This is a genomic window from Arthrobacter sp. YAF16 (assembly GCF_052113385.1).
Lineage (GTDB): Bacteria > Actinomycetota > Actinomycetes > Actinomycetales > Micrococcaceae > Arthrobacter.
In genome coordinates this window covers 113,850-159,784 of the sequence record NZ_JBFRDC010000007.1, presented here as the reverse complement: position 1 = coordinate 159,784, position 45,935 = coordinate 113,850, and the positions used below count along the sequence as shown (strand labels likewise).

Here is a 45,935-nt window from a genome sequence, read left to right as displayed (position 1 = left end):
TGGCAGGCCCGGCACAATCAACCAATTCAATACAAAATTGGTATCAACAAACTTGGCACACTATTGAGTTCTCAAACAACAGACACACCCGGCACCACCCAAACCCAACGGTCCAGGATCGCTCCGGAGCAACTTTTCAAACTTACCCGCGTGCTTCACCCTAGTCAAATCAGCGGTCCGACTCAGTCTTGCCATAGGCTTCTTGGTCTTCTTAGCGGATCAACTCCGGGGAGCAGCGCGGAAATAAACTCTACCACCACTTGAGCCGGGTGACAAAGCGGCCCCCGGCGGTCTCTCCTGCGGCCCCGGATTGGCGGCCGGCGCAGGACACGGAAAAGCCCGGAATCCCAAGGATTCCGGGCCCTCCGATCAAGATGGCCGTCACAGCCATGCCGTCACGTGGCTAGCTGATCGCCTTGAAGTAGGCGGCGCCCAGCGGAGGCAACGTCACGGTGAGCGTGGCGGGCTGGCCGTCGGTGCCGCCGTCGGCCGCTGTCAGGGTGCCCTCGTTCAGGACACCCGAGCCGCCGTAGGCAGCGGCGTCGGTGTTCAGGACTTCCTGCCACTGCCCCACGGCCGGGACGCCCAAGCGGAAGTCCTGGTGCGGGGAGCCGGAGAAGTTGAAGGCGCACACCAGCTCGTTGCCGGCGGCGTCCCGGCGGATAAAGGTCAGCACGTTCCGGTCCGCGTCCCCGCCGTTGATCCACTGGAAGCCGTCGGGGTCGTTGTCGCGTTCGTACAAGGCCGGAGTGGAGCTGTACAACTCGTTCAGGTCCTTGGTCAGGAGCTGCACGCCGCGGTGCGCGGGGATGTCGGCCAGCCACCAGTCCAGGCCGTACTGTTCTGACCATTCCGCTTCCTGGCCGAACTCGGTGCCCATGAAAATTAGCTGCTTGCCCGGGTGGGCCCACTGGTAGCCCAGGAAGGCCCGCAGGTTCGCGAGCTGCTGCCAACGGTCGCCGGGCATCTTGCGCAGCATCGAGCCCTTGCCGTGCACAACCTCGTCGTGGCTGATCGGCAGCAGGAAATTTTCCGTGTAGGCGTAAACCAGGGAGAACGTGATGGTGCCGTGGTGCCACTTCCGGTTGAACGGGTCCTCGGCCATGTACTTGAGCGAGTCGTGCATCCAGCCCATGTTCCACTTGATGCCGAAGCCCAGGCCACCCTGGCTGGTGGGGGCTGTGACGCCCGGGAATGCCGTGGATTCCTCGGCGATCATGACCGCACCGGGGTGCGTCTTGTAGACCGTTGCGTTGACCTCCTGCAGGAAGGAGATCGCCTCGAGGTTCTCGCGGCCGCCAAAGCGGTTCGGCTGCCACTGGCCCTCCTCACGGGAGTAATCCAGGTAGAGCATCGAGGCCACGGCGTCGACGCGGAGGCCGTCAATGTGGAACTCGTCCAGCCAGTAGAGGGCGTTGGCGACCAGAAAGTTGCGGACTTCGCTGCGGCCGAAGTCGAAGATCAGCGTGCCCCAGTCCGGGTGTTCGCCCAGGTTCGGATCGGAGTGCTCGTACAGCGGCCCACCATCGAATTGGGCCAGCGCCCAGGCATCCTTGGGGAAGTGCGCCGGCACCCAGTCCAACAGCACGCCGATCCCGGCCTGGTGCAGTTCGTCCACGAGGTGCCGGAACTCGTCCGGGTGCCCGAAGCGCGAGGTGGGTGCGAAGTAGGACGTGACCTGGTAGCCCCACGATCCGCCGAAGGGGTGTTCCGCGACGGGCATGAACTCCACGTGGGTGAAGCCGAGCCACTTCACGTACTCCACGAGTTCCTTGGCCAGCTGGCGGTAGTCGAGCCCGACCCGCCAGGACCCAAGGTGGACCTCATAGACGCTCATCGCGGCATTGTGTGGATCCCGGGCCGCGCGGGCCTTCATCCATTCCTCGTCCTTGAAGGCGTAAGAGGGCTCGACGACGCGGGACGCCGTCAGCGGAGGAACCTCCGTGCCGAAGGCAAGCGGATCGGCCTTCTCCACCCAGTGCCCGTGCTTGGTCTTGATCTCGAATTTGTAGCACGCCCCTGCTATAACGCCGGGGATGAACAGTTCCCACACCCCGGAGGAGCCGAGGGAGCGCATGGAGAATTCCCGGCCGTCCCAGCCGTTGAAGTCGCCCTTGACCCGCACGGCCTGGGCGTTCGGGGCCCACACCGCGAAGGACACGCCGTCGACGTCGCCCAGGACGGACTTGTAGTGCTGGACGTGTGCGCCCAGCACATCCCAGAGGCGCTCGTGCCGGCCTTCGCCGATCAGGTGCAGGTCGATCTCCCCCACCGTCGGCAGGTAGCGGTAAGGCTCGTCGGCCTGCTGCGGTGCCTGGCCTTCATAAGTGACCTCAAGCCGGTAGTCCGGAACGTGCCCTTCGTCCAGCGGGTCCAGCACGGCCACCCACACGCCGCCGGATTCGTGCGACATCGGGAAACTGCCGGCCGCAGTGACCACGGAGACGGCTTCCGCGAGGTGCTTCACGGTGCGGATGGTGACGTGGCCGTAGTCGTCGAGGTGCGCGCCAAGGACCGAATGCGGCGCGTGGTGCTCGCCGGCGGCGACGCGCGCAAGGGTCTCCGCGTCCACGGGAAGCGGGACTCCGGGTCGATCGGTACGTGCTGAACCTGTCATTTTGTTACCTTCCGCTGCGGCTTCGGCGGGAACGCCGGGGCCTGTACTGCCGAGGAGACGACGGGATGCATTCACCGGGATGGCGAGCCAGTCCGGCCTGTTCCGTAGTTCGTAAACAACTTCGTAGAGAGCCTTGTCCAGCCACAACGCCACGAACAGGGGCGAGTCGCGGTCGATCGTGCCGGGGGTGACTTCCGCATAACCGGCCAGGAAGGCCTCGGCGCAGCCGTCCACCCAGGCCGCGGGGACGACGGCGTCGTCGTACTCGCGGACGGCGGCGCCGGCGGCGTAGTCGAAGGACCGCAGCATGCCGACCACGTCGCGGAGCGGCACGTCCGGGAAGTTGCGTTCGGAGATCGGGCGCAGCGGCTCCCCTTCGAAGTCCAGGATCGCCCAGCGGGCCGGTTTCCCGGGTCCGCCGGGGACCTGCAGGATCTGGCCGAGATGCAGGTCGCCGTGGATCCGCTGCAGCCGGCCGGCACTGCTGCCTTCGAGCCGCGTAAGGAGCGCCTCAAGTTCATCGTCGAAGGGCCCGACGGCGGCGCCGGCTTCCGCCCACGACTGCCGGACCCGCTGGGCGACGCCGGGCGCGATGTCCCCGCCCGGCACGGACTCCGCTGCGGTGCCGAGCGCCTCGGCGAGCCGACGGTGCACGGTGGCCGTGGCGACGCCCAGGGCGCGGGCTTCGGCGGTGAAGTCGGTGCCGGTGCTGGCCGCGTCCACGGCCAGGCGCCAGGCGTCCAGGCCGCCGGCCAGGAATTCGTGCGCGACGGCGAGCTCGCCGCGGGCGGTCGAGGCACCCCCGGGGACGGTCCATTCGCCGGTGACCCAGCCGAGGGTGGCCGGGACCTCAACGGTGCGGCCGGCGGTCAGGGCCGCGCCGATCTCGACTTCGGGATTCTGCCCCTCGGACAGCACCCGGAAGAATTTGAGGATCGCCGCGGAGGCGCCGTCGTCCACTATGACCGAACTGTTGGACTGCTCGCCGGAGAGCACCCGGACCTTGCCAGTGGCGAACGGCAGCCGGTAATCGGATTCCACCAGGTGCCCGGCGGCCGTGCCGTCGCTTGTGGCGGCGCGTTCGCGCATGAGTTCAAGCCAGGCCGCGATAAACGCCGGGTCGTGCACGCCGTCGTAGATCCAGCCGTGTGCCGCGTCCGTGCCGTCCGCGGGAATCTCCCCGAGCAGGGCGGCTCCCGCACCCGCCAGCGGCAGGGCGCGGGAGCTGAGCGGCACCTGCACGACGTCGGTGCGGTTGCCGTCCGCCGTCGGGTACGTCACCGCGAGCAGCAGAACTTCAAGCTCCGCGCCGATCTCCGGCGTCGCGGCCGCCGGGCCGGCGCCGAGGCGCACACGGCCCGCCGGCTCGAAGCTGAAGTGCGCGCTCTTGACTGGGAACCAGCGCTGGCGCGGCAGCCAGCTGCGGAGCAGGGCGTCCAGCGCGGGGGAAAGGGTGGGTCGGGTCATTTCAGCCTTCGATGGACAGGATAGGCATCGCCTGGGTGTGGGGCGAGGCCGGGTTGGATGCGGCCGATCGGATCCGCAGCCAGAAGAAGTCGTGGCTGCCCAGGGTGAGGGTCAGCGTGCCGTCGTCGGAAATGGCGGGGAACGCCTGACCGCCGAAAACGTCGCGGAGCCCGCGGCCGGCATACTGCGGCACCCTCAGCGTGGTGGCCACCGGGTGCTGGGACAGGTTGAACGCGCACAGGATGGTCTCTGCCTCCTCGCCGGCGGCGTTGCCCGCCGGTAGGTCGCGCAGGTAGGAAAGGACGACGTCGTGGTCCGCCTCGACGTGCTGGAACGAGCCGAGCCCGAAGGCCGGGTGGTTCCTGCGGACGCTGAGGATCTGACGGGTCCAGCGCAGCAGCGAGCCGGAGTGGGCGGCCTCGGCTTCAACGTTGGCCATGCTGTAGTTGTAGACCAGCGACTGGATCACCGGGAGGTAGAGCTTGCCCGGGTCGGCGTTGGAGAACCCGGCGTTGCGGTCCGGGTTCCATTGCATCGGGGTGCGGACCGCGTCGCGGTCCTCGAGCCAGATGTTGTCGCCCATGCCGATTTCGTCGCCGTAGTACAGGAACGGGCTTCCCGGCAGCGAGAGCAGCAACGCGTTGATCAGCTCGATCTCGGAGCGGGAGTTGTCCAGCAGCGGGGCCAGCCGGCGGCGGATGCCGATGTTGGCGCGCATGCGGGGGTCCGGCGCGTACCAGCCGAGCATCGCGGCGCGCTCGTCGGCCGTGACCATTTCCAGAGTGAGCTCGTCATGGTTGCGAAGGAAGGTGCCCCATTGGGCGCCCTCGGGAATGTCCGGGGTGTCCTTCATCGTCTCGATGATGGGCGCGGCCTTCTGGTCCCGCAACGCGTAGTACAGCCGCGGCATGATCGGGAAGTGGAAGGCCATGTGGCATTCCGGTTCCTCTTCGGTGCCGAAGTATTCCACCACTTCGGCCGGCGGCTGGTTGGCTTCGGCGATGATCACACGGCCGGGGTAGCTTTCGTCGACCATCCGGCGCAGCTGGCGCAGGAACTCGTGGGTGGCCGGCAGGTTCTCGCAGTTGGTGCCCTCCTCCTCGAAGAGGTAGGGAATGGCGTCGGCGCGGAAGCCGTCAATGCCTTGGTCCAGCCAGAACCGCACGACGTCGAACAGGGCATCGATCACCTTGGGGTTCTCGAAGTTCAGGTCCGGCTGGTGGGAGAAGAATCGGTGCCAGAAGAACTGGCGGCGGATCGGATCGAAGGTCCAGTTGGATTCCTCGGTATCCACGAAGATGATGCGGGCGTCCTGGTACTTCTCGTCCGTGTCGCTCCACACGTAGAAATCTCCGAACGGGCCGTCCGGGTCCTTGCGCGACTCCTGGAACCAGGGGTGCTGGTCCGAGGTGTGGTTCAGCGGCAGGTCGATGATGACCCGGACGCCGCGGGCGTGGGCCTCCGCGACGAGCCGCTTGAAGTCGCTGATGGTGCCGAATTCGTCCAGCACCGAGTTGTAGTCCGAGATGTCGTAGCCGCCGTCGCGCAGCGGAGACTGGAAGAAGGGCGGCAGCCAGAGGCAGTCGACGCCGAGCCACTGCAGGTAGTCCAGCTTCTCGATCAGGCCGTGGAAGTCGCCGGAGCCGTCGCCGTTGCCGTCGGCGAAACCACGCACCAGGACCTCGTAAAAGACCGCCTTCCGGTACCAGTGGGGGTCGTGCTGGAGTCCGGGAGCGTTCAGTTCGAAAGTCCCCTTCGGGGTGAAGTGCTGGTTGGGGTTGCTCGGGCTGAAACTCACGGGCGCTGCCTCCGGATGCTCAGGATGTGGGCTGGTTCGACATGTGCGTCAAGGCGCACGTAGTTGTACTCCCCCCATTCCCAGCTTTCGCCGGTCAGCAGGTCATCGACGACGAAGCGGCCGTTGTGCGTCAGGTCCTCAGGGTCCAGCTCCAGCGCCGCCAGGTCCAGCGTCACCGTGCTCTCCCGGATGCCATGCGGATCCACGTTGACCACGACGATCAAGGTGTCCTTGCTGCCGTCCGGGAGGGTCTTGTGCTTTGAGTAGACCACCGTGGCGTTGTCCGTGCTCTGGTGCACCGTGAGGTTCTGCAGGTCGCCGAGGGCCGGGTGGGTGTGCCGGATCTCGTTGAGCCGGGTGAGGTACGGGGCCAGGGTGCGGCCGGACTCCGCCGCGGCGTCCCAGTCGCGGGCCTTGTACTCGAACTTCTCGTTGTCGATGTACTCCTCCGCGCCCGGCCGGGCGACGTGCTCGTACAGTTCGTAGCCGGCATAGACGCCCCAGATGGGGCTGGCGGTGGCGGCAAGCGTGGCACGGATCTTGAACGCCGCCGGTCCGCCGAACTGCAGGTACTCGGTGAGGATGTCCGGGGTGTTGACGAAGAAGTTCGGACGGAAGTAGGCCGGGGATTCGTGGCTGACCTCCTGGAAGTACTCCTCCAGCTCCTCCTTGGTGTTGCGCCAGGTGAAGTAGGTGTACGACTGCTGGAACCCGGCCCGTCCCAGCGCGTGCATCATCGCCGGCCGGGTGAAGGCCTCGGCCAGGAAGACGACCTCGGGGTTCTTCTTGTTGACCTTGGCGATCAGCCATTCCCAGAACCACACCGGCTTGGTGTGCGGGTTGTCCACGCGGAAGATCTTGACGCCGTGGCTGATCCAGAGCTGGACGATCCGCAGGATCTCGTTGGACAGGCCTGCCGGGTCGTTGTCAAAGTTCAGCGGGAAGATGTCCTGGTACTTCTTCGGCGGGTTTTCGGCGTAGGCGATGCTGCCGTCCACGCGGGTGGTGAACCATTCGGGATGGCTCTGCACCCAGGGGTGGTCCGGGGCGGCCTGCAGCGCGAGGTCCAACGCCACCTCCAGCCCCAGTTCGCCGGCGCGCGCCACGAAGGCGTCGAAGTCCTCAAAGGTGCCCAGGTCCGGGTGGATGGCGTCATGGCCGCCTTCCTTGGCACCGATCGCCCACGGGGAGCCGGGGTCGTGCGGGCCAGCCAGCAGGGTGTTGTTCGGGCCCTTACGGTGCTGGGTACCGATCGGGTGGATCGGCGGCATGTAGATGATGTCGAAACCCATCGCGGCGACGGCGTCGAGCCGCTTCGCGGCGGTGCGGAACGTCCCGGAGGTCCACTCGCCGGTTTCGTGGTTGCGGACGGCGCCCTCCGAGCGGGGGAAGAACTCGTACCAGGCGCCTCGGCCGGCGAGCTCGCGCTCCACCAGCAGCGGATACGGCTCGGAGACGGTCACCAGTTCCCGGATCGGCTGGCGCGCAACCACATCGGCGACGTCGGCGCTGAAGCCGGCGGCGAGGCGCTCCTCCGGGGTCTTCGAACCATCGGACAGGCCGACGACGGCGATCCGCAGGGTCCGCCGATCGGCGGAGGGACGGGTGGCGTCCTCGGAGGCCTCGGTCAGCAGGGCGGCGCCCTCGGCCAGCATCAGCTCGACGTCGATGCCCGCTTCGATCTTGACTTCGGCGTTGTGGTGCCAGGTGCCGTAGCGGTCGTGCCAGGCCTCGATAACGAACGCCCACTTGCCGGTGCCGGACGGGGTGAGCAGGCCTTCCCAACGGTCGGTGCCCTTGCCCCGGTCCCCGCGCGGCGGGGCCAGACGGACGCGCTGCCGCTCCTTACCCCGCGGGTCCAGGAGCACGGCGCTGACGCCGAGCATGTCGTGGCCCTCGCGGAAGGCAGTGGCGCCGACCACGATGCTCTCTCCGACGACTGCCTTGGCTGGGAACTTTCCGTCTTCGACCGCGGGCTGCACGGCGGTGATTGGAAACCTGCCGAATTTAAGGCCCTCCGTGATCAGGGCCTTCGGCTTTTGCTTGGACACGGCACTGGTTCGCGAGTTAGTCGTCACAGCCTCGACGTTATCTACAAATCGCACAGAATGCTAAGGCTGCTCAGTTTTTTGGGTGAATCCCGAGGTCAATCCGACATTTACCGGAAAGAAACCCAAAGCTGTTCCGGGGCTCTGCGTTGTCCGTTAGTGTTTCGCTGGTGAAGGCTATCCGCAGATTTACCGTCCGAACTGTTCTTCCCGAATCGATCCGGCCCCTGGCGCGGCTCGCCACCAACCTGCGCTGGTCGTGGCACCTGCCGACCCGGGAGCTCTTCGAGCAGCTAAACCCGGCCATCTGGGCCGAGAGCGCCCACGATCCGGTGACCTTCCTGGGCCTCGTCAGCAGGGAAGAGCTGCAGCGCCTCGCCGCGGACCAGGACGTGGTGCGCCGTGTCCACGCGGCCGCCGAGGATCTGGACCGCTACCTGGAGCAGCCCCGCTGGTACCAAAGCCTGGGCGAGGACGCGCCCCGCTGCATCGCGTACTTCTCGCCCGAGTTCGGCATCACCGAGGTGCTGCCGCAGTATTCCGGCGGACTCGGCATTCTGGCCGGCGACCACCTGAAGGCGGCCTCGGACCTTGGCGTTCCCCTGATCGGTGTCGGCCTGCTCTACCAGGCCGGCTACTTCAAGCAGTCCCTGTCCCGCGACGCCTGGCAGCAGGAGACCTACCCCGTCCTCGACCCGGACGGACTGCCGCTGACCCTGCTCCGTGAGCCGGCCCCGGACGGTAACGGCCGGCCCATCCAGATCTCCCTGCCGCTCCCCCACGGCCGGCGCCTGCTGGCGCACGTGTGGCGTGCCGACGTCGGACGCGTCCCGCTGTTGCTGCTGGATTCCAACGTGGCGGGCAACGACGACGCGGCGCGCGGCGTCACCGACCGCCTTTACGGCGGCGGCGGCGACCACCGGCTGCAACAGGAACTCCTGCTGGGGATGGGCGGGGTCAAGGCGCTGCGGGCCTACCAGCGGCTGACCGGCGCCCCCGCGCCGGAGGTGTTCCACACGAACGAAGGCCACGCCGGCTTCCTGGGAGTCGAACGCATCCAGGAACTGATGTCCGGGGAGCACCCGCTCAGCTGGGAAGAAGCCCTGGCCGCGGGCCGCGCCTCCACCGTGTTCACCACGCACACCCCGGTCCCGGCCGGCATCGACCGCTTCGAGACCTCGCAGATCGAGCACTTTTTCACCGCGGGCCTGGCCCCCGATGTGCCGATCGCAAAGATCCTGGACCTGGGCCGCGAGGACTTTGCCGACGGCAACCCGTTCGTCTTCAACATGGCCGTGATGGGGCTGCGGCTGGCCCAGCGCGCCAACGGCGTCGCGAAGCTGCACGGCGTCGTCTCCCGCGGCATGTTCTCCGCGCTCTGGCCCGGGTTCGACCATGCCGAGGTGCCCATCACGTCGGTCACCAACGGCGTGCACGTGCCCACCTGGGTGGATCCCCGCGTATCCCAGCTGGCCCGTGAACAGTTCGGCGCCGACGCCGAGACGGAGGGCCGCTGGGACCTGGCCTACAACGTTAGCGACGAAGCCCTCTGGGCGCTGCGGCGCGAAATGCGGGTCTCGCTGGTCGAAGACGTCCGCCGCCGGCTCCGGGCCGCCTGGAAGAAGCGCGGCGCCGCCGACGCCGAGCTGTCCTGGACGGATTCGGTGCTGGACCCGGACATCCTCACTATCGGCTTCGCCCGCCGCGTGCCGACCTACAAACGCCTCACCCTGATGCTGCGCGATCCGGACCGACTCAAGGCCCTGCTGCTGCATAAGACCCACCCGATCCAGCTGGTTATTGCGGGCAAGTCGCACCCGGCGGACGATGCCGGCAAGAAGATGATCCAGGATCTGGTTCGTTTCACCGACGACCCCGCGGTCCGGCACCGGATCGCGTTCCTGCCCAACTACGACATCGCCATGGCCAGGACCCTCTTCCCCGGCTGCGATGTGTGGCTGAACAACCCGCTCCGCCCACTCGAGGCATGCGGCACCTCGGGGATGAAGGCCGCCCTGAACGGCTCGCTCAACCTCTCCGTGCTGGATGGCTGGTGGGATGAAATGTACGACGGCGAGAACGGCTGGGCGATCCCGACGGCGAACAACGACGCGTCCCCGGAGGAACGCGACGACATTGAAGCCTCGGCCCTGTACGAGCTCCTCGAAAGCCAGGTGGCGCCGAAGTTCTACGGGCTCACCGTCTCCGACGAGGCGGGCGCCGCCGGCCCCTCCCAGTCCGTGGCGCAGAAGGTGCCCACGCACTGGGTCTCGATGATCAAGCACACCATGTCCCACCTCGGTCCGGCCGTGTCCGCGGACCGGATGCTGCAGGATTACGTCAACGTCCTCTACCGGCCGGCCGCGGTGGCCGGGCGGAAGGCGTCGGCGGACAACTTTGCCGCAGCGAAGGAGCTCGCCGCCTGGTCCTCGCAGCTCCGCGCCGCCTGGTCCCAGATCCAGGTTGAACATGTGGACTCGGTGGGCGTCTCCGAAGACCCGCAGATCGGCGACGACCTGCAGGTGAACGCCTACGTGGCACTCCACACCCTGCGGCCGGAGGATGTCGCGGTGGAGGTGGCCTTCGGCCGGGCCGAGGACAGCGATGAGCTGACCGATGTCACCGTGGCGGAGCTGCAGTCCGTGGAAGACCTGGGCAAGGGCCGGTACCTGTTCAGCGGGACCCTGGTGATCGACCGTTCCGGATCCTTCGGTTACACCGTCCGGGTGCTGCCCAAGCACGAGGGACTGGCGTCCAAGGCCGAGCTGGGCCTGATCGTGAACGCATAGCCGGCTAGCGGATTTGCTCGGTTGTTCTCGCGCTTTCGGATCAGCTCGCCTTCTAGGGCGCTGAGGGGTCTTGCGGGGGTTAGAGGCAGACGGCGATGACGGTCAGGTCCTTGCCCGCGTAGCGTTCGGCGTCTTGCAGGATTTCGCAGATGACGCCGAAGGTGCGGTCGCCGCGGAAGGCGGCCGGGACCTGCCAGATCAGGGTGACCGGCCGCTGCCCGTCGTCGCTGACAGCGTCGGCGAAGTCGTGCAGCGAGTCGTTGAGGGCGTCAAGGTTCACGCCGTAGTGCTCGGGGAAGTCCAGCGCCTCACCGAAGGTCCGCAGCACCGCCTTCTTGGAGTCCGCGGCGGGGATCACGAGCGCCCGGCGGCCGGCGTCGTGGACTTGCGCCTGCAATTCCTCAAGGGTCCAAGTGTCGGCGGAGAAAATCTTCATGGTTTCCCTACTTGCCTTCGGCAATAAATTTGAACGTTTCGTAATGGTCGGCGGTGTAGTACTTTTCGCCAGCCGCACCCGCCACGATCCGGCGCGCGCCCCGGTCCGACTCCCCGGGAGTCCGCACGGTGAATTCCCGGTAATACCCGGAGGCTTTCCGCGGGAGAATCCTTTCGAAGTTCCCGAACGGGACATTGTCGCGCGAATACGGGTAGGGACCGCCCCTGGCGATCAGGGCAAGGGTCTGCCGCGCCTCCGCCGGAAGTTCCGACGCCTTGATCTCCGGCAGCCGGGAGGGATTGGCGACGCCGGCCGCCGGGGCCCTGCCCGGCGTCGGGGTTTGGGAGACGGTCGCCTTGGGGGCGGGGCCGCTCCGGCCGGCGTCCGGCGGGACCGTGCCGGTCTGCGGAAGGCCGGCCAGCACGAAGGCCAGCACCACAAGTCCCAGCAGAACGGCGAGCAGGGCGGTGAGCCGCCGGACGTTCATTCGTGTTTCCCCCATGCCTGGCGTGTGGACACCCTAGACGCGGTAGATATTGATGGTGTTGGCCTGGACCACGTCCCGCTCGCCGGAGGAGATCCGAACGCCCTGGCGGCGGTCGTGGAGTTCCGAGGTGGTCAGCCGGAGTTCATAGAGCCGGTGGCCGCCGCCGTCGTCCGCGGGGATGACGGGAAGGGTGACCTTGACGTCCTGGGCGCTGCCGTTGACCACCACGAGGCCGTCCACGCGGCCGTCGTCGGACCCCAGCAGGAGCTGGACGACCCGGTGGCCGGGATCCTGCCAGCGGTCGCCGGACATCGGTTCGCCGTGGACATCGAACCAGTGGAAATAGGACTGCTGGTCCCGTGCCGGGTAGTCGTGCGGCTGGCCGGCGAGGAACTCCTTGCGCAGCCGGATCACGCGTTTGGTGCTGCGCAGCATCGCGTGCGATTCCGGGGTGCTGGTCCAGTCGATCCAGGTGATGGGGTTGTCCTGGCAGTAGGCGTTGTTGTTTCCCTGCTGGCTGCGGCCGATCTCGTCGCCGGCGGTGATCATGGGCACGCCCTGGGAAATCATCAGCGAGGCCATCAGGTTACGGCTGGTCTGGGCACGCCGCGCGAGGACTTCCTCGTCCTCGGTGCGCCCCTCGAAGCCGTGGTTGTAGCTGCGGTTGTCGCCGTGGCCGTCGCGGTTCTGCTCGCCGTTCGCCTCGTTGTGCTTGCGGTCGTAGGAGACCAGATCGGCCAGGGTGAAGCCGTCATGCGCGGTGATGAGGTTGACCGAGGCCAGCCGGCTGCGGCCCGAGGCCGCGAACAGGCCCGCGGAACCGGACAGCGCATCGGCGAGCCGCGCCACCGAGCCGCCCTGCCCGCCGGCGTCGATCGCGGCGCGGTCCGCCAGCCAGAAGGTGCGGACGGCGTCGCGGAAATGGTCGTTCCAGTCCACCCAGCCCGCGGGGAACCGGCCTGTCTGCCAGCCGCCGTAACCGACGTCCCAGGGCTCGGCGATGAGCTTCGTTTCAGACAGCACCGGATCCGCGGCGATCGCGACCAGGAACGGGTGGCGCGGATCGAACTCGTTGTTGGCGTTGCGGCACAGCGTGACGGCGAGGTCGAACCGGAAGCCGTCGATGTGGAACTCGTTCACCCAGTACCGCAGGGAATCCAGAACCAGCTGCACCACCCGGGGCTCGCCAAAGTTCAGGGTGTTGCCGCAGCCGGTGGTGTCCACGTATTTGCCGTGGCCGTCATGACGGTAGTACTCCAGCTCGCCCAGACCGCGGAAACTCAACGTCGGCCCATCCGGACCGCCTTCCGCAGTGTGGTTGTAGACGACGTCGAGGATCACCTCGAGGCCGGCGGCGTGCAGCAGTTTGACCATGCCCTTGAACTCGTCCTGCACCGCGTGGGGCCCGGCGTCCTGGGCCGCCTGGGTGGCGTAGCCGGGATGCGGCGCGAAGAACGCGGCCGTGTTGTAGCCCCAGTAGTTGGGCAGTCCAAGGTTCTGCAGGTGCGGCTCGTCGATGTGGAAGTGGACGGGCAGGAGCTGCACGGCCGTGACGCCCAGCGAGATCAGGTGCTCGACCATGGCCGGGTGCGCCATTCCCGCGTACGTGCCCTGGAGGTTCTCCGGGATGTCCGGGTGCAGCATGGTCTGGCCGCGGACGTGGGCCTCGTAGATGATCGTGTTGCGCCAGGGTGTGCGCGGCCCGTGGTCCATGCCCCAGTCGAAGTCGCCGGCCATCCGGACGCTGGTGATGAAGTCTTCGCGTTCGTCTACGCCGCGGCCGTACGGGTCCAGCAGCAGCGGCTGCGCGCCGTCGGCGTCGAAGTCCAACGTCGGCACGGAGAGCGGCAGGGCCTCCGGCTCCGGCGAGGCGCGCAGGCCGTAGCGCGAGCCGGCCGGCAGTCCCTCGACGATGCCGTGGTGGACGCCGTCCGTGATGTTGGGCAGGGTCTTCAGCTGCCAGCTGCCCCCCGGGGCCTGGTAGGCGATGTCCAGGTTAGCCACCCCCGGCGCGTAGACGGCCACATTGGCGAAGGCACCCCGAGGGTCGTCCGTCGCCGCGGAACCCGTGCGCGGGACGCTGACACCGAGCGGAAACGGCCGCGAGGCGTCTACGGTGGTAGCTGGATCTACATAGGACTTGACCATCGCTTAAAGCTTAGCTGGGGATAACAAATGACCCTGGTTTTCGCGGCGGGACGTCAAAGACCGTTCACAAAGCGACCCGCATACTGGGAGTAGGCGCCGAACTGGAGGTAATTGTGCGAATAGCACTGGCTCAAATCATCACCGGCCGCGAAACGGAACGGAACCTGGACCTCGTGCGGGACTACGCCCGCCGGGCCAAGGCTGGCGGGGCGGAACTGGTGGTCTTTCCCGAAGCGACGATGCGCGCCTTCGGCAACTCCCTGCTGGACGTCGCCGAACCCCTGGAGGGGCCGTGGGCCGCAGAGGTCCGCGGCATCGCGGCCGAGCTCGGCATCGTAATCGTGGCCGGCATGTTCACCCCCGGATCGTCTGCCGCCGGCACCCGCAAGGTCCGCAACACACTCCTGGTCACCGGCCCGGGCGTAGACGCCAGCTACGACAAGATCCACCTTTACGACGCCTTCGGCTTCGCCGAGTCGGACACTGTGGACGGCGGCACCCGACCCGTCACCTTCGACGCCGGCGGCATCACCTTTGGCCTGGCCACCTGCTACGACGTGCGGTTCCCGGACCTGTTCACGGAGAACGCGGAGCGCGGGGCGCAGGTCAACATTGTTTGCGCCTCCTGGGGTGCCGGGCCGGGCAAGGTCGAGCAGTGGAAGCTGTTGTCCCGGGCCCGCGCCGCGGACTCAACGACGTTCGTCCTGGCGTGCGGCCAGGGCGACCCGGCCAGCGTTGGCACCGAGCCCGCCGGGTCCGCCCCCACCGGCGTCGGGCACTCGGCCGTCGTCTCGCCCTTCGGGGAGGTCCTCCAGGAGCTCGACGGCGCCCCCGGCCTGCTCTTCGCCGACCTGGACCCCGCCGTCGTCGAGGACGCCCGCGCCAAGCTCCCGGTCCTCGCCAACCGCCACAAGTTCTAGCAACGCGGGGTCACTTCTGGCCCATCCGGGGCACCCCGATGGGCCAGAAGTGACCCCGCGTTTTACTTACTTGGCGGCGCGCTGGCGGGAGATCTCGTAGAGCGAGATGCCGACGGCCATCGAGGCGTTGAGCGATTCCATGGCGGAGTCGATCGGGATGGAGACGATCTGGTCGCAGTTTTCGCGGACCAGGCGGCTCAAGCCCTTGCCTTCGGACCCGACGACGATGCAGACCGGCTCGGTGGCCAGGGCAAGGTCCGGCAGCGAGACGTCGCCGTCGCCGTCCAGGCCCAGCACGTAGATGCCCATGTTCTTGAAGGCCTTGAGCGTGCTGTTCAGGTTGGCGGCGCGGGCCACCGGGACGCGGACGGCGGCGCCGGCGCTGGTCTTCCAGGCCGAGGCGGTGACGCCGACGGAGCGGCGTTCCGGCACAATGACGCCGTGGCCGCTGAAGGCCGAGACCGAGCGGATGATCGCGCCCAGGTTGCGGGGGTCGGTGATGCCGTCGAGGGCGACGAAGAGCGGCGCGTTGGCGACGTGGCCCTTCTTCCAGCTCTCAAGGGTCTCTTCGGCCAGCTCGTAGGCGTCCTGGTATTCGTACGGCGGGATCTGCAGCACGAGGCCCTGGTGGATGGCGTCGTCCGTCATCCGGTCCAGTTCGGGCTTGCCGGTCTCCAGCAGCGGAATGCCGCGTTCGGCCGCGAGCTTGAGCGATTCCTTGACGCGGTCATCCATTTCGATCCGGATGGCGACGTGCAGGGCCTTGGCGGGGATGCCGGCGCGGAGGGCTTCGACGACGGAGTTGCGTCCGGTGACGACTTCCTCGGTGGCGCGTCCCTTCGGGCCCGAGCGGGCGCCGGGGTTGCGGGTGCCCGTGCCGCGCTTGGCTGCGGAGCGTTCCGCGAGCTGCTTGCTCTTGTGGGCCTTGTGGTAGGGACGGTCCTCCGCCTTGGGAGTGGGGCCCTTACCCTCGAGGGCTTTACGGCCGTGACCGCCGGTCCCGACGGTGGGGCCCTTCTTCATTTTGACCGAGCGGCGACCGTTGTTGGCCATGAGTTTCACCCTTTTAACTACGCGATTCGTTGATAAGTCTGAACTCCAGTCTACTGACTCGCGTTAAATCCTCGACCGGGGGCTCCTCCGGCGGCCCGCTTCGACCCGCCGGGCGGGGACGGGTTCAGCCGCGCTTGAGGCTCCAGCTGGCGCCGTCCGCGCCGTCCTCGACAACGACGCCGGCCGCCGCGAGGGTGTCCCGGATGGCGTCCGAGGCGGCCCAGTCCTTGCCGGCGCGGGCCTGGGCGCGGGCCGCGAGCTGGGCCTCGACCAGGACCCCGAGGGCAGTGTTGGCCTGCTCGTCGACTGCCGGGGCTGCCGTGTCGTTGAGACCAAGGACACGCGTCATGTCCGTGACACTGGCCAGTGCCTGCCGGGCGTCGTCCAGCTCGCCGGCGGTGAGCGCCGTGTTGCCAGCCCGGACGGTGTCGTGCAGGACGGCGAGGGCCTGGGGGACGTTGAGGTCATCATCCATCGCCGCGGCAAAGGCGTCCGGGACGACGCCGTAGCTGAAGGAGCCGAAACTGGCCGGGGCCCCGCCGTCGGCGCCGCCAAGGGTCCGGACGGCGCGGCTGATGAAGCCGTCGATCCGCTCCATCGCGGCGGCGGCCTCGCTCAATGAGGTGGGCTGGTAGTCCAGCACCGAGCGGTACTGCGCCTGGCCGAGGTAGTACCGGACCACCCGCGGCGAGGCGAGTTCCAGCATGTCGGCCGGGCTGACCGTGTTGCCGATGGACTTGGACATCTTTTCGCCGGCGTAGGTGACCATGCCGTTGTGCATCCAGAAGTTCGCGAAGCCGTGGCCCGCGGCCTGGGACTGGGCCATCTCGTTTTCGTGGTGCGGGAAGCGCAGGTCCAGCCCGCCGCCGTGGATGTCGAACTCGGTGCCGAGGTACTTGGTGACCATTGCGGAGCACTCCAGATGCCAGCCCGGCCGTCCGGCGCCCCACGGCGAAGCCCAGGCCGCCGTCGCCGGCTCGCCTTCCTTGTGGCCCTTCCAGAGCGCGAAGTCGCGCGGATCCCGCTTCCCCCGGGGGTCGGCGTCGGGAGCTCCCTGCATGTCATCGAGCTTCTGCCGGGTCAATGACCCGTACTTTGCCCAGGAGCGCACATCGAAATACACGTCGCCGGAATCGTCGAGCGCCGGGTAGGCGTGTCCGCGGTCGATCAGCTGCTGGATCAGGGCGTGCATCTCGGGGATGTGGCCGGTGGCGCGCGGCTCGTAGGTGGGACGGGAGACGCCCAGGGTGTCGTAGGCCTTGAGGAATTCCTGCTCGTACCGGTAGGCCAAGGCCCACCATTCCTCCTCGCGGACAGCGCCCGGCTCGCCCTCGAATTCAGGGGCAAACGATTCGGCCGACTTCGCCAGGATCTTGTCGTCAATGTCGGTAACGTTGCGGACCACCGTGACCCGGAACCCGCGGTACTGCAGCCAGCGGGTGAGCTGGTCAAAGGCGATCGCGGAACGGATGTGCCCAACGTGCGGCATGCCCTGCACCGTGGCACCGCAGTAGTACAGGCTCACATTGCCGGGAACCAGGGGGACGAAGTCGCGGACTTCGGCGGAAGCAGTGTCGTAAAAGCGCAGGGTCACCGCTCCAGATTAGCCGATGCCCGGGAACCGGCCCGGCGGGCTACTTGCAGTGCACGCCGATCTGGTCCATCTGTTGCCGCAGCTGCGTCAGCTGCTCGGAGGTCTGCCTGCCGGTGGGGCTGGCTCCAACCTGCTTCATGATGTCGGCCATCTTCTGGATCGGTTCGGAGACTTCCGGGGCCACCTTGTCCGCGACCTCCTGGTAGTGCTGGCCGATCTGGGTGGCCTTTTCCTTGTCGCTCCCCTTGGGCACGAAGGTGTCGGTGGTGAGGAACTTGCAGCTTTCCTCAACGCTCATCCGGGGCCTGGTGGTAGCGGGCGGCGTCGCGGCGCCGGCGCACCCGGACAGCAGCGTTCCGGCTAGAAGGGCGACGACGGGAAGCAGCTTTTTCACGGGAGGTCTCCTGAGAGGTGCGGAGGGGTTGTCCCTTAAGCGTAGGCCCGATTGCCCCGCCCGGCCCGGCCGTCCTCAGACGGCCGGGTAGACCAGGGCAGTGGCTGTGGCGGCGATCCCTTCGCCGCGGCCGGTGAAGCCAAGGCCGTCGCTGGTAGTGGCCGACACACTCACAGGCGCGTCGGCGGCCTCACTGAGGACTCGCTGGGATTCCTCCCGCCGGGGACCGAACTTGGGCTTGTTCGCCACGAACTGCACGGCAATGTTGCCGATCTCAAAGCCGCCGGCGCGGACGATCCGGGCCGCCTCGGCCAGCAACGTCACGCCGGAGGCGCCGGCGTATTCGGGCCGGTCAGTACCGAAGTGCGTGCCGAGGTCCCCGATCCCGCAGGCGGAGAACAGCGCGTCCGCGGCGGCATGGGCCACGGGGTCTCCGTCGGAATGGCCGGCCAGGCCCCGTTCGCCCTCCCAGAGCAGGCCGCCGAGCCAGAGCGGCTGTGGCGCGTCCTCGGGGGCGTAGGCGTGGACGTCGATGCCGATCCCGGTCCGCGGGATCGGCACTCCGGGCTGCTGCGGCCGGTTCCCGTCCATCCTTAGCCCTCCACCCAGCGCGCGCCCAGGGGACCTTCGAGGAGGCCCTCGGCGAGGATCAGGTCCAGCGGCGTGGTGATCTTCAGCGACTGGCTGGCGCCCCGCACGGCGTACACGGGGACGCCGAGCAGTTCCACCAGCATCGCATCGTCCGTGACGGCAGCGGCTTGGGCCGCGTCGAATCCAGCGGCTGCTTCGTGAGCGCCCAGCAGGGTGGCCAGGTCGAAGCCCTGCGGCGTCTGGACAGCGCGCAGCATTTCCCGGGGGGCGGTGCCGGTGACCACTTCAGGGGCGACGTCGGTGTCGTCGCCGAAGGTTGGGTCCACCGTCTTGATGGTGTCGACGACCGGGATCACGGGGATGACGGCGACGGCGCCGGCGGTGAGGGCGGCGGCCACGCGGTGGAAGACGGCTTCCGGGGTGAGCGCCCGGGCGGCATCGTGGACGAGGACGGACTGCGTGCCCGGCGAGAGCGCGGACAGTGCGGCGCGCACGGACTCGGCGCGGCTGGCCCCGCCGTCGACAATGGTCACGTCGGGGAGCTGCACGGCTGCTCCAGGCGCGGCGGTGCGGCGGTGTTCGGCATGCAGTTCCGCGCTGAAGGTTTCGCACTGGGCCCGCAGTTCAGTGTCCCCCGGCGGGATCGCGACGCAGATCTGCCGGGCGATGCCGGCCGCGGCGACGCCCCGCAGGGCGTGCATGAGGATGCTGTCACCGCCCAGCGGCACCTTGGCCTTCGGCATGCCGTAGCCCAGGCGCTGGCCGGATCCGGCGGCGACGAGGATGACCGCTGTGACGTGAGCTGTCGATGCAGTGTTCATGCGGACAAGACTACGTCCCGGCGCCGCGCCCCAAGCCCAACTAGCTGGCAGTTGTTGTCGTTTTCAGGGCCCAAAAGGACAACAACTGCGAGTCAGTTGGGCCGGTTTTGGGCAAAAAGAAGCCCCGGCGGCCGTAACGCCACCGGGGTTCGATTCTTAGTTAGGAAGCCAGGACTTCATCGAGAACGCTTGCGGCCTTCTCTTCATCAGTCTTCTCAGCCAGTGCCAGTTCTGAGATCAGAATCTGGCGGGCCTTGGCCAGCATGCGCTTCTCCCCTGCGGAGAGACCCCGGTCGTGGTCACGGCGCCACAGGTCGCGGACGACCTCTGCCACCTTGATGACGTCACCGGAAGCAAGCTTCTCCAGGTTTGCCTTGTAACGACGCGACCAGTTGGTGGGCTCTTCAGTGAACTCGGCCCGCAGCACGTCGAATACGTGCTCCAAGCCTTCCTTGCCCACTACGTCCCGGACCCCAACAAGGTCAACGTTTTCTGCTGGAACTTCAATGGTCAGATCACCCTGAGCCACCTTGAGCTTGAGATACATCTTCTCTTCGCCCTTGACAGTGCGCATCTTGATTTCTTCAATTTTGGCTGCACCGTGGTGAGGGTAAACTACTGTCTCGCCGACCTCAAAAACCATGTGGACATTCCCCTTTCCCGCAGACCAGTTTATCACGATTAAGGCATACAACTGCCATGGATCGTGCCCCGAAACCGCGTAAATCCGCGGAAAATGGCCCGAATCGGCTCCTTAAAACCCTTGACGGATGCGGATAATAGTGCATTGGGCACCCGCTGCCAAGAGCCTCACGGTTCGACGCCGGACGGCCCCTGGGCGGGGCGGCAGCCGGTTCCACAGCCGGACCGGCAGCCGGACCGGCAGCCGGACCGGCAGCCGGTCCCGCTCCCCTGCGGGCGCCTTTGTGTACTCCCCCGAATCCGCGTTTGCGCTCCATTGCGGATAGGCTATGGCTGAATAATGTTTCAAGACTCTCAAGGAGTGCGTGACGTGCGTTTCACTGCGATGACCCGGGGCCGGCGCGGCAAGCTGGCAATGGCAACGGCTGCACTTGGCATTGGCCTGCTGTCGGTGACCGGCTGCGGCTATATCAATGCCCAGCAGACCACTGAGCAGTACTCGGCGTCGGACGGGACCCGGACCGACCTCGGACCGCTCCAGCTCCGCAACATGATGATCATCTCCGACGACGAGGACAAGCCGGGCCGCGTCATCGGTGCCGTGTACAACACCTCCGCCAATGATGTGAAGCTGACCATCAACGGTGCCGGCGGATCCCAGACCCAGGTTCCGGTCAAGAAGAACTCCTACGTCCTGCTCAACGATTCCGCCGACCCGGCGATCCTGAGCACCTCCGGAGGCAAGCCCGGCTCCCTGGTCGAGGTCACGATCCGCGAAGACGGCACCAACTTGGACGCCAAGTTCAAGATGCCCGTCCTGGACGCCACGATCACGGACTACAAGAAGTACCTGCCCACCGCCGAGCCCACCAGCTCCAGCACCGCCTCGGGTACGGCCACGCCGTCGCCGTCGTCGACTCCGTCGGAAACCCCCACGGAGACTCCGTCGGCCACTCCGACTCCGTAGCACTCCAGTACGCAAAAGGAGGGGCACCCGCACCGGGTGCCCCTCCTTTTGCGTTCCTGTGGCTTGCGTTCCGCAGCCCTGACGGCGCCCGGGCGCCTGGCGCCTAGGGTTCGAACTTGTAGCCCAGCCCGCGGACCGTGATCAGGTACCGCGGGGCCGAGGGGTCCGGTTCGATCTTGCTGCGCAACCGCTTGATGTGCACGTCCAGGGTCTTGGTGTCGCCGACATAGTCAGAGCCCCAGACCCGGTCGATGAGCTGTCCGCGGGTGAGAACCCGGCCGGAGTTGCGCAGCAGCATCTCGAGCAGCTCGAATTCCTTGAGCGGCAGTGACACCTGTTCGCCATTCACGCTGACCACGTGCCGCTCGATGTCCATCCGCACCGGCCCGGCCTGGACGGTGCTGGAGACCAGTTCCTCGGGCTCGCCGTGGCGGCGCAGCACGGCCCGGACCCGGGCCACCAGCTCCCGGGAAGAATAGGGCTTCGTGACGTAGTCGTCGGCACCCAGTTCAAGGCCCACCACTTTGTCGATCTCAGCGTCTTTGGCTGTCAGCATGATCACCGGCACGGAGGATCGTTGGCGCAGCTGGCGGCAAACCTCGGTCCCGGACTGGCCGGGCAGCTGCAGGTCCAAGAGGACCAGGTCGGCGCCGTTGCGGTCGAACTCAGTGATGGCGTCGAGTCCGTTGTCCACGACCTCCACCTCGAATCCTTCCTTGCCCAGCAGGTAGGAGAGGGGGTCGCTGAACGATTCCTCGTCCTCAACAATAAGAATCCGGCTCAAGCGCTAGCTCCTTGTTCATGGACGCCGGCGGCGTCGCGTCGGTCGTGTCGTGCATTTGGCGCGGATCGGCGGGGATCCGCGGCGGGGTCGTCCTGTCCCTCCATCTCCGGGAGGCGGATGGTGAAGGTGGAACCCTGCCCGGGCTGGGACCAGAGCGTCACCTCCCCGCCGTGGTTGGCCATCACATGCTTGACGATGCTCAGGCCAAGGCCGGTGCCGCCGGTGTGGCGGGAGCGGGCGGAGTCCACGCGGTAGAAGCGTTCAAAGACGCGTTCCTGGTCCTCGGGGCTGAGTCCCTCGCCCTGGTCAGTCACGGAGACGGCTACCAGGCCGTCCCGGGCGCGCACGCCGACGCCCACCCGGGTGTTCTCCGGCGAGTATCGGATCGCGTTGTCGATCAGGTTGCGCAGCGCGGTCACGAGCAGGTCCTGGTCGCCGTAGACCATCGCGTCGGTCCGGCCGCCGACCACGATCTCGATGTTCTTGCTTTCGGCGGGAAGCTGGGACCGGTCCACGGCCTCGGCGACCACCTTGTTGATGTCCACGGGGTGGGCCTGCTGGGCCACGTTCGCCCCCTGCAGCCGGGAAAGTTCGATGATGTCCTGCACGAGGGCGGCCAGCCGGGTGGATTCCTTGTGCATGCGCTTGGCAAACCGGCGGACGGCCTCCTCGTCATCGGGCGAGGCTTCCAACGCTTCGGCCAGCAGCGAGATGGCGCCGACGGGGGTCTTCAGCTCGTGCGAGACGTTGGCGACGAAGTCGTTGCGGATCTCTTCGGTGCGGGTGATCTCGGTGCGGTCGTCCGCGAGCAGCAGGATATATTCCTCGCCGAGCATGGCTGCGCGGACCTGCACCACTATGGTTCCCTGGCCCAGCGGGCCGCGCGGCAGCTCCAGCTGTTTCTCGAGGATCACACCGTCGCGCCGGACCTTGCCGGTCATTTCGAGCAACTGCTGGTGCACCACGGTATGCCCCCGCACCAGGCCGTAGGCGTAGGCGGCCGGGCTGGCGCGCACAACGCCGTCGATCGCGTCTACCACCACGAAGGCGCGCCCCACGACGGCCAGCACCTCGGCGGCGCCCTCCGGGAGCGAGGGATCGCCGGTCTCGACGTCGCTGATTTTGCGCTGCTGCTCACTGATCCGGAAGGCGAGCACGCCAAATATACCGAGCGACAGGCCGACCAGGCCCGCGATCACACCGATGAGCATTGGATCCACGGCTCCAGCTTATGCGCTGCGGCCCGCCGGAAATCGAAAACTTGTGCGATTGCGGCGCTGGTTCAGCTAACGTTCACCTATTGAGGCGTAACAGTTCACCGGAGGCTGGAAGGGTGGCAGGTTGAACGCCGCTACGGTGAAACGAAACGGCCGGGCGCCGAGGTGCCCGGCAATGTTTCCGAGGAAAGGACGCACCCGTGCGTAAGGTTTTTCAGGAAGAGCTCGCCCAGGTCGGTGAGCAGCTCGTCGAAATTTCGAAGCTCGTCAGCGAGGCCTTTGAGAAGGCCACAACAGCCTTCGAGGGCGCCGACATCGACCTCGCCGAGGACGTCATCGCGGCCGACGCCCGGATCGATTTCCTGCAGAACAGCCTCGACGAGCGTGCCATCGACATCCTCGCCCTGCAAGGCCCGGTGGCCAGCGACCTGCGCATGATCGTGGGTTCGCTCCGGATGAGCGCCTCGCTGGAGCGGATGGGCGACCTCGCCCGGCACATCGCCCAGCTCGCCCGGCTCCGCTACCCGGCGAACGTGGTCCCGCAGCAGCTGCAGGAGACTTTCAAGAGCTTCGCCAAGCACGACCTGGAGATCGCGCAGAAGCTCACCGTGCTGCTGGAGACCCGCGACCTCGAGGTGGCCCGTGACATCCTCAAGGCCAACAGCGCCGTCAACGACCTGCACCTGAGCGTCTTCAAGGCGATCGCGCGCAGCGACTGGGCGGAATCCGCGGCCACCACCGTGGACGTCGCCCTGGCCAGCCGCTACTTCGAGCGCTTCGCGGACCACGGCGTTTCCGTCGCGCAGAAGGTCACCTACCTGGTCACCGGCGCGTGGCACCCGAACAGCATCGAGCACAGCTGACGGCCCAGCCGTCCCCAAAGCAGCGGGTACGACGGCGGCCGGTCACCTTGGAGGTGACCGGCCGCCGTCGTCGTATCCGGGGTGCGAAAGGCGTTACTTCTTGCCCTGGTTTGCCACTGCCTTGATGGATTCGGCGGCGGCTTCGGGGTCGAGGTAGGTGCCGCCCGGATTCAGCGGCTTGAAGTTCTCGTCCAGTTCGTAGACGAGCGGGATGCCGGTGGGGATGTTCAGCCCGGCGATGTCCTCGTCGCTGATGCCGTCAAGGTGCTTGACCAGCGCGCGCAGGGAGTTGCCGTGGGCGGTGACCAGCACGGTCTTGCCGGCCTTGAGGTCTTCCTTGATGTCCGATTCCCAGTAGGGCAGCAGCCGGACCAAGACGTCCTTGAGGCATTCGGTCCGCGGCACCGCGTCGCCGAGATCCTTGTAGCGCGGATCCCCCACCTGGGAGAACTCCGAGTCGTCCGCGAGAGGCGGCGGCGGGGTGTCGTAGGAACGGCGCCAGGTCATGAACTGCTCCTCGCCGTATTCGGCCAGGGTCTGGGCCTTGTCCTTGCCCTGCAGCGCGCCGTAGTGGCGCTCGTTGAGGCGCCAGTCGCGCTTGACGTCGATCCAGCCGCGGTCCGCCTTCTCCAGCGCGAGGTTTGCGGTGTTGATGGCCCGCTTCAGGCGCGAGGTGTAGAGGATGTCCGGGAGGATGTTGTTCTCCACCAGCAGCTCGCCGCCGCGTACCGCCTCGGCACGGCCCTGGTCGTTCAGGTCGACGTCCACCCAGCCGGTGAACAGGTTCTTGGCGTTCCATTCGCTGTGGCCGTGGCGCAGCAGAATCAGCTTGTAAGTCATGCTTTTCATCCTAGCCGAGCGGTCCCGGGCCGTGCCGAGCGTTACACCCACGGCTGCTACCGCGACGCGGGGTCAGCTACGGCCCATCCCCGGGCCCGGCATGGACCGTATCTGACCCCGCGTTGGACGATAGGGTTGGCGTGTGGTGCAGAAAGCTGAGCGGGTGGTGTCACCCGGGACCCGGGGCGGGACGGGTGGCAGCACCCGGTCTGGCCGGCCCGTGGGCAACGTGACCCGCGGAACCACCAACCCGAACCGGATGCGGCGGGTCGACCGCTGGCTCACCGGGCCGCAGGCCTGGCGTTTGCGCGGCGCGAAGGATCCGCTCGTCGTCGACCTCGGCTACGGCGCGTCCCCGGCCACCGCCGTCGAACTCTTTGAACGCCTCTCCGCCATCCGCGCCGACGTGCGCGTAGTCGGAATTGAGATTGAGCCGGAGCGGGTCCGGCAGGCCAGGGCGCTGGAGCGTCCCGGGCTCAGCTTCCAGCTGGGCGGCTTCGAACTCCCGGTTCCGGGCCGACCGGTGCTGGTGCGGGCCTTCAATGTCCTGCGGCAGTACGAGGAGGCGGATGTGCCCGCCATCTGGCGGCTGGTGCAGGACCGGCTGGCCCCCGGCGGCCTGCTCATCGACGGCACTTGTGACGAGATCGGACGCCGGGTTACCTGGGTGGCGCTCGACGACGTGCGGCCGCTGAGCCTGGGGCTGTCCATGCGCTTCGGCGGCTTCGAGCTGCCCTCGGATATCGCCGAACGGCTGCCGAAAGCGCTTATCCACCGGAACGTGCCCGGCGAGAAAATCCATTCCTACCTGCAGGCGCTGGACAAGGCCTGGCTTGAGGCGGCGCCGCTGGCCTCGTTTGGGAACCGGCAGCGCTGGACGGCAATGTGCCGTGCACTGCGCGACGGCGGCTGGCCAGTGCAGGACGGCCCGGCGCGGTGGCGCCTGGGTGAGCTGACCGTGGACTGGGAAGCCGTGGCGCCTGACGGACTACAGCAGGCAGGTCACCAGGGGCCGTAGGGCCCCATGTTGCGGCTGCCGCCGCGGCCGGCATCCTTCACCGCGGGACGGACATCGGCGAGGTAGACGGATGCGGCCGTCACGGCCGCGAGGCCGAAGAGCCCCAGCGGGCCGAAGAACCCGCCGCCGCCGCCGACAATGGACAGCAGGCCGATGAAGAGGGCACCCCCGGTCAGGGCGAGCCAGAACGTCTTGGTCCGCTTGGACACCGCCTCGAAGGCGTTGGCCTTGTGCCGCAGGCAATCGAAGAACGCCCACACCTCAAGCCCCAGGGCCACGAGCGCCAGCAGGAAGTAGATCCCTCTATCGGCAATTTCAATCAGCGTTCTTCCGTCCATGCCCCCAGCCTAGCCGTCCAGTGTTGCCAAAGCCTGCTGCAAATCGGCCCACAGGTCCTCGACGTTTTCAATTCCGACACTCAGCCGGACCAGGTTCTCCGGTACGCTCTCCGGTTCCGCCGTGTGCCGGCGGCGGCGCTCGATCAGGGATTCCACCCCGCCCAGCGAGGTGGCCGGCAGCCACAACTGCAGGGCCCGGATCATCCGGTCGGCCGCCTCCGCGCCGCTGAACCCGCCGTCGGGGCCGTCCCCCGGGGCCATTTCGATGCACAGCACGGAACCGAAGCCCTTCATCTGCGCCTTGGCCCGTTCGTGGCCGGGGTCCGAGGGCAGGCCCGGGTACCGGATGCTGCCGACCTGCGGGTGCCGGCTCAGCCGCTCCGCGAGCACCGCCGCGGAGGCCTGCGAGCGCTCAATCCGCAGGGCCAGGGTGCGCAGCCCCCGCAGCGCCAGCCATGCCTCGAACGGCCCGGCGATGCCGCCGTGGATGGTTCGGTGGTGCAGCAGCCTGGCGTGGAGCTCGGCGTCGGAGGTCACGAGGGCGCCCAGCACGACGTCGGAATGGCCGGAGAGGTACTTGGTGACCGAGTGCAGGACGACGTCGGAGCCGAGGCTGAGCGGCTGCTGCACGAGCGGGGTGGAGAAGGTGTTGTCGGTAACGACGAGGGCGCCGGCCGCGTGCGCTGCAGCGGTGAGCGCACGGATGTCCGCGACGCCGAGCATCGGGTTGGTGGGGCTCTCCAGCCACAGCATGCTGGCAGGCGTTCCGCCGGCGGGCGCCAGCTGTTCCAGCACGGCGTCGGTGTCCGCAATGTCCACGGTGCGCAGCTCCAGCGCACCCTTCTGCGCCAGTTCCGTCGCCATCACGAGCGAACCGGCGTAACTGTGGGACGGCATTACCAGCACCCCCTGCGCCGGAACCAGGGACAGCGCGGAACTTACGGCGGCGAGGCCGGAGGCGTACAGCAGGCCCGGCAGCGTGGCGCCTTCCAGCTGCGCCAGGGCCTGTTCGAAGGGGTCCCAGCTGGGGTTGGAATACCGGCCGTAGCCGCGGTCGCCGGGGCCCAAGGGACCGGTGCCGAAATAGGTCGAGGACAGCACGATCGGCGGGTTGACCGGGGCGTCGCGTTCGCGCGGAGGACGGCCTGCGGCCACCACCACGGTTTCGGCCGAGAGCGAGGCTGCCTGTTCTTCGGAGAGACTCATGGTGACAGGGTACTTCGGAGCCGCGCCGGGCCCGTAAGGCGTTACGCGCTGGCCGCCATGGTGTCGGTGATTGTCGGTAGGCTAGAGCAGTGACTACCCAGACTCCCGGACCCTTCCCCGGACTGTTCATTGCCTTTGAGGGCGGCGACGGTGCCGGCAAGTCCACCCAGGCCGCGGAGCTCGCCGGAGCACTCGAGTCCCGCGGGCTGACGGTGCTGCGGACGCGGGAACCGGGCGGCACGCCGATCGGCGAGAAGCTTCGGTCCCTGGTGCTGGATCATGGCCACGGGCACATCGACGCCCACACCGAGGCCCTGATCTTTGCAGCGTCCCGCGCCGCGCACGCCGCGCAGGTCATCCGTCCGGCGCTGGAGCGGGGCGAGGTGGTCCTCACCGACCGGTACATCGACTCCTCGGTCGCCTACCAGGGCGCGGGCCGGCACCTCGGCACGGACGCGGTGCGTGAGATCAATGACTGGGCCACCTCCGGCCTGCAGCCGGACCTGACGGTGTTGCTTGACGTCGACCCTGCCGACGGGCGCCGGCGCCGGACCGCCGGCGACGCCGCGGAAGACCGGCTCGAATCCGAGGCCGACGACTTCCACGCCAGGATCCGCGCCGCTTTCCTGGCGCTGGCGGCGGCTCGGCCGGAAAAATACCTGGTTCTCGCGGCGCACCTGCCCGTGTCGGAGCTGGCTGCCCGGATCCTCGAACGGGTCGAGACGCTGCTCTCGCTCCGTCAAAGCAGCTCGGCATGAGCGTCTGGGACGACCTCCAGGGCCAGCCGGCCGTCGTCGCCCAACTGCGCCAGGCCGCGGAGGGCGACGGTCTCACGCACGCCTGGCTGTTCACCGGCCCGCCGGGATCCGGCCGGTCCAACGCCGCGAAGGCCTTTGCCGCGGCACTGAACTGCGACCAGGAAGACATCACGAAGCGCGGCTGCGGCGAATGCCCTGCGTGCCAGACCATCGTTGGCGAGACGCACTCCGATGTCACGTTCGTGCGCACCGAGAAGGTCACCATCACGATCGACGAGGCCCGCGAACTGGTCTCGACCGCGGGCAACCGTCCCTCCTCCGCCCGCTGGCGCATCATCGTCGTCGAAGACGCGGACCGGATGGCGGAGCGCACCACCAACGTGCTGCTCAAGGCCGTCGAGGAGCCCACCCCGCGCACCATCTGGATGCTGTGCGCGCCGTCACCCGCGGATGTGCTCGTGACCATCCGGTCCCGTTGCCGCCCGGTGGCGCTGCGGCTCCCGCCGGCGGCCGACGTTGCGGCCCTCCTGGTCAAGCGCGACGGCGTCGAACCGGAGGTTGCCGAACGCGCCGCCCGCGCCGCGCAAAGCCACGTGGGAATCGCCCGCAGGCTGGCGAGGGACCCGGAGGCCCGCGAACGCCGGCTGGAGACCGTGCGGTTCCCGCTGCACCTGCGGGGCATCACCGCGGCCGTGATGATGGCGGACAAGCTCGTCAAGATCGCCACGGAGGAAGCCAACAGCTCCAACGACGAGCGCGACGCCGCCGAAAAGGCGGCGCTGCTCGCCACGCTGGGGGCACCCGAAAGCGGGCCGCTCCCGCCGGCCATGCGCGGGCAGGTCAAGCAGCTCGAGGACGACCAGAAGCGGCGTGCCAAGCGCTCCGTCACCGACTCGCTTGACCGTACCCTGACCGACCTGCTGTCCTTTTACCGGGATGTGCTGATCATCCAGATGGGGAACGCCGTGGAACTGGTCAACGTTGAGCTGAGGAGCGAGCTGCAGGAATTCGCCGGACGCTCAACGGCCGAGGTGACGCTTGCCCGGATGGATGCCATCAACAAGGCCCGCAAACGGATCACGACGACCAATGTGGCCCCGCTGCTGGCCATCGAGTCCATGGCCGCCAGCCTGATCTGACCCGTCAGCAACGCTCCACCCGCTTCGATCCGCCCAGTTCCACATCCCCAAGGAGAACAGCATGACGTCAGCACCACCACCCCCGGCAGGCAGCCGAACCTTGGGGCTCGGGGTGCGGGCTGCCGGCGCCTTGGCGCTGGGCCTGGTGCTGTCCCTGGTGCTGTCTTCCTGCACGCTTTTCGGCTCCGGCGACGGCGGCCCAAAGAGCTCCTCCGCAACGGCCGACCCTTCGATCGCCGCAGCCGCCCCGGCCGAGCTGCGGAGCTTCTACTCCCAGCAGCTCAAATGGTCGGCCTGCGAGGGGGACTTCCAGTGCGCCAAGGTCAAGGTTCCGCTGGACTACAGCAAGCCCGACGGCGACACGATCGAACTTGCCGTCATCAAACTTGCATCGAAGGGCGGCAACAAGAAGGGCAGCCTGCTGGTTAACCCGGGCGGTCCCGGCGGTTCCGGCTACGACTTCGTCAGGGACGCCGGCTCTACGAACATTTCCGAGAAGGTGCGCTCGAATTACGACGTCGTCGGCTTCGATCCGCGCGGGGTGAAGCGCTCCGCTCCGGTCACCTGCCTCACCGACCGGGAACGCGACGCCAACCGCGCCAAGATCTACAAGCTGGACACCGACGCAGGACTGGCCGAAGCCTTCGCGGACAACAAAGCCATCGCCGCCAAGTGTGCCGAGAAGACCGGGCCGGTCCTGGGCCACGTCGACACCGTCAGCGCCGCCAAGGACCTCGACGTCCTCCGCGGCGTCCTGAACGACACCAAGCTGAACTACCTGGGCTACTCGTACGGCACCTTCCTCGGCTCGACCTACGCCTCGCTTTTCCCGGACAACGTGGGCCGGATGGTCCTGGACGGCGCCCTGGACCCCTCCCTGAGCAATGAGGAGCTGACCGCAGGCCAGGCGAAGGCTTTCGAGAAGGCCATCCACGCCTATGCGACCAGTTGCCTCCAAAACAGCGGCTGCCCGTTGAGCGGAACCCCGGACGAGGCCGTCCGGCAGATCCAGGACCTCATCGCGGCCGTGGAAGCCAACCCGCAGCCCGCCAAGGACGGCCGGCTGGTCAACGCGTCCATGTTCGTCAGCGGCTTCATCCTGCCGTTCTACAACGACGACAACTGGCCCGTGCTGACCCAGGCCCTGGACAGCGCGATGAAGGGCGATCTGTCCCCGATGCTCCGGCTGTCCGACTTCGGCGCGGACCGCGAGCCGAACGGCACCTACTCGGCAAACTCCGCGTTCGCCTTCAATGCCATCAACTGCCTCGACTACTCGATGGAAACCGGCACGGCGGCGATGCGGACCGAGGAGAAGCGGCTCCGCCAACTCTCCCCCACTCTGGGCTACTACTTTGCGTACGGCGGCACGAGCTGCAAGGACTGGCCCTACAAGAGCCTCCGCACCCCGGCTCCGGCCCAGTACAAGGGCACGGCCGACATCCTGGTCGTGGGCACCACCGGCGACCCCGCCACACCGTACGAATGGGCCGTCGCCCTGCGCAAGCAACTGGGCACCGCCTCGCTGCTGACCTGGAAGGGCGAGGGCCACACCGCCTACGGCCGTTCCAACAGCTGCGTTGAGAAGGCCGTGGACGGGTACCTCGTGGACGGCAAGACACCGGCGGACAACACCGTCTGCTGACCGGTCCACGGCACCCTCGCGGCTCATTTTGACCCGGGCGCGGGGACTCCATTACAGTTGTCTCTTGCATGATCCGCCCGGTTCGCCGGGGTTTCACGCGGTTGCTTCCTTAGCTCAGTCGGTAGAGCGTCTCACTCGTAATGAGAAGGTCATCAGTTCGATTCTGATAGGAAGCTCGGAAGTTCGAAGCAAAGAACCCCTGGAAATCATTGATTTCCAGGGGTTCTTTGCTGTCCGCCCACGCGGTCCGGCCCGGGATGCGGGTCCGGGTCCGGGTCCGGGGGGACTTCGACACGGGCACGCCGGGCACGTAGCGGCCGGCGTGCCCGCGTTTGGTCCAATAGTGCCCGGGGCTGCGGCCGCGGCATGCACGGCCCGGACCCCGGCTGCTCTTGTCATTCACGCCCCCGTCCGCGACCCTTGGGAAATGGACCGGCCTGAGCGCGAGGTGCCCGCCCCTCCCGGGCCGGACCCCGCCGCGACGCCGACCGGACCCGGGATGGCAGCACCGGGACCGGCACCGGCCGCGTCCCCCACTGCATCACGGGCAGGCGGCCGCCGGCCGTGGGGCACGGTGGTGGGCTTCGGGCTGGTCAGCCTGGCGACCGACGTCGTCTCCGACGGCGCCCGCCCGCTCGCCGGACCGCTGCTGGCGCAGCTCGGCGCCTCCGCGCTCATCGTAGGGCTTGTCACCGGCGGGGCCGAGGCAGCGGCGCAGGGCCTGCGCTTGGTCTTTGGGCCCTGGGCGGACCGCACCCGCCGGTACTGGACCTTCACGCTGGCGGGCTACGCCCTGACGGCGCTCTGCGTGCCGCTGCTGGCCGTCGCCCCGGCCGCGGGTGCCGCCGGGCTGGTCCTGGCGTCGGCGCTGATCATCGGGGACCGGGTGGGCAAGGCCGTGCGGAGCCCGGCAAAGACCGTGCTGCTCGCCTCAGTGGCCAAGCGGGTGGGGCGCGGCCGCGGCTTCGCCGTGCACAAGTCCCTGGATCTCACCGGCGCGCTCCTCGGTCCGCTGATCGTGGCGGCCGTGCTGGCGGCCACCGGCCTCATCTCGGCCGCTTTTGCGGTCCTGGCTGTTCCCGCTGTGGTGGCGCTCGCGCTGTTGCTCTGGTTGCGCCGCCGCGTCGCGGAGCCCGGCGGCACTCCGGCGCCGCCTGGAACGGCGGGCAAACCGCCGTCGTTGTTCACCGGCGTTTTCCTGCTGTTCGCGGTGTGCGCCTTCTTCTGGAGTGCGGGTCTGGTGGCTTTCGGCGTGATTTCCTACCATTTGACCGCTGCTGTGGCGGTTCCGGCGCCCGTGGTGCCGCTGCTCTACGCCGCGGCCATGGGCGCGGCGGCACTCGGCGCGCTGGGGAGCGGCTTCCTCTACGACCGCGCGGGCCCGGCCGTATTGCTGGCGCTGCCGGTGCTGATTGCGGCCGTGCCCGTACTGGCATTCTCCACCGGCGTGGCCCTGGTGGTGGCTGGCGTGGCCAGCTGGGGCGCCGCCACCGGAATCCAGGACTCGACGGTCAAGGCGCTCGTGGCGGACCTCGTGCCGGAGCCGCGGCAGGGATCGGCGTACGGGGTCTTCGCGGCTTTCGAGGGAGCCGGCGCGCTGGCCGGCGGCGCGCTCTATGGCGCCCTCTACGGGGCGTGGCCCGCGCTGATCGCAGCGGTCGCCGCGCTGCAGGCGGCTGCCCTGGTGCTGCTGCTCATGACAGTGCGAAGGGCGCGCCGGGCCTGAGGCCCGGGCGCGCCCCTCGGAATGGTCAGTGCACCGTCAGCGCACCGTCAGCGTGCCCACACGGACGCGGCGCCGGAGTGCCCGGTGATGATGCTCTGGTACAGGAAGAAGGCGCCGGCCAAGGCTCCTGCAACCAGCAAGACGGTCCGCAGGACCCGGTTTTCGCGCAGGCCGCCGAGGAAGGCGAAGCGCCGGCCGATCGGTTCGAAGCTCACGATAATCATCGCCGCGACGATCACGAAGAAGATGATCGACACCACCTTCAGCACGTCACCTTGTTCGGCATGTTCCCGGACCAATTCCGTCGACGGACGGGCCTTCTGCAGCTGCTCCCCCGCCTGCGCGGTGATGAGCGCGACCGGAACCAGCCCCAGCGAGAGAACACCCAGCGGCCAGGCCAGGTACCGCCGCCAGCGGGTTACGGCAGCGTAGGCGATGGCGGCGAGGCCGGCGATCGGGCCAAGCACAACGACGGCGTGGACCAGAAGGATGTGGGCCGGGAGGCCGCCTATTTCAATCACGTGGAATCTCCTGCGGTGGACGTGTGCTGCGCGCCCCCGGCGTGGGGGCCGGAGCTTCTATGATTCTTGCATGGCAAAACGTGAGCTCGCGGACATTGCGGCGCAGCTCTACGGGATGCCGTTCGACAGCTTTGTCGCAGGCCGCAATGCCGCGGCCAAGGAACTGCTCTCCGCAACGCCCGCGACGCCGGAGCTACGCTCCCGCGCGGCGGAGGTGCGCTCCCTGCCCAAACCCTCGGTGAGCGCCTGGGCCGTCAACATGCTCGCCTGGCGGCGGCCGGAAACACTCCGTGACCTGGCCGAGCTGGGACTCGCAATGCGCCGGGCCCAGGCCTCCCTCGACGCGGCAACGCTCCGCAGCCTCTCCCGCGAACGGCGGACCATGCTGGCCGGCGCGGTCGACGCAGCCCGCGCCGTGGCGGAGCAACAGGGGCGGAAAATCAGCGGCACCGTCGCGGCGGAAGTGGAACAGACCCTGCGTGCGGCCACGGCTGACGAGGGCGCCGCTGCCGCCGTCCGGAGCGGGCGGCTGCTCCGGACGCTCTCCGCCGACGGCGTCGACGTCGTTGACCTCGACGGCGCCGTCGCCGTCCCGGATGCGACCGGGGCAAGGCCGCCGGCCGCTCCCCCGGAGAACGCTGCGCCCCCGGCACCGGGCACGCCTCCGGCAACCGGCCAGCCGCGCCTGCGGGCCGTCCGGCAGGAACGGCCGGCGCCCAGCCCCTCGGCCAGGGAGCGCGCCCAGGCCGCCCTCCGGCAAGCCACCGACGCCGCCCGTTCCAGCGCCGCCGAGGCAGAACGCGCATCCGGGGAACTAGAGGACGCGACGGACGCTGCGGCTGCACTGACGGAGGAGGCTGCCGGGCTCAGGGAACAGCTGGCGCGTGCCGAGGCCGGGCTGCGGCAGGCCCGAAAGCGGCTCGAACTGGCCTCGGCTGCCGCGCAGCAGGCAGCCCGGACGGCGGAGAAAGACCGCCGCCGGGAGGACCTGGCCCGGGAACGGGTGCTGCGGCTGGGCAACACGCCGGGCGGATGACCACTTACTGTCAGAGGGCGGTTGCAGACTTAATTCATGGAACAGCATCAGGATTTCCAACATCAGGAGTTCACGGCAGCCCGGCAGGCAGCAGCCCCGTCCGCAGCAGAGCATTGGGAAGTCACCTACCTGGACACCGAGTGCGGCCGGATCCGCACCGAAGCGTTCGACGACGCCGCTGCGGCTGAGCGCTTTGCCAGCCGGCGCATCCAGGACGAACACGGCTGGGCGGTCATCGACGCCGTGCTGCCGCGTCAGGGCCGGGCCGCAGCGTAGACGGGAGGGCAACCTCGGACCTCGTGCGAAGGTCCTGACTCGTCAGGGAGCCCGGAAGTCCGTCCGGATGGCCTGTTGGCGGACGTCCCGAAGGAGTAACTTTCGGAGTGGAGGCTTCCTCTTCTGGTGTCAGCTACGTTGGGAGCTTCGCCTTGGACCCGAAAAGAGGCCAGCATGCAAGCACGGATGCGTGGTGCGGCGATCATGGCGGCGGCAGCCCTAGTCCTGACGGCGGCCGGATGCGGGGCCAGCGGACTTTCGCAGGCTGATCAGCAGTCCGCTGACGCGATGGTCCTGACCCTGGCCACCGCTGGCGGTCCCGACGGTCATTCCGCAGCGCAAGTCCGGGAATTCGCCAGCCAGGTGAAGGAACTCTCCGGCGGGTCGATCCGGATCGAACTCGTGCTCAGGGCGGCCGCCGACGAAGCAGGCGCATGGGACCAGGCCGTGGCCCAATCCACCGAAGGCGGCGACTTCGACATGGCGCTGGTCCCCACCCGGACCTGGGAGTCGGAGGGTGTCCTGTCCTTCACGGCACTCTCGGCGCCTTTCCTCCGGGCCTCGGACCAGGTGGTGGCGAAGATTGTCGCGCCGGAGATCGCCGGCAGCATGATGGCAGGGCTGAGGCCGATCGGACTCACCGGGCTCGCCCTGCTGCCCGACCGACCGCGGATGCTCTTTTCCTTCGATGGACCCGTAACGGCACCGGCGGACCTGGCCGGAAAAGTTGTCCGCGCCCCCGGTTCCAGCACGGGATACGCGACCCTGAAGGCCTTGGGAGCCAGGCCGCAGTCACTGGCGGGGGAACTTTTCACCGATGCGCTGACCAAGGGCACGGTTAAGGCCGCCGAGTCATCCTTCACCAGGGCCGGAACCTTTCCCCGGCCCAGCACAACCACGGGGAATCTGCCGCTGTACGTAAAGGTCAACTCGCTGGCCATTAACACCAAGACCTATTCGCACCTGGCCGCAGACGACCGGCGGATCCTGATGGAGGCGGCCGCGAAGACCCGGGAAGCAGTAACGAGCTCCATGGTCCACACCGCCGACGAGGCGGCAGCCTACTGCCGAAGCGGCGGCACGATCGTCGCAGCCACCGACGAGCAGATCGCAGCATTCGAAGCTGCGGCGGCCCCGGTCTACGCCCAGCTTGAAAAGGATTCCGCCACGCGGGCACTTATCGCAAAGATCCGCGCCTTCGCCGACGCTCCGGACGGGGCCTTCGACGTCGCCCCCTGCAGTCCCGGCGCCTGACTGCGCGAAAACCACCTGTAGCCGATGCAAAGAAGACCGACGAAAAGAGCGGTCCAGGGCCAATAGCCCTGGACCGCTCACTTCTTACCTCCTGGGAGGAACCCCTAATTTACCGGGATGGCTAGGCGAAGTCGGAGACCGCCGGGTCTGCACCGATGCGGCCGGCGCCCTCTGCGGAGCGGTCCAGACCGTTGATGGCCTGCACGTCCGTCTCGTCGAGGGTGACGTCCAGGGCCGCGTAGTTCTCGCGGATCCGCGATTCGGTGACGGACTTGGGGATCACGACGTTGCCGATCGCGAGGTGCCAGGCGATGACCACCTGCGCCGGCGTGGCGTTGTGCTTGGCCGCGATCTGGGCGATGACCGGGCTTTCCAGCAGCTCGCCGCCCTGGCCCAGCGGCGACCATGCCTCGGTGAGAATGCCCTTGGATGCGTTGAATTCACGCAGCTCCGCCTGGTTGAAGAACGGGTGCAGCTCGATCTGGTGGATCGCCGGAACCACGCCGGTTTCGTCGATCAGGCGCTGCAGCCCCTCCTTGGTGAAGTTGGAGACTCCGATGGTCTTCACGCGGCCCTGCTTCTGCAGCTCGATGAGCGCCTTCCAGGTGTCAACGTACTTGTCCTGCTTGGGCTGCATCCAGTGGATAAGGTAGAGGTCCAGGGTCTCGAGGCCAAGGCGTTCCATGGATTCCTCGAACGCCTTCAGGGTGGACTCGTAGCCCTGGTCCGCGTTCCACAGCTTGGTGGTGATGAAGATTTCCTCCGGCTTCAGGCCCGAACGCTGGATCGCGCGGCCTACCCCGGCTTCATTTCCGTAGATCTTGGCGGTGTCGATGTGCCGGTAGCCGGCCTCGAACGCCTGGACGACGACCTTCTCGGCGATGTCGTCCTCAACTTGCCACACGCCGTAGCCGAGCTGCGGGATGGTGTTGCCGTCATTGAATGTCAGTTCGGGTGAAGAAGTCATTCGTCCATCCTGCCAAGCGGCTGCCCCTCAGGCCAGTGTTTTGACGCCGCTAAGCTAGGCGCTTAACCCGGAATATCCTTAGCACCCGGTGTTTCGACCCGGTCACCCGCCGGGATGTGGGCGCAACATCAGCCTTGCGTTGCTGCGTCCGCGAGCCGCCGTTCGGCGTCGTCGATGTGTTCCACGACGGACTCCGCGCGGCGGCGCACGGACGCCGCACCGACCGGGACCGGCCCGACGGCGAGGCGCAGCATCGCCGCTGCTTCCGCGGTCATGGCCAGCGAGTTGCCGGCCGTGGACAGGGAACGGTGCACGCCGGCCAGGGCTCCAGGGATGTCGAGGCCGTCGCTGGGCGAGCGGCGTTGAGCCTCCACGCAGATCTGCCGGACCCGCCCGGCCAGGGCGGACAGTTCGTTGGCGATCTCGACCAGCTCCGCGTAGAGGGCCTCATCCTCGACGCCTTCGAGGACCTGGTGGTACCGGTCCAGTCCCCGGACAAACCGGTCGTGGGCGCGCCGCCACAGGCCCTTGCCGAGTTCGGCGTCGTCCTTGCGTCCCTGCCGTGCCGCGCTAAAGAAACCCAACGGTGGCCTAGAGGTACTGGCCGGGACCGTGGTCCGGGTCGGCGGGTCGGACCGGCTGCGTGGGATCCGCGCCGGGCTGGGGCTCGGCGGCGCGTTGCGGTTCGCCGTTTTCCCCAATGATGACGCCGGGCGCGATCATGGTGCCGGGCGGCAGCTGGCGGAGTTGCAGCTGCGCGGCCGCGTGCTCCCGGGCGGCATGCTGGGCCGCGATCGCGGTCTGGATGCCGTGGAAGAGTCCCTCCAGCCAACCGACCAGCTGGGCCTGGGCGATGCGCAATTCCGCGTCGGAAGGGGTGCCGTCCTCGGGGAACGGCAGATGGATCCGCTCGAGTTCCTGCACCAGCTCGGGCGCGAGCCCGTCTTCCAGTTCCTTGATCGAGCGTTCGTGGATTTCTGCCAGCCGGATCCGCGCCGCGTCGTCCAGCGGGGCGGACTTCACCTCGTCGAGCAGCTGCTTCAACATGGTGCCGATCCGCATGACCTTGGCGGGTTCGTCCACCAGGTCCTGCAGGTGGCTGGCCCGGTTGCGCACGCCCGGCCCGCGGGAATCCGAGGGGCCCTGGGCCGGGCCCGTGGCCGCCGCTTCGGTGTCGGGTGCGTCCTGCGGCGGGGCGGACGTGGTGATGCCCTCCACCGGAGTGTCGTCGCCGGACTGAGTGTCGATCGGATCGCTCATGGCTTCATACTCTCACGCGCGGCAGCGAAGGGCAGGGGTGGATGACGCCCCGTGCCGCACCCCGGCGAAGCGCCCGCGCAGTGCGCGGTTAGGCGCCTGCGCAGTGCGCGGTTATGCGCCTGCGCAGTCCCCGGCGTCGTATCCCGTAAACGGCGGAAGGCGCCGTCGGGAACGAGTGTTCCCGACGGCGCCTTCCGGATTGCGACAGCGGTGTCAGCAGCAACGGCCTTGCGGATTGCTGTCCTGGCGGTCCGTGTGGTCGCGCCAGAAGTCCCGTTCACACATCGGCGGACCGTCGTGGCCGGAGGCCTCATGGTGCTCCAGGTACTTCTTGTAGGCATCGGCACCGAGGACACCGCTGAAGTACTCAGCAAAGCCCCGGAATCCCGCTACGAGTGCATTCATGGCAGCAACCGTCAGTGCCGTGCGGCGTGTTCGAGCCGCTGGTCTGCGGGCAGCTTCTTCCACTCCGCGTCCAGCTCCCGCTCGGCCGCGGTCGGGAACAGCCCGGCCGGCGCGAACACGCGGGACGGCTGGGCCGGGTCCTCGTATTCGACGTTGGCGATGCCGGCGGAGGCATTGCGGAAGGCCTTTGCCGTCGCGATCAGGGCCGTGATGATGACGATGATGCTCAGCACCACGAAGATGATCGAAAGCCAGCCCTGGATCATCGTGTTGCGGACCACGGCTTCCATGGCGGCTTGCGTCTTGGCCGTGCCGAAGGAGGTCTTTCCGTCGGCCAGTGCCTTGGCGAACGCCGCGTTGTTGGCGAAGTACCCGACGGCGGGGACCGGCGAGAAAATCTTGTAGAAGCTCGCGGTGATGGTGACGACGGACGCGAAGGCCAGCGGCAGCGCCACGATCCAGAGGTACTTGAAGGTGCCGCGCTTGGCAACGATGGCGAGCACCACCGACAGGGCAATGGCCGCCAGCAGCTGGTTGGCGATGCCGAACAGCGGGAACAGCGTGTTGATGCCGCCCAGCGGGTCGGTGACGCCCATCAGCAGCACCAGGCCCCACGCGGCGACCATCACCGCAGTGGCGAGCCAGGCCCCCGGCCGCCAGGAGTGGTCCTTGAACTTCGGCACGAAGTTGCCGATCGAGTCCTGCAGCATGAACCGCGCGACGCGGGTGCCGGCGTCGACCGCCGTGAGGATGAAGAGCGCCTCGAACATGATGGCGAAGTGGTACCAGAAGGCCATCATCGCGGTGCCGCCGATGAACTGCTGCATGATGTGCGCCAGGCCCACGGCGAGCGTGGGAGCGCCGCCGGAGCGGGAGATGATGCTTTGCTCGCCGACGTCCTTGGCGGTCTGGGCGAGTACATCCGGGGTCATGTTGACTCCGGCCAGGCCCAGGCTGTTGACCCACTGCGCGGCCGATTCGACGGTGCCGCCGGTCAGGGCGACCGGGGCGTTCATGGCGAAGTAGATACCGCGGTCGATCGAGATCGCCGCCACGAGCGCCATGATGGCGACGAAGGATTCCATCAGCATGCCGCCGTAGCCGATCAGGCGGGTCTGGCGTTCCTTTTCGATGAGCTTCGGCGTCGTGCCGGAGGAAATCAGGGCGTGGAAGCCGGAGAGGGCGCCGCAGGCGATGGTCACGAACAGGAACGGGAACACGGCCCCGGAGAAGACCGGGCCGTTGTCGCGCGAGGCGAACTCACTGAACGCCGGGACCGTGATTTCGGGCCGCACCACGATGATGGCCAGGGCCAGCATCACGATCACGCCGATCTTCATGAATGTGGAGAGGTAGTCGCGCGGTGCCAGCAGCAGCCACACGGGCAGGATCGCGGCGATGAAGCCGTAGATGATCAGGCCCCAGGCGATGGTGACCTTGTCCAGGTGGAAGAACGCGGCACCCCACTCGGTGCCGGCCACGGCGCCGCCGCCGATGATGGCGGCCATCAGCAGCACGAAGCCGATGAGCGAGACTTCCATGACCTTGCCGGGGCGGAGGTAGCGCAGGTAGACGCCCATGAAGAGGGCGATCGGGATCGTCATGCCGACGGAGAACACACCCCATGGGCTTTCGCCGAGGGCGTTGACGACGACGAGGGCCAGGATGGCCACGATGATCACCATGATCAGCAGGGTGGCGACGAGGGCGGCGGTGCCGCCGATTACGCCGAGTTCCTCGCGCGCCATCTGGCCGAGCGACCGTCCGCCGCGGCGCATGGAGAAGAAGAGCACCAGGTAGTCCTGGACGGCGCCGGCGAGGACGACGCCGATGATGATCCAGATGGTGCCGGGCAGGTAGCCCATCTGGGCCGCGATGACCGGGCCGACGAGCGGGCCGGCGCCTGCGATGGCGGCGAAGTGGTGGCCGAACAGCACGTTGCGGTCGGTCCGGACGTAGTCCTTGCCGTCCGCCTTGTATTCGGCAGGGGTGGCGCGGCGGTCGTTCGGCTTGGTGATGTACCGCTCGATGACCTTGGAATAGAAGCGGTAGCCGATCAGGTATGTGCAGACCGAGGCGAACACGAACCAGATCGCGTTGACCGTCTCACCGCGGACGATCGCGAGCATGAACCAGGCGACGCCGCCCAGCAGTGCGATCGCCGCCCAGAGCGCGATTTTCGCCGGTGTCCATTTGCGCTCTTCCGCTTCGCGGACGGATTCGTCGACGGCCGTGGCCGGAAGGCCCGGAACCGGCGTGATGCCGTCGTCGACTCGTGCGGTGTTTGACCCGCCATCTGGCATTGTGCCCATGTCTCCTCCTTGAGAAACCCCATCTGACAGATCAGCAGTCAGATCTGCCCCATGGCACCCTATCAACGCGGCATCCGAATGGACATGGACCCGGGGCAGGGACGCCCGGCGGCTCGCCAAGCGGTGCAGAGTCCGCGGTGAACGGCGTCACAACGGGGGTGCTTGTCAGGCCGGCCCGGCCAGCTGCATGAGGCGGGCTTCGCAGAGGTCCAGCCAGCGGACCTCCGCCTCGGTCTGGAAGATCAGCGAGTCGAGGACCAGCAGCCTGGCCGTGTCCGCGGGGCGAGGATGCGCCACGGCCTCGCGCCGGGACTTGGTGTACTCCTGCAGCGCCCGGATGGAGACGGCGCGCTGTGCCTGGATGAGTCCGCCGACGTCGACGGCGGGCAGCGTCAGCGCGAGGGCGAGCTTGATGGCCAGTTCGTTGCGCGGCGGATTGGAACGGCCCACGGGAGCGTGGAACCAGTCCCGGACCTCGGCGAGGCCAGCCGGGGTAATGCTGTAGACGATGTGGCCTTCACCGTCTGCGCCGTCTTTTTGGACGAGTCCCTCGCGTTCGAGGCGGTCGAGGGTGGTGTAAACCTGCCCGATGTTGAGGGGCCAGGAGGAGCCGGTGCGATCCTCGAACTCGGTCCTGAGCTGATACCCGTAGCGCGGCCGGTCCTGCAGCAGCGCGAGAAGGCTGTGGCGGATAGACATGGTGCCCCCGACGGTAGCAGGACGACAGCATACACGCGCCCCAAGACGCGTGTATACCGCGTATGGAATTACATTATCGTCGTTTACCCGGGACAGCCACTTCGCATATGCCAATCCGCGTATGCTGTCCGTCACAGGGGGCTAGGTGACGAGCAGGACCTTGCCCACGTGCTCACCGGAGTCGAAGTACCGGTGGGCTGCCTGGACCTGGTCGAGGGGAAAGGTCTTCGCCACGAGCGGCCGGATCCGGCCGTCGGCGAGCAGCGGCCACACGGCGTCGCGGACCGCGTTCATGATGACCGTCTTTTCCTCCACCGGGCGGGGACGGAGCGAGGTGGCGATGATGGCCGCCCGTTTCCGCAGCAGCTGTCCGAGGTCCAGTTCGCCCTTCGTGCCGCCCTGCAGCCCGATGACGACGAGCCGGCCATATTCCGCCAGGGCGTCCACGTTCTGTCCGAGGTACTTGGCGCCCACGACGTCGAGAATGACGTCGGCGCCCTTCCCGCCGTTCTGGGCACGGAGGCTCTCGGGGAAGTGCTCCTCGGCGTAATTGATGGCAATGTCGGCACCGAGGAAGGCTTTCGCGGTGCCGACTTTCTCCGCGGTGCCCGCGGTGGTCGCCACCCGAGCGCCGAGGGCCTTCGCCAGCTGGATGGCCATGGTGCCGATGCCGCCGGTGGCCCCGTGGATGAGCACCGTTTCCCCGGCCTGCAGCTGGGCCGTCATGACAAGGTTCGAATAGACCGTGGCCGCGACTTCCGGCAGCGACGCGGCGGTGACCAGGTCCACGCCGTCGGGAATCCTCAGGACCTGCCCGGCCGGAACGGCCACCTGCTCGGCGTAGCCCCCGCCGGCCAGCAGCGCGACGACTTTGTCCCCGACGGAGAAGGGCTTGGTGACACCGGGGCCGAAGCCCGCGATTCGCCCGGAGACTTCGAGTCCGGGAATTTCCGAGGCGCCCGGGGGCGGCGGATAGAACCCCATGCGCTGCTGGACGTCCGCCCGGTTGAGCCCGGCAGCAACCACATCGATCAGCACCTCGCCCTGGCCGGGAACGGGTGCCGGGACCTCGTGGACCTCCAGGACCTCCGGACCGCCGGGCTCTGAGATGTAGACAGCCTTCATGGAGAACTCCCGATTCCTTACTGATTTCGTGCGGGCGGGGCGTCCGCGCACGCGGCGCGGGCAACTCCCGTTTCCAGAGTAGGTGGCCAAACCGGCGTCGTCTGCGAGCGCCGCCACTTTTGTGGCTGCCTACCGGCTATGAAACACTACTCTTCAGGGAAGGTTGTCCGAGCGGCCGATGGAGCTGGTCTTGAAAACCAGTGTGCGGTAACCCCGTACCAAGAGTTCGAATCTCTTACCTTCCGCGGGAGCGCAGATTTTGCGCGGTTCAGAGGCCGGTGGCGGCGATCGAAAGATTGCCACCACCGGCCTTACCTGTTCCGCCGACGGGCAATGGCGGCGGCAAATGTTGCAGTGGTCGCCAGCACCCTGGAAAGACCGCAGCGCGTGCAGGTGACAGCCAGGGCGAGGGTTTCGTCCCCGGCATCCAGAACGGCAGCGGAACCGGCGAGGAGGTGCCGGTCGCTGCGGCAGTCAGCGCACCAGGGACGGCGGCCACGGGGCTGGTTGGCGCTGACCGGCCGGTAGGTGCCCGAAGTGGCGGCCATCCGACTCACACCAGGCCGGGAAAGCTGGAGAGAATGTAATCCGCGGCGGCCGGGCCCTTCATGCGCAGCGGCGTATGCCCGGGACGGATCTTTTTCTCCTTCATGGCCGCCCAGAAGGCATCTTCGGGCCGGGGCGCACTCCGGGACAGGAAACACCAGCTGGTGTAGACCCCGTAAAGGCAATCCCGTCCGAGGACGGAACCGGATGCGGCGTCGGAGGTGGTGGCTTCTTGAAGGAACTGGTCATATTGCGAATCTGCCATGGTGGCTCGTTTCCGCCGGGTGCACAGGGCGCCGCCGAGGGCTACAGCAGCTGGTACTTGAACGCCATGCACGGGGCGCCAAGCGGGTCCGGATGCCGCAGTACGGCAACATCCAGGATGTATCTACAATGTAGACAATAGGCGTAGACTTCACTGTAAGCAAGCTTGTTGATCAATTTCCAGGGACGGCCCCGTTGTGGGACCGGCCCCTCCCGACAGGATCGGATTCCATGTCCCCCGCAGAAAAGCCGGCGCCCGCCCCGGCTCCCAAGAGCCGCCTCAGCCGGGAGCTTGTGCTGTCCGCGGCCCTGACGCTGGTTGACTCCGAAGGACTGGACGCGCTCACCATGCGCCGGCTCGGGCAGGAACTCGGCCGGGACCCCATGAGCCTGTACCGCTACGCCGAAAACCGCGCCGCCCTGCTTGACGGCGTCTCCGAACTCGTCCTCAACGAACTCGAAATCGTCCCCGACGACCCGGACTGGCAGGCCCAGCTCCGGCGCATCGCGCACTGTCTGCGCGAGCTCGCGCTCCGGCACCCGAACGTTGTGCCGTTGCTCGTAACACGCCCCCTGTCCACGCCCCTGGGACTCCGGCCGCTGGGGACCCTGCGTCCGCTGGAACAGATTCTCGCGCTGCTGATCGACGCCGGCTTCGCGCCGGCCGACGCCCTGCACGTCTATCGCGCCTACTACGGCTACCTGTACGGCCACATCCTCAATGAACTGCAGGAATTCATCGTGGATCCCGAGGAAAATGAGGCTCTTCTCCGCCTGGGCCTGCACCGGCTGCCGCCGAAGGAATTTCCCCGACTCCGGGCCCTGGCGCCGGTCCTCGCCGATTACGACGGAATGGCCGAGCTGGACGAAGGCATCACCATCCTGCTGACGGGCCTTGCAGCCCGCCTGTCGCCCACGGCCTAACCGCTTTCGAAAGGTGCCACGCAATGTTCCTCCTTTTCGGCCTTAAGACTGTCCTCAACGACCTGCCCGGACGGTTGGCCACCTGCCAGCACTGCGGCCAGTTCGTTCACCACCACCTGCAGCAACGCGCCACCAAGTTCACGCTGTTTTTCATCCCCATCTTCACCACCTCCAAGACCTACCGGATCACGTGCTCGAACTGCGGCCAGATTTCGGCAATCAAGTCGCGACAGGCAAAATCTCTGGCCTGGTGAAAGACCGGGGCCGAGTAGATAGCCGGCCGGGTGAAGCATCCCGCACGGGTCCTGACCAGCGCTAAGATGGCGGCATGACACCGCAGGAGCTGGCCAACCTGGGCCACCTGCGCCGGGCCCGGGACCTGATTGACCGCGACTACGCCCGGCCGCTCGACGTGCCCACCATGGCCGCCGGCGCCCTCATGTCCCCCGCGCACTTTTCCCGCCAGTTCAAGGCGGCCTACGGCGAGACGCCCTATAACTACCTCATGACCCGGCGGATCGAACGCGCCATGGCGCTGCTGCGAGCCGGTGCCAGCGTGACCGACGCCTGCATGGAAGTCGGCTGCACCTCGCTGGGCTCCTTCAGTTCCCGGTTCACAGAGATCGTCGGGATGGCCCCCAGCGCGTACCGCGACCGGGAACACCGTGCGGTGAAGGCCATGCCGTCCTGCGTCGCCCGGCAGCACACGCGGCCGTCGCGGAAGCCGAGCAGGATTGAAGAAGCGCCCCCGCTCCCGCCGTCGTAGCGTGTGAGTCATGAACATTTCACTGCAGTACGCACAAATCACCGTCAACGACGTCGACGAGTCGCTCGCCTTCTACCGCGACGTGCTGGGCCTGGAGGTGCGCAACGACGTCGGCTCGGACGGCCACCGCTGGGTCACCCTCGGCAGCGCCGCACAGCCTGATCTGGAGATCGTGCTCTCTCCCCCGCACGCCGGCCGTTCCAAGGACGACGGCGACGCGCTCCAGCAACTGCTCACCAAGGGCGTCCTGCCCGTGATCGTGTTCCGCACGGACGATCTCGATGCCACCTTCGAGGCTGTCCGCGGCGCCGGCGCGGAAGTCCTCCAGGAACCCATCGTGCAACCGTGGGGACCGCGGGACTGCGCCTTCCGCGACCCGTCCGGCAACATGGTCCGCTTCAACCAGGCCTGAACCGGCGCTCCGGGCGGAGCCTTTCCGCCGCCCCTAACGCCTGAGCCAGGGCGCCAACTAAATCCTTTGGAAAAATTGCCACAAGAAATACCGGCCAGCCGCTTCCCAAGCGCCTACTGGCCGGTATTCTTTTGAGTGCCCGGGCCAGGGGGACGGCCGGGCAGTCAAAAAAGCTCTACCAACACCGTCGCTGGGGCACCTTGTTGGGGTTCCGTGCCGGCTGTGAGGCGTTCCGCTGGGGGCCGTCTCGCCGAATGCACACTCAATCCACCCTGTGTTCATTCACCCCTGTTTTGCTGTGCCGGGATCTGCTTGACCAGGAGCAGACCGGCCGGTCCGCGGGCCACCTACCCGGACATCGCACCCAGCCCTTACCCGGGCACCCTAATGAGAGTTAGAGCGGATGAAAATCACACCTTGGAAAACAGCGCTGGGCACAGCACTGTCCGCGGGGCTCATCGCAGCGCCGCTGACCGCTTTGCCCGCCGCCGCACTGGAGGTCTCACCGGCAGCCGCCGGAACTTCGCCGGTCATCGTCAACGAGGCCTACCTCAGCGGCGGCAGCGCCGGAGCGGCCTACAAGAACAAGTTCGTGGAGCTGTACAACACCTCGGACGCCCCGGTCGCGCTGGACGGCTGGTCCATCCAGTACCGCTCCGCCACGGGCACCACCGCCCCGAGCACCACGGTGCCCCTGTCCGGCACCGTCGCCGCCAAGGGGTACTACCTGCTAAAGGGTGGCAGCAACGGCACCGCCGGACTTGATCTGCCCGCCGCGGACGTCACCGCCACCGGCTTCAACCCGGCCGGCGCCGGCGGAACGATCGTCCTGGCCAAGCAGGCCACCGCCCTGACTACGCTG

At 67.7% G+C, this 45,935-nt stretch carries 44 protein-coding genes and 2 tRNA genes (1 of these 46 only partly in view); 19 read left to right on the top strand and 27 right to left on the bottom strand.

All coding sequences use genetic code 11. The annotated features are described in order from the left end of the window. Positions 1-403: 403 nt before the first annotated feature. From AB4Y91_RS14075 to AB4Y91_RS14065, 3 genes are read right to left on the bottom strand one after another with little or no spacing between them, the layout of a single operon-like run. Positions 404-4,084 (bottom strand): 1,4-alpha-glucan branching enzyme, encoded by a 3,681-nt coding sequence (locus AB4Y91_RS14075; RefSeq protein WP_441419055.1) that lies wholly within the window; start codon positions 4,082-4,084, stop codon positions 404-406. Position 4,085: 1 nt separating this feature from the next. Further along, positions 4,086-5,882, bottom strand: a complete 1,797-nt coding sequence (gene treS, locus AB4Y91_RS14070; RefSeq protein WP_441419054.1) for a maltose alpha-D-glucosyltransferase — start codon at positions 5,880-5,882, stop codon at positions 4,086-4,088. Further along, entirely contained in the window at positions 5,879-7,960 is a 2,082-nt protein-coding gene (locus AB4Y91_RS14065) for an alpha-1,4-glucan--maltose-1-phosphate maltosyltransferase (protein WP_441419053.1), read from the bottom strand. The genes treS and AB4Y91_RS14065 overlap by 4 nt, the downstream gene beginning before the upstream one ends. Positions 7,961-8,100: 140 nt before the next feature. On the opposite strand from AB4Y91_RS14065, the gene glgP reads away from it, so the two are divergent. Further along, positions 8,101-10,719, top strand: a complete 2,619-nt coding sequence (glgP, locus tag AB4Y91_RS14060; RefSeq protein WP_441419052.1) for an alpha-glucan family phosphorylase — start codon at positions 8,101-8,103, stop codon at positions 10,717-10,719. 79 nt (positions 10,720-10,798) lie between these two features. Here the strand turns inward: glgP and AB4Y91_RS14055 are convergent, their stop codons facing one another. The 3 genes from AB4Y91_RS14055 to glgX are packed head-to-tail and all read right to left on the bottom strand — an operon-like array spanning position 10,799 to position 13,790. Beyond that, the gene (locus AB4Y91_RS14055; RefSeq protein WP_441419051.1) at positions 10,799-11,155 is read right to left on the bottom strand and encodes a barstar family protein; all 357 of its coding nucleotides are present in this window, start codon (positions 11,153-11,155) and stop codon (positions 10,799-10,801) included. Positions 11,156-11,162: 7 nt separating this feature from the next. Further along, positions 11,163-11,657 carry a ribonuclease domain-containing protein gene (locus AB4Y91_RS14050; RefSeq protein ID WP_441419050.1) on the bottom strand — a complete coding sequence of 165 codons (495 nt, stop codon included), beginning with the start codon at positions 11,655-11,657 and terminating at the stop codon, positions 11,163-11,165. An 18-nt stretch (positions 11,658-11,675) separates the two neighbouring features. Further along, positions 11,676-13,790, bottom strand: a complete 2,115-nt coding sequence (gene glgX / locus AB4Y91_RS14045; RefSeq protein ID WP_441419049.1) for a glycogen debranching protein GlgX — start codon at positions 13,788-13,790, stop codon at positions 11,676-11,678. Positions 13,791-13,903: 113 nt separating this feature from the next. On the opposite strand from glgX, the gene AB4Y91_RS14040 reads away from it, so the two are divergent. Then, positions 13,904-14,710, top strand: a complete 807-nt coding sequence (locus AB4Y91_RS14040; protein WP_441419048.1) for a carbon-nitrogen hydrolase family protein — start codon at positions 13,904-13,906, stop codon at positions 14,708-14,710. Between the two features lie 66 nt (positions 14,711-14,776). Here the strand turns inward: AB4Y91_RS14040 and rlmB are convergent, their stop codons facing one another. The 6 genes from rlmB to AB4Y91_RS14010 all read right to left on the bottom strand — a co-directional run bounded on the left by rlmB (position 14,777) and on the right by AB4Y91_RS14010 (position 19,806). Further along, the gene (rlmB, locus tag AB4Y91_RS14035) at positions 14,777-15,763 is read right to left on the bottom strand and encodes a 23S rRNA (guanosine(2251)-2'-O)-methyltransferase RlmB (RefSeq protein WP_441419047.1); all 987 of its coding nucleotides are present in this window, start codon (positions 15,761-15,763) and stop codon (positions 14,777-14,779) included. Positions 15,764-15,887: 124 nt separating this feature from the next. Continuing rightward, positions 15,888-17,357, bottom strand: coding sequence for a cysteine--tRNA ligase (cysS, locus tag AB4Y91_RS14030; RefSeq protein ID WP_441419046.1), 1,470 nt, complete (start codon positions 17,355-17,357; stop codon positions 15,888-15,890). A gap of 40 nt (positions 17,358-17,397) precedes the next feature. Then, complete coding sequence (locus AB4Y91_RS14025; RefSeq protein WP_441419045.1) at positions 17,398-17,751, bottom strand: hypothetical protein; 354 nt, start codon at positions 17,749-17,751, stop codon at positions 17,398-17,400. A 75-nt stretch (positions 17,752-17,826) separates the two neighbouring features. Next, the gene (gene ispF / locus AB4Y91_RS14020) at positions 17,827-18,342 is read right to left on the bottom strand and encodes a 2-C-methyl-D-erythritol 2,4-cyclodiphosphate synthase (protein WP_441419044.1); all 516 of its coding nucleotides are present in this window, start codon (positions 18,340-18,342) and stop codon (positions 17,827-17,829) included. A 2-nt stretch (positions 18,343-18,344) separates the two neighbouring features. Beyond that, a complete protein-coding gene (ispD, locus tag AB4Y91_RS14015) occupies positions 18,345-19,163 on the bottom strand; it encodes a 2-C-methyl-D-erythritol 4-phosphate cytidylyltransferase (RefSeq protein WP_441419043.1) in 819 nt (272 codons plus the stop codon). A gap of 160 nt (positions 19,164-19,323) precedes the next feature. Beyond that, complete coding sequence (locus AB4Y91_RS14010) at positions 19,324-19,806, bottom strand: CarD family transcriptional regulator (RefSeq protein ID WP_026266570.1); 483 nt, start codon at positions 19,804-19,806, stop codon at positions 19,324-19,326. Between the two features lie 384 nt (positions 19,807-20,190). Here AB4Y91_RS14010 and AB4Y91_RS14005 point away from each other — a divergent pair, with 384 nt between their 5' ends. Next, positions 20,191-20,772, top strand: a complete 582-nt coding sequence (locus AB4Y91_RS14005; RefSeq protein WP_441419064.1) for a hypothetical protein — start codon at positions 20,191-20,193, stop codon at positions 20,770-20,772. Positions 20,773-20,875: 103 nt separating this feature from the next. Here AB4Y91_RS14005 and AB4Y91_RS14000 read toward each other — a convergent pair whose 3' ends face one another. Both AB4Y91_RS14000 and AB4Y91_RS13995 read right to left on the bottom strand, forming a co-directional pair. Next, positions 20,876-21,556, bottom strand: a complete 681-nt coding sequence (locus AB4Y91_RS14000; protein WP_175324033.1) for a response regulator transcription factor — start codon at positions 21,554-21,556, stop codon at positions 20,876-20,878. Then, on the bottom strand, positions 21,553-22,767 hold the full coding sequence (locus AB4Y91_RS13995; RefSeq protein ID WP_441419063.1) for a sensor histidine kinase: 1,215 nt from the start codon (positions 22,765-22,767) through the stop codon (positions 21,553-21,555). The genes AB4Y91_RS14000 and AB4Y91_RS13995 overlap by 4 nt, the downstream gene beginning before the upstream one ends. A gap of 206 nt (positions 22,768-22,973) precedes the next feature. On the opposite strand from AB4Y91_RS13995, the gene phoU reads away from it, so the two are divergent. Next, on the top strand, positions 22,974-23,636 hold the full coding sequence (gene phoU, locus AB4Y91_RS13990) for a phosphate signaling complex protein PhoU (protein WP_441419042.1): 663 nt from the start codon (positions 22,974-22,976) through the stop codon (positions 23,634-23,636). A 93-nt stretch (positions 23,637-23,729) separates the two neighbouring features. Here phoU and AB4Y91_RS13985 read toward each other — a convergent pair whose 3' ends face one another. After that, positions 23,730-24,476 carry a phosphoglyceromutase gene (locus AB4Y91_RS13985; RefSeq protein WP_175324031.1) on the bottom strand — a complete coding sequence of 249 codons (747 nt, stop codon included), beginning with the start codon at positions 24,474-24,476 and terminating at the stop codon, positions 23,730-23,732. A 142-nt stretch (positions 24,477-24,618) separates the two neighbouring features. Here AB4Y91_RS13985 and AB4Y91_RS13980 point away from each other — a divergent pair, with 142 nt between their 5' ends. Then, positions 24,619-25,494 (top strand): class I SAM-dependent methyltransferase, encoded by an 876-nt coding sequence (locus AB4Y91_RS13980; protein ID WP_441419041.1) that lies wholly within the window; start codon positions 24,619-24,621, stop codon positions 25,492-25,494. On the opposite strand, the gene AB4Y91_RS13975 is transcribed toward AB4Y91_RS13980, so the two are convergent. Beyond that, positions 25,479-25,832 carry a DUF2516 family protein gene (locus AB4Y91_RS13975; protein ID WP_441419040.1) on the bottom strand — a complete coding sequence of 118 codons (354 nt, stop codon included), beginning with the start codon at positions 25,830-25,832 and terminating at the stop codon, positions 25,479-25,481. The genes AB4Y91_RS13980 and AB4Y91_RS13975 overlap by 16 nt on opposite strands. 9 nt (positions 25,833-25,841) lie before the next feature. Continuing rightward, positions 25,842-27,038, bottom strand: a complete 1,197-nt coding sequence (locus tag AB4Y91_RS13970; RefSeq protein ID WP_441419039.1) for a trans-sulfuration enzyme family protein — start codon at positions 27,036-27,038, stop codon at positions 25,842-25,844. A gap of 89 nt (positions 27,039-27,127) precedes the next feature. Between AB4Y91_RS13970 and tmk the strand changes: the two genes are divergently transcribed. The 5 genes from tmk to AB4Y91_RS13945 all read left to right on the top strand — a co-directional run bounded on the left by tmk (position 27,128) and on the right by AB4Y91_RS13945 (position 32,306). Then, the gene (tmk, locus tag AB4Y91_RS13965; RefSeq protein WP_441419038.1) at positions 27,128-27,796 is read left to right on the top strand and encodes a dTMP kinase; all 669 of its coding nucleotides are present in this window, start codon (positions 27,128-27,130) and stop codon (positions 27,794-27,796) included. Next, positions 27,793-28,935 carry a DNA polymerase III subunit delta' gene (locus AB4Y91_RS13960; RefSeq protein ID WP_441419037.1) on the top strand — a complete coding sequence of 381 codons (1,143 nt, stop codon included), beginning with the start codon at positions 27,793-27,795 and terminating at the stop codon, positions 28,933-28,935. The genes tmk and AB4Y91_RS13960 overlap by 4 nt, the downstream gene beginning before the upstream one ends. Before the next feature lie 61 nt (positions 28,936-28,996). Further along, positions 28,997-30,580, top strand: coding sequence for an alpha/beta hydrolase (locus AB4Y91_RS13955; RefSeq protein WP_441419036.1), 1,584 nt, complete (start codon positions 28,997-28,999; stop codon positions 30,578-30,580). Between the two features lie 103 nt (positions 30,581-30,683). Beyond that, positions 30,684-30,756: transfer RNA gene (locus AB4Y91_RS13950), tRNA-Thr, on the top strand. A gap of 251 nt (positions 30,757-31,007) precedes the next feature. Continuing rightward, positions 31,008-32,306 (top strand): MFS transporter, encoded by a 1,299-nt coding sequence (locus tag AB4Y91_RS13945; protein ID WP_441419035.1) that lies wholly within the window; start codon positions 31,008-31,010, stop codon positions 32,304-32,306. 47 nt (positions 32,307-32,353) lie between these two features. On the opposite strand, the gene AB4Y91_RS13940 is transcribed toward AB4Y91_RS13945, so the two are convergent. Beyond that, positions 32,354-32,827 (bottom strand): hypothetical protein, encoded by a 474-nt coding sequence (locus AB4Y91_RS13940; RefSeq protein ID WP_441419034.1) that lies wholly within the window; start codon positions 32,825-32,827, stop codon positions 32,354-32,356. 70 nt (positions 32,828-32,897) lie between these two features. Between AB4Y91_RS13940 and AB4Y91_RS13935 the strand changes: the two genes are divergently transcribed. The 3 genes from AB4Y91_RS13935 to AB4Y91_RS13925 all read left to right on the top strand — a co-directional run bounded on the left by AB4Y91_RS13935 (position 32,898) and on the right by AB4Y91_RS13925 (position 35,393). Continuing rightward, positions 32,898-33,863, top strand: a complete 966-nt coding sequence (locus AB4Y91_RS13935; protein WP_441419033.1) for a hypothetical protein — start codon at positions 32,898-32,900, stop codon at positions 33,861-33,863. A gap of 36 nt (positions 33,864-33,899) precedes the next feature. Continuing rightward, positions 33,900-34,139, top strand: coding sequence for a hypothetical protein (locus AB4Y91_RS13930; RefSeq protein ID WP_441419032.1), 240 nt, complete (start codon positions 33,900-33,902; stop codon positions 34,137-34,139). Between the two features lie 174 nt (positions 34,140-34,313). Then, a complete protein-coding gene (locus AB4Y91_RS13925) occupies positions 34,314-35,393 on the top strand; it encodes a TRAP transporter substrate-binding protein (RefSeq protein WP_441419031.1) in 1,080 nt (359 codons plus the stop codon). A gap of 121 nt (positions 35,394-35,514) precedes the next feature. Here AB4Y91_RS13925 and AB4Y91_RS13920 read toward each other — a convergent pair whose 3' ends face one another. The 7 genes from AB4Y91_RS13920 to AB4Y91_RS13890 form a co-directional block, all read right to left on the bottom strand. After that, complete coding sequence (locus tag AB4Y91_RS13920) at positions 35,515-36,360, bottom strand: aldo/keto reductase (RefSeq protein WP_441419030.1); 846 nt, start codon at positions 36,358-36,360, stop codon at positions 35,515-35,517. Between the two features lie 128 nt (positions 36,361-36,488). After that, positions 36,489-36,944, bottom strand: a complete 456-nt coding sequence (locus tag AB4Y91_RS13915; RefSeq protein ID WP_441419029.1) for a hypothetical protein — start codon at positions 36,942-36,944, stop codon at positions 36,489-36,491. Between the two features lie 7 nt (positions 36,945-36,951). After that, entirely contained in the window at positions 36,952-37,620 is a 669-nt protein-coding gene (locus tag AB4Y91_RS13910) for a bacterial proteasome activator family protein (RefSeq protein ID WP_441419028.1), read from the bottom strand. Positions 37,621-37,833: 213 nt separating this feature from the next. Further along, a complete protein-coding gene (locus AB4Y91_RS13905; RefSeq protein WP_175323765.1) occupies positions 37,834-38,025 on the bottom strand; it encodes a YbdD/YjiX family protein in 192 nt (63 codons plus the stop codon). Positions 38,026-38,036: 11 nt separating this feature from the next. Beyond that, a complete protein-coding gene (locus AB4Y91_RS13900) occupies positions 38,037-40,328 on the bottom strand; it encodes a carbon starvation CstA family protein (protein ID WP_441419062.1) in 2,292 nt (763 codons plus the stop codon). A gap of 174 nt (positions 40,329-40,502) precedes the next feature. Continuing rightward, positions 40,503-41,036 carry a PadR family transcriptional regulator gene (locus AB4Y91_RS13895; protein ID WP_441419027.1) on the bottom strand — a complete coding sequence of 178 codons (534 nt, stop codon included), beginning with the start codon at positions 41,034-41,036 and terminating at the stop codon, positions 40,503-40,505. Positions 41,037-41,177: 141 nt separating this feature from the next. Beyond that, positions 41,178-42,161 carry an NAD(P)H-quinone oxidoreductase gene (locus tag AB4Y91_RS13890; RefSeq protein ID WP_441419026.1) on the bottom strand — a complete coding sequence of 328 codons (984 nt, stop codon included), beginning with the start codon at positions 42,159-42,161 and terminating at the stop codon, positions 41,178-41,180. Between the two features lie 157 nt (positions 42,162-42,318). Here AB4Y91_RS13890 and AB4Y91_RS13885 point away from each other — a divergent pair. After that, a tRNA-Ser gene (locus AB4Y91_RS13885) sits at positions 42,319-42,406 on the top strand. A gap of 66 nt (positions 42,407-42,472) precedes the next feature. Here the strand turns inward: AB4Y91_RS13885 and AB4Y91_RS13880 are convergent. Together AB4Y91_RS13880 and AB4Y91_RS13875 are read right to left on the bottom strand one after the other, a co-directional pair. Continuing rightward, the gene (locus tag AB4Y91_RS13880; protein WP_441419025.1) at positions 42,473-42,709 is read right to left on the bottom strand and encodes a hypothetical protein; all 237 of its coding nucleotides are present in this window, start codon (positions 42,707-42,709) and stop codon (positions 42,473-42,475) included. A gap of 5 nt (positions 42,710-42,714) precedes the next feature. Then, positions 42,715-42,972, bottom strand: a complete 258-nt coding sequence (locus tag AB4Y91_RS13875) for a hypothetical protein (RefSeq protein WP_441419024.1) — start codon at positions 42,970-42,972, stop codon at positions 42,715-42,717. 230 nt (positions 42,973-43,202) lie between these two features. On the opposite strand from AB4Y91_RS13875, the gene AB4Y91_RS13870 reads away from it, so the two are divergent. The 5 genes from AB4Y91_RS13870 to AB4Y91_RS13850 form a co-directional block, all read left to right on the top strand. Beyond that, on the top strand, positions 43,203-43,895 hold the full coding sequence (locus AB4Y91_RS13870; RefSeq protein ID WP_441419023.1) for a TetR/AcrR family transcriptional regulator C-terminal domain-containing protein: 693 nt from the start codon (positions 43,203-43,205) through the stop codon (positions 43,893-43,895). A 23-nt stretch (positions 43,896-43,918) separates the two neighbouring features. Then, positions 43,919-44,149 (top strand): zinc-ribbon domain-containing protein, encoded by a 231-nt coding sequence (locus tag AB4Y91_RS13865; RefSeq protein WP_441419022.1) that lies wholly within the window; start codon positions 43,919-43,921, stop codon positions 44,147-44,149. Between the two features lie 74 nt (positions 44,150-44,223). Next, entirely contained in the window at positions 44,224-44,661 is a 438-nt protein-coding gene (locus AB4Y91_RS13860) for a helix-turn-helix transcriptional regulator (RefSeq protein ID WP_441419021.1), read from the top strand. Between the two features lie 10 nt (positions 44,662-44,671). Beyond that, the gene (locus tag AB4Y91_RS13855; RefSeq protein ID WP_441419020.1) at positions 44,672-45,073 is read left to right on the top strand and encodes a VOC family protein; all 402 of its coding nucleotides are present in this window, start codon (positions 44,672-44,674) and stop codon (positions 45,071-45,073) included. Between the two features lie 403 nt (positions 45,074-45,476). Continuing rightward, positions 45,477-45,935: the 5' end (the start) of an ExeM/NucH family extracellular endonuclease gene (locus tag AB4Y91_RS13850; protein WP_441419019.1), read on the top strand. It continues 4,077 nt past the right edge of the window; the window shows 459 of its 4,536 coding nt (coding positions 1-459); it begins with the start codon at positions 45,477-45,479; its stop codon lies off the right edge, out of view.

Bases quoted from the DNA above. Each gene is read 5' to 3' on its own strand.
- AB4Y91_RS13995 (WP_441419063.1), bottom strand. From the start codon at position 22,767: ATGCTCATCGGTGTGATCGCGGGCCTGGTCGGCCTGTCGCTCGGTATA.
- AB4Y91_RS13985 (WP_175324031.1), bottom strand. From the start codon at position 24,476: ATGACTTACAAGCTGATTCTGCTGCGCCACGGCCACAGCGAATGGAAC.
- AB4Y91_RS14010 (WP_026266570.1), bottom strand. From the start codon at position 19,806: ATGGTTTTTGAGGTCGGCGAGACAGTAGTTTACCCTCACCACGGTGCA.
- AB4Y91_RS13955 (WP_441419036.1), top strand. From the start codon at position 28,997: ATGACGTCAGCACCACCACCCCCGGCAGGCAGCCGAACCTTGGGGCTC.
- glgX (WP_441419049.1), bottom strand. From the start codon at position 13,790: ATGGTCAAGTCCTATGTAGATCCAGCTACCACCGTAGACGCCTCGCGG.
- AB4Y91_RS13895 (WP_441419027.1), bottom strand. From the start codon at position 41,036: ATGTCTATCCGCCACAGCCTTCTCGCGCTGCTGCAGGACCGGCCGCGC.
- AB4Y91_RS13970 (WP_441419039.1), bottom strand. From the start codon at position 27,038: ATGAGTCTCTCCGAAGAACAGGCAGCCTCGCTCTCGGCCGAAACCGTG.
- AB4Y91_RS13905 (WP_175323765.1), bottom strand. From the start codon at position 38,025: ATGAATGCACTCGTAGCGGGATTCCGGGGCTTTGCTGAGTACTTCAGC.
- AB4Y91_RS13870 (WP_441419023.1), top strand. From the start codon at position 43,203: ATGTCCCCCGCAGAAAAGCCGGCGCCCGCCCCGGCTCCCAAGAGCCGC.
- AB4Y91_RS13900 (WP_441419062.1), bottom strand. From the start codon at position 40,328: ATGCCAGATGGCGGGTCAAACACCGCACGAGTCGACGACGGCATCACG.
- AB4Y91_RS13865 (WP_441419022.1), top strand. From the start codon at position 43,919: ATGTTCCTCCTTTTCGGCCTTAAGACTGTCCTCAACGACCTGCCCGGA.
- AB4Y91_RS13860 (WP_441419021.1), top strand. From the start codon at position 44,224: ATGACACCGCAGGAGCTGGCCAACCTGGGCCACCTGCGCCGGGCCCGG.
- AB4Y91_RS14050 (WP_441419050.1), bottom strand. From the start codon at position 11,657: ATGGGGGAAACACGAATGAACGTCCGGCGGCTCACCGCCCTGCTCGCC.
- AB4Y91_RS13880 (WP_441419025.1), bottom strand. From the start codon at position 42,709: ATGGCCGCCACTTCGGGCACCTACCGGCCGGTCAGCGCCAACCAGCCC.
- AB4Y91_RS13935 (WP_441419033.1), top strand. From the start codon at position 32,898: ATGGCAAAACGTGAGCTCGCGGACATTGCGGCGCAGCTCTACGGGATG.
- AB4Y91_RS13920 (WP_441419030.1), bottom strand. From the start codon at position 36,360: ATGACTTCTTCACCCGAACTGACATTCAATGACGGCAACACCATCCCG.
- AB4Y91_RS13975 (WP_441419040.1), bottom strand. From the start codon at position 25,832: ATGGACGGAAGAACGCTGATTGAAATTGCCGATAGAGGGATCTACTTC.
- AB4Y91_RS14055 (WP_441419051.1), bottom strand. From the start codon at position 11,155: ATGAAGATTTTCTCCGCCGACACTTGGACCCTTGAGGAATTGCAGGCG.
- ispF (WP_441419044.1), bottom strand. From the start codon at position 18,342: ATGGACGGGAACCGGCCGCAGCAGCCCGGAGTGCCGATCCCGCGGACC.
- AB4Y91_RS14005 (WP_441419064.1), top strand. From the start codon at position 20,191: ATGACCCGGGGCCGGCGCGGCAAGCTGGCAATGGCAACGGCTGCACTT.
- ispD (WP_441419043.1), bottom strand. From the start codon at position 19,163: ATGAACACTGCATCGACAGCTCACGTCACAGCGGTCATCCTCGTCGCC.
- AB4Y91_RS13925 (WP_441419031.1), top strand. From the start codon at position 34,314: ATGCAAGCACGGATGCGTGGTGCGGCGATCATGGCGGCGGCAGCCCTA.
- rlmB (WP_441419047.1), bottom strand. From the start codon at position 15,763: ATGGCCAACAACGGTCGCCGCTCGGTCAAAATGAAGAAGGGCCCCACC.
- AB4Y91_RS13910 (WP_441419028.1), bottom strand. From the start codon at position 37,620: ATGAGCGATCCGATCGACACTCAGTCCGGCGACGACACTCCGGTGGAG.
- AB4Y91_RS13930 (WP_441419032.1), top strand. From the start codon at position 33,900: ATGGAACAGCATCAGGATTTCCAACATCAGGAGTTCACGGCAGCCCGG.
- AB4Y91_RS13890 (WP_441419026.1), bottom strand. From the start codon at position 42,161: ATGAAGGCTGTCTACATCTCAGAGCCCGGCGGTCCGGAGGTCCTGGAG.
- AB4Y91_RS13875 (WP_441419024.1), bottom strand. From the start codon at position 42,972: ATGGCAGATTCGCAATATGACCAGTTCCTTCAAGAAGCCACCACCTCC.
- AB4Y91_RS13960 (WP_441419037.1), top strand. From the start codon at position 27,793: ATGAGCGTCTGGGACGACCTCCAGGGCCAGCCGGCCGTCGTCGCCCAA.
- AB4Y91_RS14075 (WP_441419055.1), bottom strand. From the start codon at position 4,084: ATGACCCGACCCACCCTTTCCCCCGCGCTGGACGCCCTGCTCCGCAGC.
- AB4Y91_RS13945 (WP_441419035.1), top strand. From the start codon at position 31,008: ATGGACCGGCCTGAGCGCGAGGTGCCCGCCCCTCCCGGGCCGGACCCC.
- AB4Y91_RS13855 (WP_441419020.1), top strand. From the start codon at position 44,672: ATGAACATTTCACTGCAGTACGCACAAATCACCGTCAACGACGTCGAC.